We start from the raw sequence: 54,626 nt of genomic DNA, 5'->3' as shown, positions 1-54,626 counted from the left end.
CTCGGGCAGCAGCACGAGGTAGGGTGCGACCAGACCCCATTCCTCATCGGATACGTCGGACGGATAAGCCTTGCGGGTCATCCCGCAAATCTGGACCTCCCCTCAGTCCACAACAGCCTCTAGAACTGTCATCCGTAATCGGCTCGTAGAGCGGCCTCAGCAACCCCGGACTCAAGAACAACGGGAACTGGCACAACGCGAAGAACAACAGCACCCGCGCATCCGTGCTCGCCGGCAGCACCGCCAGGAACAGCGCCATGTTCCGGTTCCCCGACAGCAGCCCCGCCGACAGCGCGAAGCGCTTCCCCGCCGGCCAGAAGGCCGCCGCCGTCAGCGCGTTCAGCCCGAAAGCCCCGGCAAAGGCCAGCGCCGTGGCCCCCAGCACGAAGCCCGGCTCGCGCAGCAGCCACGCCAGCACCCCGTCCATCACCCCGAAGCCGTACAGCACCACCAGCAGCACCACGGCCCCGTCCACAGCCCGCCCCCAGCGCTCCAGCACCGCGCCCCCGAGGATCCGGCGCAGCCCCAGCGACAGCACCAGCGGCAGCCCCACCACCAGCGCCAGCCGGGCGCTCAGCGCGCCGACGGACAGGGACAGATCCACCCCCAGCAGCCCCAGCGCGATCGGCGGCGCGGTGAAGGGCACCAGCAGGGTGGACAGCAGCGACACCACCAGGCTCACCTCCCCATCCAGCCCCACCATGCGCGCGAAGGCGGGGGCGGAGGTCGCGGCGCAGCCGGCGGCCATGATCACCAGCGCCGCCGCCAGTGACCCGTGCAGCCCCACCAGCCCGGCCACCCCCCAGGCGATCAGCGGGCAACACACCAGCAGCCACCCCAGCAGCGCCGCCACCAGCCCCGGCCGCCGCAGCCAGCCCAGCACCTGCGCGAAATCCACCCGCAGCAGCACCAGCGTCATCAGGCAGGCGACCACCGGCGTCACCACGTCGCGGGTGGCGCTGGCCAGCGGCGGCACCAGCAGCCCGGCGAAGATGCCCAGGGCCAGCAGCAGCCCGCCGCGCCGGGCGCAGGCTTCCAGAACGGCGCGCAGCCGCGCGGCGAGGGGGAGGGCAGGGGTCACGCGAGGTTGGCCGGGTTCGCGGATCGTTCTAGAACCCGGCCGGTGCGCGCACCATCCCGACGTCCCTCCTTCCGCCCCGCCATCCTGGCCCTGCTGGGCGCCCTGTTCTGGGCGGGCTCCGCCGCGGCCGCCTGCAACGACGCCGCCGCCCCCGCCGTGGACTGGCGCCGCTGCCTGCTGGACGGCCGAGATTTCGAGCGCGCGGACCTGTCCGGCGCCGTGCTGCGCGACGCCTCCCTGTCCCGCGCCAAGCTGACCGGCGCGCTGCTGCCGCGGGTCGAAGCGCCCAACAGCCGCTTCGTCTCCGCCGACCTGGAAGGGGCGGACCTGTCGGACGGCCAGTTCCGCGACGCCGACTTCACCCGCGCCACGCTGCGCCGGGTCAAGCTGCTGCGCGCCGACCTGCGCCGCGCCAAGTTCTTCCGCGCCGACCTGTCCGGCGCCGACCTCACCGGCGCGTCCCTGGACGGCGCCGACCTCAGCTCCGCCGTGCTGGACGGCGCGCGCTGGACGGATGGCGAGCGGGTCTGCGCCACCGGCTCCCTGGGAGTGTGCCAATGAGCAGCGGTCCCTACGTTCCCGCCCTGCCGCCCGCCCCGCCGCCGGGCGCCGGCGACTACCTCGCCCGCCTGAACCCCGAGCAGCGGGAAGCGGTGGAAACCGTGGACGGCCCGCTGCTGGTGCTGGCCGGGGCGGGGACCGGCAAGACCCGCGTGCTGACCACGCGCTTCGCCCACATCCTGATGACCCGAAAGGCCTGGCCCAGCCAGGTCCTCGCCGTCACCTTCACCAACAAGGCCGCCAAGGAGATGCGCGAGCGCGTCGCCGCCATCCTCGGCCGCCCGGCGGAAGGGCTCTGGCTCGGCACCTTCCACGCCCTCTGCGCCCGCATGCTGCGCCGCCACGCGGAATACGTCCGCCTGACGTCGAGCTTCACCATCCTCGACACCGACGACCAGATGCGCCTGCTCAAGCAGGTGATGGACGCGGCCGGCGTGGACCAGAAGCGCTGGCCGGCCCAGGGCCTGATGACCGCCATCCAGCGCTGGAAGGACCGCGGCCTGACCCCCGCCCGCGTCACCCCGGCCGAGGACACGGACTTCGCCAACGGCCGCGCCCGCTCGCTCTACGAGGCCTACCAGGACCGCCTGCGCGATCTCAACACCGCCGATTTCGGCGACCTGCTGCTGCACACCACCGAGATCCTGCGCACCCAGCCCGACGTGCTGGCGCAGTACCACCACGCCTTTCGCTACATCCTGGTGGACGAGTACCAGGACACCAACACGGTGCAGTACCTCTGGCTCCGCCTCCTCGCGCAGGAGCGCAGGAACATCTGCTGCGTCGGCGACGACGACCAGTCGATCTATTCCTGGCGCGGCGCGGAGGTGGAGAACATCCTGCGCTTCGAGAAGGACTTCCCCGGCGCCCGCATCGTCCGGCTGGAAAGCAACTACCGCTCCACCCGCCCCATCCTGGCCGCCGCCGCCGGCCTCATCGCCCGCAACGAGGGCCGCCTGGGCAAGACCCTGCGCGCCGGCCGCAACGACGCCGAGGGCGAGAAGGTCCGCGTCGTGTCGCTCTGGGACTCCGAGGAGGAGGCCCGCATGGTCGGCGAGCAGATCGAGCAGGCGCAGCGCCAGAAGTTCCAGCTCGGCGAGATGGCGATCCTCGTCCGCGCCGGCTTCCAGACCCGCGCCTTCGAGGAACGGCTGATCGTCCTGGGCGTCCCCTACCGCGTCGTCGGCGGCCTGAAGTTCTACGAACGGGCCGAGGTGCGCGACGCCATGGCCTACATGCGCATCCTACACCAGCCCAGCGACGACCTGGCCTTCGAGCGGCTGGTCAACGTCCCCCGCCGCGGCGTCGGCGACGGCGGCCTGCAGCAGATGCACATCGCCGCCCGCGACCAGGGCATCCCGCTGGCCGTCGCCGCCGAGAAGCTGGCCCGCACCGAAGCTTTCCGCCCCAAGCCGCGCGCCGCCCTGCGCGAGCTGTTCGACGGCTTCGCCCGCTGGCGCGAGATGCTGGGCCGCGAGGGCCACGTGGTCGCGGTGGCGACCATGCTGGACGAGAGCGGCTACACGGAGATGTGGAAGCAGGACAAATCCGCCGAAGCCCCCGGCCGGCTGGAGAACCTGAAGGAGCTGCTGCGCGCCATCGGCGAGTTCGAGACGCTGGCCGGCTTCCTCGACCACGTCGCCCTGGTGACGGAGAACGACGAGGCGGCGGAAACGCAGAAGGTCTCGCTGATGACCCTGCACGCCGCCAAGGGGCTGGAATTCGACCTCGTCTTCCTCCCCGGCTGGGAGGAGGGCCTCTTCCCGCACCAGCGCGCGCTGGACGAGGGCGGCACCAAGTCGCTGGAGGAGGAGCGGCGCCTCGCCTACGTGGGCATCACCCGCGCCCGCAAGCGCGCGATCATCAGCCACGCCGCCAACCGCCGCATCTACGCCAACTGGACCAGCGCCATCCCCTCGCGCTTCCTCGACGAGCTGCCGGAGGACGCGGTGTCGCGCGAAGGCTCCTCCTCCATGCAGCGCAGCCGCATGCTGGACACGCCCAGCGTCTTCGCCGCCGGCTCGCCGCTGACCTCGCGCAAGCCGCGGGTGATCGAGGCCGGCGCCTGGGAGGTGCAGGACCGCCCCGCCCGCCCCGATGCCATGACCGTCGGCACGCGCGTCTTCCACCAGAAATTCGGCTACGGCCGGGTGACGCGCGTGGATGACGACCGGCTGGACGTGGAATTCGACAAGACCGGCTCCAAGCGCGTGCTGGACCGCTTCGTGGAGCGCGCGTGATGACCGCCCCCAACTGGACCCCGCCGGGCCAGCGCCACCCGGTGGAACTGGAAACCCTCACCTTCTCCAACCTGCCGGACGAGGCGGTGCCCGCCTACGAGGCCGCGCTGCAGAGCGTCTGCCGCACCGTCGGCTATTTCCGCGAGCTGCCGCACGAGGAAACCTGGCGCATCGAGGCGGTCTGGGACCGCAACGGCGACGAGGCCGCCCTGACCGCCGCCCTGTCCCTGGCCGCCCTGGTCAGCGGCCACGACGCCGGCCCGCCCGCCCGCCACGACACGGACGCCGAGGGCTGGCTGGCCCGCACGGTGGAAGCCTTCCCGGAACAGGAGGTCGGCCACCGCTTCCTGATCCGCCCGACCCACCTGCCGGACCCGCGCGAATGGGGCCGCATCGTGCTGCGCCTCGACGCCGGCCTGGCCTTCGGCTCGGGCGAGCACGGCTCCACCCGCGGCTGCCTCATCGCCTTCGAGCGCGTGGCGGCACGCCGGCCGCGACGTATCCTGGATATCGGCACCGGCTCCGGCATCCTGGCCATGGGCGCCGCCAAGCTGCTGCGCCGCCCCGTGCTGGCCACGGATATCGAGCCCTGGTCGGTGCGCGTGGCCGCCGACAACGCCGCCATGAACGGGATCAAGTCCCTGGTGACGGCGCGGCTGGCGGATGGCTGGCGGGCGCCGGCGGTGCGGGCCGGGCGCTACGACCTGGTCTTCGCGAACATCCTGGCCCGGCCGCTCTGCGCCATGGCCAAGGACCTCGCGGGGCATCTGGCCCCCGGGGGAACGGCGATCCTGGCGGGTCTGCTGGGGACGCAGGTGCGGATGGTGCTGGCCGCGCACCGCCGCTGCGGGCTGGTGCTGGAACGACGGCTGGACCAGGGCGCCTGGGCGACGCTGGTGCTGCGCAAGCGCTGAAGGAGGGGCAGGCCCGGCGTGATGCCGGGCCGCTCCGGTCGAAGGACCACCGGTCGGGTCGGGAGCCGATAGCCGGCCCGGGGGCCGACCGTCCCGGTGGTCGCGATCCCGCTCAGGACGCGGGGCTCGGGGGAGAGCCCTGCGCCGGGAGCGGAACCAAGTCAGGCGGCGGCGCGGATGCCGGCCAGATCGTTCGCGGCCTTGGGCGAGGTTGCCCGCGGCGCGGCGGGAGCGACGGCGGCCGCTTCGGCCTGGGTCGCGGAAGCCGCGAAGATGAAGGGGATCTCGCTGCGGGTCAGGCCGATATCGGCCAGCTCGCGGTCGGACAGCTCGCGCAGTTCGGCCATGGCGCGGCGGCGGTTCAGCCCCTCGGCCATGCGGGCCAGCAGGCCGCGCAGCCAGCCGCCGGCCGGCGTGTCGCTCTGCTGCTGCGCCTGCAGGCGGCGCGTCAGCGCGCCGCGGCTTTCGCTGGCGGCGGGGCTGGGCATCAGGAGGCTGGCTTCGGGATAACGGGTGGTCATGACGGGTTTCCGGATGCGGCGCGTTCCGAGGTCCACGAGCCCCGGCCGAATGCCGACTCTCGCCCTGGCGCGCTTCATGAGGTGAAGATAGGCATTGCCGCGCCGCGCGGGCGTGCCGATCCGGTACCGGTGGCATGCAACGAACGCATGAAACGAGGTTGAAATATGTTATTTACGAATGTCGCGATCTCGTGAGCGCCGCGGCCCATCTTTCCGCCCTGCGTGCCCGGCTGCTTGCCGCCGGGGCCGAGGGTTTCATCGTGCCGCGCTCGGATGAGTATCTCGGGGAATACGTCCCGCTCTCGGCCGAGCGGCTGTTCTGGCTGACCGGCTTTTCCGGCAGCGCCGGGCTGGCGGTGGTGCTGCCCGACCGGGCGGCGATCTTCACCGACGGCCGCTACACCACCCAGGTGGCGCAGCAGACCGACCCCTCCCTCTGGGAACGGCACCACCTGACGGAAGCGCCGCCGGCCGACTGGCTGCGGCAGCACGCCGCCGGCAAGCGCGTGGGCTATGACCCCCGGCTGCTCCCGGCCTCGGCGGTGGAGCGCTTCGCCGCCTCCGGCGCCGTGCTGGTGCCGCTGGCGGAGAACCCGCTGGACGCCGCCTGGACCGATCGCCCGGCCGCGCCCACCGCCACGGCCGTGCCGCACGAGCTGCGCTTCGCCGGCGTGTCTGCCACGGAAAAGCGCGCCGCCGCGGCCTCCCGCCTGCATCAGGTCGGTGAGCACGCGGCGGTGCTGGCCGACGCGCACAGCGTGGCCTGGCTGCTGAACATCCGCGGCGGCGACCTCGGCTACACGCCCCTGGCCCTGGCCCAGGCGCTGCTGCGGACCGATGGGCGGGTGGAGCTGTTCATCGACCCCGCCAAGGTGACGGACGAACTGCGCGAGCATCTCGGCAACGCCGTGTCGCTGCACGCGCCGGAAAACTGGGGCGAGACGCTGGCGGAACTCTCCGGCCAGCGCGTGCGGGTGGACCCGGATTCCACCCCCGCCTGGTTCGGCATCCAGCTGCGCGAGGCCGGGGCGGAGGTCACGACGGGCGAGGACCCCTGCCGCTTGCCGCGCGCCCGCAAGAACCCCACTGAGCAGGACGGCGCCCGTGCCGCCCATGCCCGCGACGCGGTGGCGCTGGCCCGCTTCCTCCACTGGTTCTCCGTCGAGGCCGGGAAGGGCGGGCTGACGGAGGTCGGCACCGCCGACCAACTCCTGGCCTTCCGGCGCGAACTGGACGGGTTCCGCGCGGAATCCTTCCCCGCCATCGCCGGCAGCGGCCCCAACGGCGCAATCGTCCATTACCGCGCCTCGGCCGAGAGCGACCGGCGCATCGGCCGCAACGAGGTCATGCTGATCGACAGCGGCGCGCAGTTCCCCGACGGCACCACGGACGTCACCCGCACCCTGTGGACCGGCCCGGACCCGGCGCCGGCGGAGCTGCGCGCCCGCTACACCCGCGTGCTGCGCGGCCACGTGGCGCTCGCCACGCTGCGCTTCCCGCAGGGCGTGGCGGGACCGCACCTGGACAGCATCGCGCGGCGGCCGCTCTGGGATGCCGGGCTGGACTACGACCACGGCACCGGCCACGGCGTCGGCTCCTTCCTGTCGGTGCACGAAGGGCCGGTGGCCTTTTCCCGAGCCGCCCGCGCCGTGCCGCTGGAGGAAGGCATGATCCTGTCGGACGAGCCCGGCTTCTACCTGCCCGGCGAATACGGCATCCGGATCGAGAACCTGCTGCTGGTGCAGCCGGCCGGCCCCGGCCTGTCCGGCCGCCCCTGGCTGAGCTTCGAAACGCTGACCCTCGCCCCCTACGAGCGTCCGCTGATCGAGCCGGCGCTGCTTACGCCCGAGGAGCGCGACTGGGTGGACACCTACCACGCCCGCGTGCTGGCCGAGGTCGGGCCCCAGCTGGACGCGGACGCGGCGGCCTGGCTGGCCGCGGCCTGCGCCCCGCTCAGCGAGGCGCCAGCAGCAGCCTGACGCCCAGCCCCAGGAAGATCGCCCCCGCCGCCCCGTTCAGCGCGCGGGAGGCACGGGCGGAGCGGGACAGCCAGCCGGCGGCCCGTCCCGCCCCGGCGATCACCAGGGCGAAGAAGGGCACGGCCAGGATCGGCAGCAGCGGCCCGAGCAGCAGCATCTGCACCGCCGCCGGCGCCCGGCCGGGGTCCACGAACTGCGGCAGGAAGGCCAGGAAGAACAGCCCGACCTTGGGGTTGAGCAGGTTGGTCAGCGCCCCTTGCACCACGACGCCCCGGGGCAGCACCCCGGGCGCCCTCGGCGCCCCGGGCGCCGCTTCCACCGCCACCGCACCGCCACTCCAGGCCTGTCGCAGCGCCTGCAATCCCAGCCAGATCAGGTAGGCCGCCCCGGCCAGCCGCAGGGCGGAAAACAGCGCGGGCTCGGCCGCGATCACCGCCGCAACGCCCAGCGCGGCCAGGGCGACGTGGCACAGCGCGCCGAGGAGGATGCCCAGCACCGCCGCCCAGCCCCGCCGTGCCCCACCGGCCAGGGTCTGGCCCAGCACGAACATCATGTCCGGCCCCGGCAGCAGGATCAGCACGAGGCAGGCGGCGAGATAGGCGCCCAGCAGGTCGGGATCGAGCGGCATGCCCCGCAGCCTGCGCCACCCCCGCCGCCCCCGTCGAACCAGTAATCCTGATCCCTGGCAGCAGCGCCGGTGATGGTCCCGGACCTGTTCCCGGCGCGCGGCAGCGATGCCCAACCGCGCGTGGATAGCGGGGGGGCGGGATGCAATCTTGCGTCCACCCCGTGTGCCCGAGAAGGGAATAAACCCGCGCGACCCCGTGCAGGACTGAAAACTGATGCCGGATGGCTTTCCCCTCACCACCGCCCAGCGTTCGCTGACCCGCCAGGACGCCCGCACCCTCGCGCTGGCCGCGCTGGGCGGGGCGCTGGAATTCTACGACTTCATCATCTTCGTGTTCTTCACGGCGGCCATCGGCCACCTGTTCTTTCCGCCGAACACGCCGGACTGGCTGCAGCAGGTGCAGACCTTCGGCATCTTCGCGGCCGGCTACCTGGCCCGGCCGCTGGGCGGCATCGTCATGGCGCATTTCGGCGACCGTTCCGGCCGCAAGCGCATGTTCACCCTCAGCGTTTTCCTGATGGCGGTGCCGACGCTGCTGATCGGCCTGATGCCGACCTATGAGAGCATCGGCCTCGCCGCGCCGATCCTGCTGCTGGTGTTCCGCATGATGCAGGGCGCGGCCATCGGCGGCGAGGCGCCGGGCGCCTGGGTCTTCGTGGCCGAGCACGTGCCACCCAACCGCGTCGGCCTGGCCTGCGGCATGCTGACGGGCGGGCTGACCTCCGGGATCCTGCTGGGCTCGCTGATGGCCACCGCGATCAACCTCGCCTTCACCCCCGCCGAGGTGCTGGGCTGGGCCTGGCGCATTCCCTTCCTGGTCGGCGGCATCTTCGGCTTCGTGGCCATGGTGCTGCGCCGCTGGCTGCACGAGACCCCGGTCTTCGAGGCCATCCGCCGCCGCGCGGAAACCGTGGCGGAGCTGCCGCTGAAGCGGGTGCTGCGCGAGCACGGCACCTCCGTGATCGTGTCCATGCTGGTGACCTGGATGCTGACCGCCGCCATCGTGGTGGTGATCCTGATGACGCCGACGCTGATGCAGAAGCTGCACGGCCTCAGCCCGGCCAGCACCCTGGCCGCCAACGTCGCCGCCACGCTGACGCTGTCGATCTCCGCCGTGCTGATGGGGGCGGCGCTGGACCGCTTCGGCGCGGTGCCGGTGGCGATCCTGGGCGGGGCAGGGCTGGTGGCCACCACCTACGCGCTGTTCCTCGGCACCGCCGCGGCGCCGGAACACCTGCTGCCGCTCTACGCCCTGGCCGGGGTCTTCGTGGGGGTGATCAGCGTCGTGCCCTTCGTGATGGTGCGGGCCTTTCCCGCCGCCATCCGCTTCAGCGGGCTGAGCTTCTCCTACAACGTCGCCTACGCCGTGTTCGGCGGGCTGACGCCGCTGCTGGTGTCGATGATGCTGGCCTCCGACCGCCTCGCCGCCGCGCACTACGTCGCGGCCGTGACCGTCGTGGGCGTCCTGGCGGTGCTGGCCGACGCGCTGCGCGGCGCCCGGCGGCTGCCGCTGGCTGAGCCGTCGGCGACCGCGCTGCGCTGAGGAAAGGAAAGCCGGGGGGAAGTATCCCCCCGAACCCCCTTCTATTTTCGGGAGTTTTCGGGTGCGCCGGTGGTGGCCGGAGCCCACTGAACTCCCGAAAGAAGGAGGGGGCCCGGGGGAGTTCACTCCCCCGGCCTTTCCTGCCGAGCACCGGTCGTCGGCCACCCCGCGGCAGCGCGAACCGGATGTGGCAGAAAGCGCGGAATCTGCCACATGCGCCGCCACGCTTGACTTCTAAGCTACTGAAGTTGTACAACTAAGCTCTGAAACACGCCTTGCCGCGGGGACCCGCGGTAAGGAAGTAAGATGGTAAGGAAGTAAGGCGAACCGCCGCTCCGGAGGACGGTGCGCCAGTGCCCCTAAGCAGGGCGCGGCAGGCTCCGGCCCGCGTCGCTCCCCTGCGCGGCCGCGGACTCGATGGCACCCGCCACCTGTTCCAGGGCCAGATGGTGGATCATGTGCCCGGCCCCGCCGACGCTGAGCATGGCGCTGCCCGGCACGTCCCGGTGCAGCCGCCCGGACTGCTTCGCGGTGTCCACGATCTTGTCGTCGCTGCCCGCCACCACCGTCAGCGGCACCGCCAGCTCGCCGTGCCGCTTCAGCAGCGACGCCGCGCCGGGGATCATCAGGGCGCTGTCGGCGGCGGTGGCGCGGATCTGCGACGGCCGCAGCATCAGCGAGAACGGGAATCCGGCCGAGAAGCGGGCGGGAACGGGGGCGGGGGCGAACATCTTGCGCACCGCCAGCGGCAGCAGCAGCCGGCCCAGCAGCGGCGACACGGTGTAGCGCAGGATGTCGCCCAGCACCGGCACCGCCGGCCACAGCGTCAGCGCCACGTCGGCGCGCGGCCCGGGCGTGTAGTAGCCGGACAGCAGCACCACCGCCGCCGTGTTCAGCCGGTTGTCCAGCGCCATCGACAGCGCCACCAGCGTGCCCCAGGAATGGCCCACCAGCACGGGCTTGCGGATGCCCATCTGGCCCAGCGCCGCATGGAACAGCGCCGCCTGCGCCTGGGCGGTCCAGACCGTGCCGCGCGGCCGCTGGCTGTAGCCGAAGCCTGGCCGGTCGAAGGCGATGACGCGGTGCCGCTGCGCCAGGCGGTCGAGCAGGCCGCTGATCGCGAAATCCTCGGCGGTCACGGCGTTGCCGTGCAGCAGCACGATCGGGCTGCCGCTGCCCTTCTCGATGTAGTGCAACCGGACGCCGTTGACCTCGACGAAGCGGCCCTTGGGCGGGTTCCGGCGCTCGGCCCGGCGCGCGAGCAGGTGATTCGCCAGGGCCAGCCCGCCCAGCACCGCCGCCCCCGCCGTCAGCGCCGTGCCCGTCCGGCCCAGGCGCCACCGCCGCCCGGACCAGGGGAAGCGCTCCGTCAGGTCCTGGGCGAGGTCTCGGCTCGAGGTGCGGGAAAACAGGGGCAAGGATGTTCCGATCCGGGTTGGGCGGGCGGCACCGCCGGGTGGTGCCGATGCCGGCGGCAAGCGCAGCCCCCGAGCATCGCCGCGACGGCGTAGCAGGATGGCGCGGCCGTGCCGCCGGGGCGCGTGTCTGCCGGCGGGAACGCCGCCTGCTCCGCCGGGGTTGCCGGGGAGCGGCCCCTCAGCTGCTGGGCACGGGCTTCCAGGGCACCGGCAGGGTCCGCACGCGGTCGCCGGTGAAGAATTGCGGCTCGGAGGCCGGCACGGACAGGCGGGCCTCTTCCCGCTCCACGCAGCCGCGGGTGCCGCCCGCCACGGCGGCCCAGCCGGCGGGGGCCGCGGCGTCCAGCGCCTCGGCCAGGCAGGCGTCGAATACGGTGTAGAAGAAGCCGGCGCCGCAGCCGAAGGAGGGACGGTCCGCCCGTGCGGCGGTCAGCACCACCCGGTTCGACCGCGCCATCGGCGCCGCGGCGAAGTTGCCGGAAAAGCAGCCGGAGGCGATCACGGCGGTGGGTGCTTCGCCGCAGCCCCGGTTCAGCGCTGCATCCAGCAGGGCAGGGGAGAGGAAGGCCCGCGAGGCGGCGAACACCAGCCCCCGCCCGGGCGCGCCGTGCGAGGTGACGAACACCAGGCAGCCCTCGCCGGGGGCTGGGCGGAGCGCGGCGATCGCCTCCGTCACGGCCGGCAGCAGCGCGGGATCGGCGCCCTCGGGGCGGCGACGGGACGCGCTGAAGCGGCGGATGTCCTGCACCCCGCCGGCGGCCAGGCCGGCGGCGAGCTTGGCCGTGGCGTTGTCGAACACGGGCAGGCTGCCATCCGCCCCCACCAGCACGGCGTGCCAGCGGAACGGGGAACGTGCCTCCGCCACCGTTGGGGGCCGGCCGGCGCAGGCCGCCAGCGCCAGCAACAGGGAGAGAGCCGCGAGCGCGCGTCCCGTCCGGGTGCCCCGGGTCACGCCGGGAAGCCCGCCAGGGCGCGCCATTCCGCCTCGCTCAGCGTGGTCAGCTCCAGTTCGGCCGCCTTGGTGGCCTTGGACCCGGCATCGGTGCCGATCACCACGTAGTCGGTGCGCTTGGACACGCTCTTGACCACCTTGGCGCCCAGCGCCTCGGCGCGGGCCTCGGCCTCCTGCCGCGTCATGGTTTCCAGCCCGCCGGTGAACACGATGCTCTTGCCCGACAGCGCGCCCTCCGCCACCGCCTCGGCGGGCTCGGGCGTCACCTCCGTCAGCAGGTCGTCCAGCGCGGCCAGGTTGCGCGGCTCGGCGAAGAACTCCACCAGTTCCTCGGCGATGGCGGGGCCGATGCCCTGGATGCCGCCCAGCGCTTCCCGCGCCTCGGAGCCGACCACCCGGGCGTCCAGCATGGCGTCGCGCCAGCTGGCCGCGGTGCCGTAGTGCCGCGCCAACAACTTGGCGTTCTGCTCGCCGATGCGGCGGATGCCTAGCGCGAACAGGAAGCGCTCCAGCGAGGGCTGCCGCCGCGCCTCGATGGCGGCCAGCAGGTTGTCCACCTTGCGCGTCGCCTTGCCGCCGGAACCCCAGCGGTCCCAGCGCTGCATGGTGGCGCGGTGGTCCTTGAGCCGGAAGATGTCGGCGGGCGTGTTGACCAGCCCTTCGCGGTGCAGCTGCTCGACGTTCTCGATGCCCAGTCCCTCGATGTCGAGCGCGTTGCGGGAAGCGAAGTGGATCAGCCGCTCCACCTGCTGCGCCGGGCAGATCAGCCCGCCCGTGCAGCGCTTCACCACCTCGCCGGGCGCGCTGGCGGCGTGCGAGCCGCAGGCCGGACAGGTTTCAGGAAACACGAAGGGCTGGCTGTTGGGCGGCCGCTTCTCCGGCACGATGCCCACCACCTGCGGGATCACGTCGCCGGCGCGCTGCAGGATCACCGTGTCGCCGACGCGGACATCCTTGCGCGCGATCTCCTCGGCATTGTGCAGGGTGGCGTGCTGCACCTTCACGCCGCCCACGGTGACGGGCTGCATGATCGCGCGCGGCGTCAGCGCCCCGGTGCGGCCGACCTGGATCTCGATCGCCAGCAGTTCCGTGGTGGCCTGTTCCGCCGGGAACTTCCAGGCAATGGCCCAGCGCGGCGCGCGGCCCACGAAGCCCAGCCGCGCTTGCCAGTCCAGCCGGTCCAGCTTGTACACCACGCCGTCGATGTCGTAGGCGAGCGCCGCCCGCTCGGCCGCCAGCCGCGCCTGGAAAGCCTCCGCCGCGTGCTCGTCGGGCAGCAGTTCCGAGAGCGGGTTCACCTGGAAGCCCCAGCGCCGGAGCGTGTCGAGATAGGCCGAGTGGGTTTCCGCCACCGGGCTACTGGACACGCCCTGGGCATAGGCGAAGAGCTTCAGCGGCCGCCGCCGCGTCGCCTCCGGGTCGAGCTGCCGCAGCGAGCCGGCGGCGGCGTTGCGCGGGTTCACGGGGATGCGGACCGCCTCGCCGGCGCGCTCGCCCGCGGCGCGGCGCCGCTCGCGCTCGGCGTTCAGGGCGGTCTGCTCGGCGTGGAAGGCCAGGAAGTCCGCCTTGGTCATGAAGACCTCGCCGCGGATCTCGATGCGCTCGGGAAAGGGGGCGGGCAGGGCGCGCGGCAGGTCGGCCAGCGTTTCCAGGTTGCGGGTGATGTCCTCGCCCACCGTGCCGTCGCCGCGCGTGGCTCCGCGGGTGAACTGGCCGTCCTCGAACAGCAGGTTGACCGACAGCCCGTCGATCTTGGGCTCCGCCACGAAGCGCAACGTTTCCTCGGCCGACAGGCCCAGGAAGCGGCGGATGCGGGCGGCGAACTCGGCGAAGTCGGCGACGCCGAAGGCGTTGTCCAGCGACAGCATCGGCGTGCCGTGGCGCGACTTGGCGAAGCCCGCCGCGGGCGGCGCGCCGGGGGCCGCCGCGTTGGGGCTGTCGGCGCGTCGGAGGGCGGGGAAGCGCTCCTCCAGGGTGGTGTTGCGCCGGCGCAGCGCGTCGTATTCCGCGTCGGTGATCACCGGCGCGTCCTGCTGATGGTAGGCGATATCGGCGGCCGCGATCTCCTCCGCCAGGGCGGCGAGTTCAGCGGCGGCTTCCTCCTCGGTCAGCGAGGCGGGCTCGCGGAGGCGCAGGGAATCGGCGGAGGATCGGGCCCGGGACATCCGCACCGGCATAGCGGCAGCGTCCGGGCGAGGAAACGGACCCGCGCCGTTCCGGCCGTTCACCCTGCGGGGAGCGGCTGCGGGACGGCGGGGCGCCGGGGCCGGAGGGAGGGCCGCCGCGCCGGTGCGACGCGGGACAGCTTGGCTGCCCGGATCGCGCGCCCCTGATCAGGCCGCGCGGTTCAGGCGGCCCGGCTCAGGTCGCGCGGATCAGGCCGCCCCGGCCAGCAGGTCGTCGGCGGCAGCCCGGGCGGCTTCGGTGATGCGCTCGCCGGCCAGCATGCGGGCAATCTCCTCGCGCCGTTCCGCGGTGCGCAGCGGTTCCACCCGGGTTTCGGCCCGCCCGCCGCGAACGCCCTTGGCCACCCGGAAATGCGCCGTCCCGCGCGCCGCGACCTGCGGCGAGTGCGTCACCACCAGCACCTGCAGCCGGTCGGCCACGCGCGACAGCCGGTCGCCCACTGCGGCGGCCGTGGCGCCGCCGATGCCGCTGTCCACCTCGTCGAAGACCAGCGTCGGCACCGGCGAGCCGCGCGCCAGCACCACCTTCAGCGCCAGCATCAGCCGCGACAATTCACCCCCCGAGGCGATCTTGGCCAGCTGCCCTGGCACCTGCCCGGGGTTGGTGGAGACCAGGAAGGTCACGCGGTCCATGCCGTCCGCGGCCCAGGCGCTCTCTTCGCGCGGCATCAGCTCGATGTGCAGGCGGGCGCGGTCCAGCTTCAGCGGCACCAGCTCCTTGGCCACCGCCTTTTCCAGCGCGCGGGCGGCGTCGGTGCGGGCTTCCGTCAGCGCCACGGCGGCGGTGGCGTAGGCTTCGCGCGCCGTTTCGGCCGCGCTTTCCAGCGCGGCGACGCGGCCAGTGCCGGCATCCAGCGCGCCCAGGCGATCGCGCAGCCGGCCCAGCAGCCCGGCCAGTTCCACCGTGGGCACGGCGTGCTTGCGGGCGGCGGCGCGCAGGGCAAACAGCCGCTCTTCCACCTGTTCCAGGCGGCGCGGGTCGGGGCCGGCATCGGCGGTCAGACGCTCCAGCAGCGTCTCGGCCTCGGCCAGCGCGTCCTGCGCGGCGGCGATGGCGGCCAGGGCGGGGGCGGCTTCCTCGTTGGGTGGCGGCAGGCGTTCCAGCGCGCGCGCGGCGTTGCGCAGGGCTGCGGCGGGGCCGGTGGAGCCGCGACGGTCGCGCGGCTGCAACTCGCTCAGCGAGGACGCGATGGCCTCCGCCCGGCGCTCGCCCTGCTGCAGGCCCTGGCGCTCGCGCGACAACTCCTCCTCCTCGCCCTCGACCGGGGCGAGGTCGCTCAGCTCGCCTACGGCGTGGCGCAGCCATTCCTCGTCGCGCTGGGCGGCGGCGATGGCCTCGCGCGCTTCCTTCAGGGTGCGCTGCGCGGCGCGCCAGGAGCGGAAGGTTTCGGCCACCTTGTTGCGGCGGCTTTCCAGTCCGCCAAAGGCATCCAGCAGGCTGCCATGGGTGGCGGGATCGGCGAGGCCGACCTGATCGTGCTGTCCCTGCACCTCCACCAGCAGCGCGCCGAGGCGGCGCAGCAGCGCCACGCCCACCGGCTCGTCGTTGACGAAGGCGCGGGAACGGCCGTCGGCGGAAACCACGCGGCGCACCACGATGTCGCCCTCGTTCTCCATCCCCTGCTCCGCCAGCAAGGCGAAGGCGGGATGGTCGGGTGGGGGCGAGAAGGCGGCTACCACGCTGGCCTGGGTCTGACCGGCGCGCACCAGCCCGCTCTCGGCCCGCTGGCCGAGGGCGAGGCCGAGGCTGTCTAGCAGGATCGACTTGCCCGCACCGGTTTCGCCGGTCAGCACGGTCAGGCCGGGGCCGAAATGCAGGTCCAGGCGCTCGATGAGCACCACGTCGCGGATCAGGAGCGAGGCGAGCACGCGGCCCCCCTAAACAGGTCTCGGGACGTCAGAACACCGAGTCCACGACCCGGCGGAAGAAGCCGGGCTGGTCGCCGGGGGCGGGCGGGGCGCCGGCCACCAGCAGGGCATAGCTGTCCTGGTACCAGGGGCTGCCCGGGTAGTTGTGTCCCAGCACGGAAGCGGTCTTCCGCGCCTCGTCGGGCAGGCCCATGGCGAGGTAGATCTCGGTCAGCCGGTGCAGGGCTTCGGGCACGTGGTTGGTGGTCTGGTAGTTGTCCACCACCACCCGGAAGCGGCCGATCGCCGCGGCATAGAGGCGCCGCGCCTGGTAGAAGCGGCCCACCGTCATCTCGGCGCCGGCGAGGTGGTCGCGCGCTAGGTCGATCTTCAGCCGGGCGTCGCGGGCATAGGTCGTGTTGGGAAAGCGGTTCACCACGTCCTGCAGCGCGGTCACGGCGGTGGCGGTGCCGGACTGGTCGCGCTCGGCGTCGTTGATCTGCTCGTAGTAGCAGAGGCCGCGCAGGTAGTAGGCGTAGGCGATGTCGCGATGCGCGGGATGCAGCTGGATGAAGCGGTCCAGACCGCCCAGGGCTTCCGTGTAGCGGTTGCGTGAATATTCCGCGTAGGCGCTCATCAGCCGGGCGGAGGTCGCCCAGGTGGAATAGGGGTGCTCCCGCTCCACCGCGTCGAACAGCTCCACCGCCTGCGCCGGGCGCTCGGCGCGCAGCGCCTCGATGCCGGCGGCGTAGAGCGCCTCGGGCGTCTGCTCGACGTAGTTGGGCCGCGCCGTCAGGGCGGAGGAGGAGCCGTTCCACTGCGAGATGCCCAGGGTCTCGCAGCCGCCGAGCAGCGGCAGCAGCAGCAAGGCCCCGATGGGCAGGGCCCAGTGGATGTTGCGACGGGCAGGGGGAATGGTTCGCATCGTGGCGGCTCTATACCACGGGCCCGGCTGGCCGGCAGGGGCTCCGTGCATCGCGGAACAGATTATGAACCATGAACGCGGCAGGTAGCCGGTCGCCGGGTGCGCGCCACCGCGACGGACCGTGCCACGAGGAGGAAAGGGGCTGGCCGGACGCCGCGCCGAGGGAACGGCGTCTCAGGCGACCGCGGGTGCCGCCGCCACGGCGAGAGGCATGTGCGCCGGCCCGCCGGCCGACACGCCGCTGTCCTGCACCCGCCACGCGGACGCATCGGCGAACAGAGCCCGCAGCAGCCGGTTGTTCAGCGCATGGCCGGAGCGGTGGCCGCGGAAGCGCGCCTTCAGCGGCGCACCGGCCAGGGCCAGGTCGCCCACCACGTCCAGCAGCTTGTGGCGCACGAACTCCTCCGGGTGGCGCAGGCCGCCGGGGTTCAGCACCAGCGGGCCGTCCACCACCACGGCATTGTCCAGCGACCCGCCGCGGGCCAGGCCCACGGCGCGCAGCCGGGCCACGTCCTCGGCCAGGGTGAAGGTGCGGGCGTCGGCCAGCACGGTGCGGAAGGCGTCGGGGGTGATCACCAGGGAGATCGCCTGGTGCCCCACCGCCGTGCCCTCGAACTCGATGGACAGGGTGGCGTCGAGCCCGGCCCGGGGGGAGGGGCTGAGCTCGGCCCAGGACTCGCCGTCGCCGACACGGACGGTCTTGAGCACTTCGATGGCTTCACGGGGAGCCGGGGTGGGGGTCACCCCGGCGCAGTCGATCAGAAACACGAAGGGGGCGGCGGAACCGTCCAGGATCGGTACTTCCGGCCCGTCCAGCTCCACCGTGGCGTCATCCACGCCGCAGCCGGCCAGCGCAGCCATCACGTGCTCAACCGTGCCGACTCGCGCTTCCCCCAGGGAAAGGGCGGTGCAGAGCCGGGTGTCGGACACCAGATCGTGGCGGGCGGGGAGATCCACGCCAAGATCCGTGCGGCGGAACACGATGCCCTGGCCGGCCGGGGCCGGGCAGAGACGCAGGGAAACGCGGTTGCCGGAATGCAGGCCGATGCCGACGCAGCCGATGGCCGACTTCAGCGTCCTGCGACGACCAGACACGACAGGAAAGAAGCCGTCCATTCACCTGCACCCCGGCTAGCGGCTCGTATGCCGCTTCGAAGGGCAAAGTGGCACCCGCGGCGGGATGCAGCCAGTCAAGCGTTATTTCCCGATGTTACCACGTAAGCGTTTGTTTTTAAGGGAAATTCGCGTCGCAAAAATGAGCCCCCGCCCGGTGTCCGGACGGGGGCGATTCGGGGCCGGTGAAGAGCTCAGTTCTTCTGGCGGCGAAGGAAGGCGGGAATGTCGAGACCGGTTTCCGTCGCCTGCGGGGCGCGCGGGGTCGCCTGGGGCTGCTCCGCACCGCGTGCCGCCGGTCCCTGAGCCACGCCGGGTTCGTCCGGAAGCTGGCGCTTCATCAGCCCGGTGGCCTGCCGGAACAGGCGGTTCAGGCCGCCCTGGGCGCTGGCCGCGCCGGTCGGGGCCGCCGCGACGGGCGGACGCGGCGGGGCCAGCGGGCCGCGCAGCACCGGCTCCGCGGTCGGGGTCGGGTCGTGCTCCTCCACCGCCTCGGACAGGTGCTGCTCGACCGGCGCGGGCTCCGACACGGTGGCGGCGCGGCGCATCGGAAGGCGAACCGGGCCGGTGGGCGCGGGGCTGGCGTGCGGGGCCTGCGCCGCCGGCGCCACTACCGGCGCGCCCAGCGGGCCGGCCGGGGGCGAGGCGGGGCGCAGCAGCCCGGCGCGGGACATCGGGCTGACAGGTGCGCCCGCCATGCCGGCGGTCATGCCGCCGGACAGGCCATGCGTGCCCACCGCCGCCGGCAGCGCCGAACCGCCGCCGATGGCGACGACCTTGGGCGCCTCGGCCGGCATGAGCTCCTCGTCTTCCTGGGCGTCGATGCCGGTGGCCACCACGGACACGCGCAGGCGGCCGTTCATGGTCTCATCGACCGAGGAGCCGAAGATGATGTTGGCTTCCTCGTCGACCTCGCGGCGGATGCGGTTCGCGGCCTCGTCGACCTCGAACAGCGTCATGTCCCAGCCGCCGGTGATGTTGATCAGCACGCCGCGGGCGCCGCGCATGGAGGTGTCCTCCAGCAGCGGGTTGCTGATCGCGGCTTCCGAGGCCTTCACGGCGCGGTCGTCGCCCTCGGCCTCGCCGGTGCCCATCATCGCCTTGCCCATCTCCGCCATCACGGTGCGGATGTCGGCGAAGTCCAGGTTCACCAGGCCGGGGTTGACCATCAGGTCGGTCACGCCGCGCACGCCCATGTAGAGCACGTCGTCGGCCATCTTGAAGGCCTCGGCGAAGGTGGTGCGCTCGTTGGCCTTCCTGAACAGGTTCTGGTTCGGGATGACGATCAGCGTGTCGACATACTGCTGCAGGTCGTCCAGGCCGGATTCCGCGGCGCGGCGGCGCTTGGGTCCCTCGAAGTCGAAGGGCTTGGTGACCACGCCCACGGTCAGCACGCCGCGCTCGCGCGCCATGCGCGCGATCACCGGGGCCGCGCCGGTGCCGGTGCCGCCGCCCATGCCGGCGGTGATGAACACCATGTGCACGCCTTCCAGGTGGCGCGCGAGGTCCTCGGTGGCTTCTTCCGCGGCGGCGCGGCCGATCTCGGGCTTGGCGCCGGCGCCCAGGCCCTGCGTCAGGTGCGGGCCGAGCTGCACGCGGCGCTCGGCGCGGCTGTTCAGCAGCGCCTGGGCGTCGGTGTTGGTGACCAGGAACTCGACCCCGTCGAGACCCATGGCGATCATGTTGTTGACCGCATTGCAGCCGGCACCGCCGACGCCCACCACGGTGATCCGCGGCGAGAAGTCCGTGTGCTGCTGCCTCGGCATGGTCAGGTTCAAGGTCATCGGCGTTGCCCCCCTATCGGCGACGCAAAACGGTGGTTCGAAAGCCTGCCGGACCCGTTTTCCCCCCGGGTGCCGGCAAGCGGTGAAGCGAAGTATTCCCCGAAACCGATCCTGCCTCAGACTCGGTCGCGTAGCCAGTTCACGAATCGGGCGAATCGTCCGCGCGCGAGAACGGCGCCGACATCGAGGTCCAGCACCGGGCGGCCTTCGCCGGCGCCCCAGGCCAGCAATCCCAACGTGGTAGCGAAGCCCGGGCCATGCGCAATCTCCGGCAGGCCGCGCACAGGATGCGGCCGCGCCAGGCGCACCTGCCGGTCCAGCACGCGCGCCGCCAGTTCGCGCACGCCGATCATCTGGCTGGCGCCGCCGGTCAGCACCACGCGCGAGCCGATCTCCGGCCCGAGTCCCGCCGCGTCCAGCCGGTCGCGCACCAGTTCCAGCGTTTCTTCCAGTCGCGGGCGCACGATGTTCAGCACCATGGCGCGCGGGATGCGCGCGAGCTGCTCCTCGTCCTCCCCCACCTGGGGAACGTGCAGCATGTCCTTCTCGTCCTCGGCGGTGCTCATGACGCCGCCATGCAGCGTCTTGATGCGCTCCGCCTGCGCGATCGGCGTCGCCAGCCCGCGGGCGAGGTCGTTGGTCACCTGCCAGCCGCCCACCGGCACCTGCGCCGTGTGCAGCAGGTGGCCTTCGTGCACCACGGCGAGGCTGGTGCAGCCGCCGCCCATGTCCACCACCGTGGCGCCCAGTTCCTTCTCGTCCTCCACCAGCACGGCCAGCGCCGCGGCGAAGGGGGCGGAGACCAGCTCCTCGATCTCCAGGTCGCAGCCGGCGAGGCAGGCGCCGAGGTTGCGCAGCGAGGCGGAAGACGCACCCACGAGGTGCAGCTGCGCGCCCAACGTGTCGCACACCATGGCGCGCGGGTCGTCCACGCCCGGCGTGGCGTCGATGGTGAAGCCCAGCGGCACGGCATGGACGCTCTCGCGCCCTTCCTCGGCGGCGCGGCGGCGGCCGTCATACAGCACGGCGCGCAGGTCGGCCTCGGTGACGGCGCGGCCGCCGATGGTCCATTGCAGGTTCTGGATGCGGCTCTCGGGCTGGCCGCAGCTGAGATTGCAGATCACGCCGGACAGCTTGTGGTCCGCCATCTCCTCGGCGTGCGCCACGGCGTCGCGCACGGCGCGCTCGGCATCCTGCAGGTCGACGACGTTGCCGCCCTTCATGCCGTGCGCGCGGGTCCAGCCGTAGCCCAGCACGCGCGGCGCGCCGTCGGGGTCCACGCGGGCGATGATGCAGGCGATCTTGGTGGAGCCGAGATCCAGCACGCCGAAGATGCCCGAGCGGGCACGACGGCGGCGCCGCCGAGGCGGCTCGTCGTCCAGGGTCACGGGCACGCGCACGAGCTGGTTCATCCCCGGCCGCTTCCACGCCTGATATCGGCGGGTCGCGCGGGTTCGGGGGCGGAGACCTGCCGCAGCACGAGCCGGTCCGGCAGCCGCAGGTCCACCGCAGCCAAGGGCCGGTCCAGCAGCGCGTTCTGCTTCTGCAACTCCGCCAGGCGGCGGATCGCCGGGCGTTCCTCGCCTTCGGGCAGCAGCACGTCCGCGCCGTTGTGCAGGTGCAGGTTCCAGCGCCGCTCGCCCACGCGCACCAGCGCCTGGGTGCGGACCAGCACCTCGGGCGATTGCGCCAGCAGGTCGTGCAGCGCGGCGGCGTGCTTCTCCGCGCCGGCACCCACGATCAGCGGCAGCGGACCGAAGGCGTCCAGCCGGTCGGTGGCGATCACCCGCCCGGCGCGGTCCACCACGGCGAAGCGGCCGTTGTTCTGCCAGATGGCGAAGGGGCGCCGTTCCGACACGCGCACCAGCACGGTGCCGGTCAGGCGGCGCTCCACCTCGGCGCTCTCCACCCAGGCGAGGCTTTCCAGCCGGTCCCGCGCCGCTTCGGGCGAGAAGCCCAGGATCGGGTCGCCGACGCGGACGCCGGTGGCCGTGCGCAACACGGGGAGGGAGGCGTTCTCCGCCCCCTCGATCCGCACTTCGCGCACCTTCAGGCCGACGCCGCTGACCGCGCCCGACACGCCCTCGCCGAGCTGGAACAGCTGCCCCGCCGGGTCGAAGGCGGACACGCCCGCCACCACGACGCCCAGCAGCGCGAAGCCGACCGTCACGCGGATCGCTGGGCGCACCAGCCCGCGCCGCCGCCGCAGCCACAGCCGCAGGCCCGAAGGGCGCTTGGTGTCACGCCGCATGCTGACGGCTCCCGTTCTCGGCCGCGCGGGGCCCGTCATGCCGGGCCTGGCGGACCATCCAGTCGCAGAGCTGGGGAAAGGCGATGCCGGCATGCGCCGCCTGTTCCGGCACCAGCGAGGTCGGCGTCATGCCCGGCTGGGTGTTCACTTCCAGCAGCACCAGCCGACCCGGCTCGCCGGATGTGTCGTCGTAGCGGAAATCGGCGCGCGACACGCCGCGGCAGCCCAGCGCCCGGTGCGCCCGCAGCGCCACGTCCAGCGCCTGCGCGCGGATCGCGGGGTGGACGGGGGCGGGCAGGGTGTGGCGCGAACCGCCATCGGCGTACTTCGCCTCGTAGTCGTAGAAGGCGCCGTGGCTGGCGGTGATCTCCGTCACCTCCAGCGCGCGGTCACCCATCACGGCCACCGTCAGCTCGCGGCCGGGGATGAAGGGTTCGGCGATGATGCCGCCGTGCTGCCAGTTGCGCGCGATCTCCGCCCGGCGGTTGTCGCCGGTCTTGAGGATGTGCACGCCCACGGAGGAGCCTTCCTCCACCGGCTTCACCACGTAGGGGCGCGGCAGCGGGTCGGACGCTTCCAGCTCGGCGGCGTCCAGCAGCACCTGCTCGGCCACCGGCAGCCCGGCGGCGGCGAAGGCGGCCTTGGCGGCGGCCTTGTTCATCGCCAGGGCGGAAGCCCGCACGCCGGAATGCGTGTAGGGCAGGCCCAGCCAGTCCAGGATCGCCTGCACGCTGCCGTTCTCGCCCAACCCGCCATGCAGGGCGTTGAACACGGCGTCCGGCCGTGCCGCCCGCAGCGCCGCGATCAGCGCCGCAGGATCGGCGCCGGGATCGACCCGGGACACCTCGTAGCCCGCGGCTTCCAGCGCCAGGGCGCATTGCGTGCCGGAGGAGAGTGAGACTTCCCGCTCCGCCGAAAGGCCGCCCAGCAGCACCGTGACGCGCTTCACGCCGCGAACTCCCCGATGCGCTTGATTTCCCATTCCAGGGCGATGCCGCTCCGCGCCAGCACGCGGGCGCGGACCTCCTCGCCCAGATCTTCCAGGTCGGCGGCACTGGCTGCGCCGAGGTTGAGCAGGAAGTTGCAGTGCTTTTCCGACACCTGCGCGTCGCCGCGGCGCAGGCCGCGGCAGCCGGCCGCGTCGATCAGCGCCCAGGCCTTGTGTCCCGGCGGGTTCTTGAAGGTGCTGCCACCGGTGCGCGCCCGCACGGGCTGCGTGGCTTCGCGGCCTTCGCGGATTTCCGCCAAGCGGGCCGTGATGGCAGATGCGTCACCGGGCGCGGCGCGGAAGCGCGCGCGGGTGACCACGGCGCCCGTGGGCAGAGTGGCGCGGCGATAGGAGAAGCCGAGTTCGCTCGCGGACAGGCGTTGCAGGCCCGCGGGGGTCGCGAGCTCCGCCCAGTCCAGCACGTCCTTCACCTCAGTGCCGTAGGCGCCGGCATTCATCGCCACGGCACCGCCGACGGAGCCGGGAATGCCGCTGAGGAATTCCAGCCCGGCCAGCCCGGCGGCGGCGGCGTGCTGCGCCAGCGTGGCGTCCAGCACCGCGGCGCCCGCCACCACGCCGTTGGGCTCCACGACGACCTCGGCGAAGCCGCGGCCGAGGCGCAGCACCACGCCGCGCACACCGCCGTCGCGGATCAGCAGGTTGGAGGCCGCGCCGATCGTCACCACCGGCCATTCGGGCGGGGCGTCGCGCAGCAACACCAGCAGGTCGTCGGCATCGGCCGGGCGCACCAGCCAGTCGGCCGGACCACCGACGCGGAACCAGCTCTGCGGCCCCAACGCAGCGTCGCGCTGCACGCGACCGCGCAACGGCGGCAGGGCCGCCTGCGCGACGATCGCGTCGTGGTCCACGGGTCGGCTCACGTCGCCACGGCCAGCCGGCGCGGGCCGGACTTGGCCTGCAGGGCAGTCAGCTGCTCGGGCAGGGCATGCGCCCAGCCGGTGATCGACCCGGCGCCGAGGCACACCACGTAGTCGCCGGGACGGGCGATGGCGTGCACCATCTCGGCCAGGGAGTCCGGCCCGGGCAGCGGCACGACGGAACGGTGGCCGTGGGCGCGCAGGCCCTCGACCAGCCCATCCTTGTCCATCCCCTCGATGGGCTGCTCGCCTGCCGCGTACACGTCCGCCACGATCACGGTTCCAGCATCATTCATACACTTGCAGAAATCTTCGAACAGGGATTGCAGGCGAGAAAAACGATGCGGCTGCACAACTGCCACGACGTCTCGCGCGCCGGCCTGCCGCGCGGCTTTGAGAACGGCCGCGATTTCAACGGGGTGGTGCCCGTAGTCGTCGATCACCGTGATGCCGCCGACATCGCCGACGCGGGTGAAGCGCCGCTTGACGCCCTTGAAGGAGGCGAGCGCGGAGCGGATCACCTCCTCCGGCACCTCCATCTCGACGCCGATGGCGATGGCGGCCAGCGCGTTCTGCACGTTGTGCTGCCCGAGCATCGGCAGGCGGAAGGGCTTGAGGTGGCGGGTGCGCTTGGCCAGCCGGTCCTGCACCACGACCTCGAAGGTGGCGCCCATGCGGTCGGTGATCACCCGCTCCGCCCGCACGTCGGCCTGCGGCGAGAAGCCGTAGGTGACGATGCGCCGGTCACTGAGGCGCGGGATCATCGCCTGCACCTCCGGATGGTCGGCGCAGAGGATGGCGAAGCCGTAGAAGGGGATGTTGCCGACGAACTGGGCGTAGCCCTCCTTCATGGCGTCGCCGGTGCCCCAATGGTCGAGGTGCTCGGGGTCCATGTTGGTGACCACCGCCACCACCGCCGGCAGCTTCAGGAAGGAGCCGTCGCTCTCGTCGGCCTCCACCACCATCCAGTCGCCGGCACCGAGCCGGGTGTTGGTGCCGTAGGCGTTGATGATGCCGCCGTTGATCACGGTGGGGTCGAACTTGGCCGCTTCCAGCACGGCGGCGACGAGGGAGGTGGTGGTGGTCTTGCCGTGGGTGCCGCCCACGGCGACCGCCCATTTCAGCCGCATCAGCTCGGCCAGCATCTCGGCGCGGCGCACCACCGGCAGCAGGCGCGCGCGGGCGGCCTGGACCTCGGGGTTGTCGCGCTTCACGGCGGAGGACACCACCACCACCGCGGCCTGGCCGATGTTTTCCGCGGCGTGGCCGATGGTGATGGCGACGCCGGCATTGCGCAGCCGGGCGATGTTGTAGCCCTCGGCCACGTCGGAGCCCTGCACCTGATAGCCGAGGTTGTGCAGCACCTCGGCGATGCCGGACATGCCGATGCCGCCGATGCCGACGAAGTGGATGGGACCGATGTTGAGCGGCAGGGCGCGCATGATCAGGCGGCCTCCTCGTTGGAAGCGATGTGGGCGCGGGCCAGGGCCTGCACGTGGTCGGCCAGGGCGGAGGCCGCGTCGGGGCGGGCCAGGCCGGCGGAGGCGGCGGCGGCACGGGGCAGTTGCGCGGGGTCGTCCAGCCGCGCGTGCAGCGCCGCGGCCAGGGCGTCGGGGGTGAAGGCGGGCTGCGGCATCACCTCGGCCGCGCCGGCCTCGGCCAGGGCGCGGGCATTGGCGCTCTGGTGGTCGTCGATGGCGTGCGGCAGCGGCACCAGGATGGCGGGGCGCCCGGCGCAGGCGATCTCCGCCACGGAGGAGGCGCCGGCGCGGGAGATCACGAGGTGGGCGGCGGCGAAGAGGGACGCCACCTCGGCGAAGAAGGGCGACAGTTCCGCCGCCACGCCCGCCGCGGCATAGGCCTCGCGCACGCCCGGCAGGTCTTCGGCGCGGCACTGCTGCACCACGCGCAGCCGGCCGCGCTGCGCCGGCGACAGGGCGGCGATGGCGGCGGGCACCACCTCGGAAAAGACGCGGGCGCCCAGGCTGCCGCCGAGCACGAGCAGGTTCAGCGTTTCGCCCGGTGGCGCGTAGCCCTGCCCGGCCAGCGCCGCGAGCGCGGGGCGCACGGGGTTGCCCACGGCTTCCGCGCGCACACCGTTCGGGACGCGCGCAGTACCCGCGAAACCCAGCGCCAGCAGGTCGGTGCCGCGGCTCAGCAGCCGGTTGGCGCGGCCGAGCACGGCGTTCTGCTCGTGCAGCACCACTGCCGGGCGGCGCGAGGCGGGCAGGGACCGCGCCGCCAGCACCGGCGGCACGGAGGGGTAGCCGCCGAAGCCCACCACCGCCGCCGGCTGCAGCGAGGCGAGCAGGGCGCGCGCCTGCCAGGTGCCGCGGGCCAGCGCCAGGGCACCGCGCGCGGCGCGCACCGGGCCGCGCCCGGCCAGGCCGGCGCCGGGCAGCACGAAGCGCTCCGCCCCCGCGAAGGCGGCGGAGCCCAGGGCGCCGGAGCGGGCGTCGGTCATCAGCGCCACGCGCTCGCCGCGCCGGACCAGCTCGGCGGCCAGGGCCTCGGCGGGAAAGACGTGGCCGCCGGTGCCGCCGGCGGCGATCACGAAGGGGCGGACGGCCGGTCCCCTCACGTCGGCTCCTCCGAGCGTCCGGTGCGGCGGCGGGTCAGCGCCAGCAGGAAACCCATCCCCAGCGCGATGGCGATCACCGAGGAGCCGCCATAGCTGACGAAGGGCAGGGTCATGCCCTTGGTCGGGATCAGGTGCAGTGCGGAGGCCATGTTGATGAAGGCCTGCAGCCCGAACTGCGTCAACAGCCCGGTGGCGGCCAGCATGATGAACATGTCCGTTTCGGCCAGCAGCTTCACCAGCCCGCGCACCACGATGAACACGAACAGGGCGATCAGCAGCGTGCAGACGATCATGCCGAACTCCTCGCCCATCACGGCGAAGACGAAGTCGGCATGGGCGTCGGGCAGCACGGTCTTGATGCGGCCCTCGCCGGGGCCCACGCCCATCAGCCCGCCATTGCCGAAGGCTTCCAGCGACACGTCCACCTGGTAGCTGTCGCCGGAGGAGGGATCGAGGAAGCGTTCCACGCGCGAGCGCACGTGTGGCAGGGTCAGGTAGGCGCCGATGCCGCCCAGCACGCCGAGCCCGGCGCCGGCGCCCACCAGCAGCATGGGCATGCCGGCCACGAAGGCCTGGGCGAAGAACACGGCCGTGACCACCAGCAGCATGCCGATGTCGGGCTGGCTCTTGAGCAGCAGGGCGATCAACGCCCAGGACGCCACCGCGGCGCCCCAGCCGCCGAGGAAGGCAAAGCGGGAGCCGCGCGCCTCGCTCAGCAGCCAGGCCGCCACCACGGCGAAGCAGGGCTTGAGGAATTCGGAGGGCTGCAGCGAGAGGCCAGGAATGGGCAGCCAGCGCCGGGCGCCCTTGATCTCCACGCCCACCACCAGCGTCGCCGCGGTCAGCACGATGCCCGCCGCGAAGCCCAGGATCGCCAGGCGCCGGACCTGCCGCGGCGAGAGCAGCGAGAAGGCCACCATGACCGCCGAGGCGGCGGCGAGGTAGCCGATCTGGCGCAGGAAAAACATGTTGCGCGAGGACGCGCCGATGCGCTCCGCCACCGCCGGCGAGGCCGCCAGCATCATCACGTAGCCGAAGCCCACCAGGGTCAGCAGCGCCGCCAGGGTCCAGCGGTCCACCGTCCACCACCAGCGCCCCAGAACCGAAGCGTCCGCGCGCGAAAAGGCCATCAGGCCGTCTCCCCCTCAGGGTGCACCAAGGCGTGAACCAGCGCGCGGAAGGCTTCGCCACGCGCCTCGAAGCCGCTGAACTGGTCGAAGGAAGCAGCCGCCGGGCTCAGCACCACCACCGGCGTCCCCGTGCTTCGCGCCGCCTCCCGCGCCGCCGGCACGGCCTGCTCCAGCGTCTCCGCGATCTCGTGCGGGACGCCGTGCGCGGCCAGGGTGGCAGCGAAGTCGGGGGCGCAGCGGCCGATCAGCACGGCGCGTGCCACGCGGTCGAAGAAGGGCGCAAGGGAGGCGATGCCGCCCTCCTTGGGCACGCCGCCGGCGATCCAGACCACGCGCGGATAGGTGCCCAGCGCCCAGGCGGTGCTGTCGGCGTTGGTGGCCTTGCTGTCGTTGACGAACAGCACGCCGTCCTGCTCCGCCACCCGCTCCTGCCGGTGCGGCAGCCCGGGGTAGGAACGCAGCCCTTCGGCCACCTGCGCCCGGTCCAGCCCGAGCGCCAGGGCCATCGCGGTGGCGGCGGCGGCGTTCTGCGCGTTGTGCTGGCCGGGCAGGGCGGGGGCCTCGCGCAGGTCCAGGATGGCGCCGGCCTCATCGCGCAGGGTCGTGCCCTCAGCCCAAACGCCACCGGGCTGCGGCACGACGCCGGAGATCGGCACCAGCCGGCCGGAGGTGCGCGACGCCAGGGCGCGCGACGGCGCGTCGTCCATGCCCAGCACGGAGGTGTCCGCGCCGAGGAACACCCGCGCCTTGGCCGCGGCATAGCCCGCCATGTCGCCGTGCCGGTCGAGATGGTCCGGGGAAAGGTTCAGCATCGCCGCCACGTCGAAGCGCAGCGCGTCCAGCCGTTCCAACATGTAGGAGGACATTTCCAGCACGAAGGCGCCCTCGCGCAGCAAGGGCAGCGAGGCGGCGGCGGGGCCGAGGTTGGCGCCGGCTGCACTGGGCACCCCGGCGCCGCGCAGCGTGTGGTGCAGCAGCGCCGTGGTGGTGGACTTGCCGTTGGTGCCGGTGATTCCCACGAAGCGGGCGCGCGAATCGGCGGCGCGGGCGGCCAGGAACAGGAACTCGGCGTCGCAGAGCACGGGAGCGCCGGCCTCCGCTGCGCGGGCCGCGGCGGGGTGGACGCGCGGCAGGCGGTGCGGGATGCCGGGCGAGAGCAGCAGCGCGTCCTGCACGAAAGGCCCGGCCGACACGTCGCGCGTGGCGATGCCGGCGCGCTCGGCTTCGGCCCGGCGCTCGGCATTGTCGTCCCAGGCCACGACCTCGGCGCCCCAGTCGCGCAGGCGCGACGCCGCGGGCAGCCCGGCTTTGCCCAGCCCCACCACGGCCACGCGCCGCCCGGCAAAGGGGCGGAATCCCTCGACGGAATCGCGTCCCGGGAGGAGGTCGGCGCCCTGCATCAGCGGATCTTCAGCGTGGCCAGGCCGACCAGGCCCAGCACCATGGCGACGATCCAGAAGCGGATCACGATGGTGGGCTCGCTCCAGCCCTTCTTCTCGTAGTGGTGGTGCAGCGGCGCCATCAGGAAGACCCGCCGGCCCGTGCGCTTGAACCAGAAGACCTGGATGATGACGCTGACGGTTTCCACCACGAACAATCCGCCCACGATGGCCAGCACGATCTCGTGCTTGGTGGCCACCGCCACGGCGCCCAGCGCCCCGCCCAGGGACAAGGAGCCGGTGTCGCCCATGAACACCGCGGCCGGAGGCGCGTTGAACCACAGGAAGCCCAGGCCGGACCCCACCAGCGCCGAGAGGAACACCGCCAGCTCGCCGGTGCCGGGCACGAAATTCAGCTGCAGGTAGTCGGCGAAGACGCGGTTGCCGACGAGGTAAGCGATGAACGCGAAGACGCCCGCCGCGATCATCACCGGCACGATGGCCAGCCCGTCCAGCCCGTCGGTGAGGTTCACCGCGTTGGAGGAGCCCATCATCACCAGCATCGCCAGCAGCGGGAAGAAGATGCCGAAGGGGATCAGCACTTCCTTGAACACCGGCACCGCCAGCCCTTGCTGCAGCCCGGCGGGCATCAGCCAGGTCAGCCAGAAGGCCGCCACCAGCCCCAGCCCGCCCTGGGCGATCAGCTTGGCCTTGCCCGACACGCCCTTGGTGTTGCGCTTGGTGACCTTCAGCCAGTCGTCCCAGAAACCCAGCAGCCCGTAGCCGAAGGTCACGGTCAGCACCGCCCAGACGATGCCGGAGCGCAGGTCGGCCCAGAGCAGGGTGGACAAGCCCAGCGCCAGCAGGATCAGCACGCCGCCCATGGTGGGCGTGCCCTTCTTCTCGATCAGGTGGCGCTCCGGCCCGTCGGTGCGGATCGGCTGGCCGCCGCGCTGGAAGGTGCGCAGCCAGGCGATCACGCGCGGGCCCAGCATCATGGACAGCATCAGCGCCGTCAGGCAGGCCGCGCCCGACCGGAAGGTCGTGTAGCGGATGAGGTTGAACAGGATGAACTGCTCGCCCAGCGGTGCGACGAGGTTAAAGATCACGCAACTCGTTCCTTCAGTGCAGCCACCACGACCGCCATGCGGCTGCCGAGCGAACCCTTAATCATGACCGCGTCGCCCGCCCGCACCGCCGCCGCGACCAGCGGGGCCAGCGCGGCGGAATCCGGGGCGTGTGCGCCGCGCTTTTCCGGCGGCAGCGCCGCCATCAACCCGAGCGTCAGCGGGCCGCAGCCGTATACGACATCCGCCGCCGCGGCGGCATCTGTTGCGAGACTTTCATGCAGCGCCGGTCCGTGCTCGCCCAGTTCCAGCATGTCGCCCAGCACGGCGATCCGACGGCCGGGCTGGGCGGCCAGCACCGCCAGCGCCGCGCGCACGGAGGCGGTGGAAGCGTTGTAGCTCTCGTCCAGCAGCAGCACCTCACCGCCGCGGACGGGGATGCACTGCCGCGCCCCGCGGCCGGCCCCGGCGGAGAAGCTTTCCAGTGCCGCGGCGACCCGGGCGGGATCGGCCCCCAGCGCCGCGGCAGCGGCGAGGGCGGCCAGGGCGTTGGCCGCCATGTGGCGGCCCGGCAGCGGCAGGCGCAGCGAAAGGCGCTCGCCGTGCAGCGACACCTCGGCCACGGAGGACACGGCGTCGCCGCGCCAGTCCAGCAGCCGCGCCGCGGCGCCCTCGGCGGTGCCGAAGCTCACCAGCCGGACGCCGCTCTCGGCAGCGCGCTCGGCCAGGCGCGCGGCATGCGGCCCGTCGGCGGGCAGCACGGCGGTGCCGCCCGGCAGCAGCCCGGCCATGATGTCGGCCTTTTCCTCCGCGATCTCCGCTTCCGAGCCGAGCAGGCCGAGATGTGCGGGGGCCACGGTGGTGATCACCGCGACATGCGGTCGGGCCAGGCGCGACAGCGGCGCGATCTCGCCGCGATGGTTCATGCCGGCCTCAATCACGGCGAAGACCGCCCCGGCGGGCAGGCGCGCCAGGGTCAGCGGCACGCCCCAATGATTGTTGTGGCTGGCCGTGGCGGCGTGGGTGGGGCCGATGGCCGAAAGGCCGTGGCGCAGCATCTCCTTGGTGGTGGTCTTGCCGACGCTGCCGGTCACCGCCACCACCCGCGCTCCGGACCGCGCGCGGCCGGTGGCGCCCAGCGCCGTCAGCCCGGCCAGCGTGTCCGCCACCCGCAGCAGAGGCGCATCCACCGCCACACCCGGCGGGTCATGGTCCACCATCGCGGCGGCCGCGCCGCGCCCGAGGGCATCGGCCACGAAATCATGCCCGTCGCGCGCGTCGCGCAGCGCCACGAAGAGCTCCCCCGGCCGCACGGCGCGGCTGTCCAGCGCCACGCCCGACACGGAAACCCCGTCCGGCAACGTGCCCTCCGTGGCCGCGCGCAGCGCCGCGGCCGTCCAGAGCGGTGCGGTGCCGCTCACGCCGGCAGCCCCGCCAGACGGCGCACGGTTTCGACGTCGTCGAAGGGCAGGGTGATACCGCCGACCGTCTGGCCGCTCTCGTGCCCCTTGCCGGCCACGGCCAGCACGTCCCCGGGGCGCAGCGCGTCCAGCGCGGCGGCAATGGCGGCCGCGCGGTCACCCACCTCGATCCCGCCAGGGCAGGCGGCCAGGATCGCGGCGCGGATGGCGGCCGGGTCCTCCGAGCGCGGGTTGTCGTCCGTGACCCAGCAAACATCGGCCAGGGCGGCGCAGGCCGCGCCCATCAGCGGGCGCTTGCCGGGGTCGCGGTCGCCGCCGGCGCCGAATACCACCTGCAACCGCCCGCCCGGGCCGACATGCGGGCGCAGGGCTTCCAGCAGCCGTTCCAGCGCGTCCGGCGTATGGGCGTAATCCACGTAGACGGCGGCGCCGTTCGGCAGTTCCGCCGCCAGTTCCATGCGGCCGCGCACGCCGCGCAGCGCGGGCAGCAGGCCCAGGGCGCGCGCCCTGTCCAGCCCCGTGGCCACCGCGAGGCCCAGGGCCAGCATGACGTTCTGCGCCTGGTAGGCCCCGGGAAGCGCCAACTCGACGGTGGCGGCCTCGCCCCAGGCGTCCAGTTCCAGCACCTGCCCGCGCGGCAGGGGGCGCTGCTGACGCAGGCGGATTTCCCGCCCGGCGGTGCCGGTGGTCCAGGCTGGCAGGCCGCGCTCCCGGGCAATCCGGAGCAGTGCGTCCAGCGTCGCCGCCTCCATGTCCGCGCTGGCCACGACCGGGCAGCCTGGGCGTAGCAGCGTGTCGAAGAGCCGCAGCTTGGCGGCACGGTAGCCCTCCATGCCGCCGTGGTAGTCGAGATGGTCGCGCGTGAGGTTGGAGAAGCCGGCCGCCGCCAGCCGCACCCCGTCCAGCCGACGCTGGTCCAGCCCGTGCGAGGAGGCTTCCAGCGCCACATGCTCCACCCCGGCGCGCTGCAGCGCGGCCAGGGTGGCGTGCAGCGACACCGGGTCCGGCGTGGTCAGGGAAGGGCCGGGCGGGAAGCCTTCCGCCACCAGCCCCAGCGTGCCCAGCGACGCCGCGGGCTGGCCGGTCAGGGCCCAGAGCTGGCGGAGGAACTCGGCCGTGCTGGTCTTGCCGTTGGTGCCGGTGACCGCGACGGCGATCTTCGGCTGCGCGCCGTGGAAGGCGGCGGCCGCCAAGGCCAGGGCACGTCGGGGATCGGCCGAGAGCAGCAGCGGGCGTGCCGGCACGTCGTGCGGCCAGGTCGTGCCCTCCGGCGCCAGCACGGCGGCGGCGCCACGCGCCACCGCGTCGGCGATATGGGCGCGGCCATCGACGCGGCTGCCGGGCAGGGCGGCGAACAGGAAGCCGGGCGCGACCTGCCGGCTGTCGGCGGTCAGGCCGGCAATGGCGGGAAGAACGGCGCCCCCGGAGGGCGCCACCGACAGGTCGGGCAGGGCGCGCACCAGTTCATCGAGCCTCGGCAAGATCCGGACCCCAAGGCGCCAGCTCCTGGGGCGACGCCCCGGTCACCCGCAGCGGGTTCTGGCCCGTGGCGGGGCTGGGCGTGGCGGGGCGGGGCGGCGTGGTCACGGCGGGACGGGCCGCCGGCTGGCCGGCCGCCGGTGCGCGGCCGGCGGGCGCGTCCGCGGGGGTATTGGCGGCCTGCGCGGGAACCCGCGGCGTGGCGGGCCCGCGGCCGGGCTGCAGCGGCACGGTGATGGCGGCGTTGATCGCGGGGTCGCGCGGATCGTCCGGCACCAGCCCCAGGATGGGCGCGACGCGGGCGATCACGCTGCCCGCCGCCGGGGCAGCCACCCAGCCCGCGGTAGCGAAGCCGTGCGAGCGCGCGTTGGGCTTGGGCTCGTCCACCATGACGTAGAGCGCGTAGCGCGGCGCCTGGATCGGGAAGGCGCCGGTGAAGGCGGTGATACGCTTGTCCGCGAGGTAGCCGCCGCGCGGCCCGGTTTTCTGCGCCGTGCCGGTCTTGCCGCCCACGAAGTAGCCCGGCACCTCCGCCGACTTGGCGGAACCCTCCGTCACCACGATCCGCATCAGCCGCCGGATGGTGTCGGAGGTTTGCTGGCTGATCACCCGCACCCCGTCGCGCACCGCGCCCGGCGGCTGCGCGATCAGCGTCGGCTCGTGCAGGATGCCGCCATTGGCCAGGGCCGCGATGGCGTTGATCATGTGCAGCGGCGTCACGCTGATGCCGTGGCCGAAGCCGATCGTGTAGGTGTTGACCTCGCGCCAGCTATTGGCCGAGGGCGCCAGGGTCATGGCCGTTTCCGGCAGCTCCAGGTGGATGCGCTGCAGCAGCCCCATCCGCCCCATGAACTCGCGGTGCCGCGCCGGCCCCACCGTGGCGGCCATATGGGCCGCGCCGAGGTTGGAGGAATAGGCCAGGATTTCCGGCAGCGAGAGCCAGCGGTTCTTGCCGCGGTAGTCGGAGATGGTGAAGCGCCCCACCCGGATCGGCCGCGACGCGTCGAAGCCGCCGTAGATCGAGGTGGTGCCGGCTTCCAGCGCCATGGCCGTGGTGATCAGCTTCATGGTGGAGCCGGGCTCGTAGGTGCCCACGGTGACGCGGTTGAAGCGCTGCTCCGGCGTGGCGCCGCCGATGTCGCCCGCGTCGTAGTCCGGCAGCGACACCATCGAGATCACCTCGGAGGTGTTGATGTCCAGGATCACCCCGGCGCCGCCGATGCCGTTGTAGTCCGTGATGGCCTGCTGCACGGCGTCGCGCAGCGCCAGCTGCACGCGCACGTCGACCGACAGGCGCAGCCCGTCGTCGGGCCGCAGCCGCAGGCGCTCGTTGAAGTAGCGCTCGACGCCGGACACGCCCTCATTGTCCACGTCCACGTTGCCCAGCACGTGCACGGCGGCGCGGCCCTGCGGGTAGTAGCGGCGCTCGGCCTGGTGGAACTCCAGCCCGGCCACGCCCAGGTTGTTCACCGCCTGGGTTTCGCGCGGGGTCAGGGAGCGGGCGATATAGGCGAATTGCCGCTCGCCGGTCAGGCGATGCACCAGCCGCTCACGGTCCAGCTGCGGCAGGATGCGCACCAGTTGGTCCGCTACCTTGGCCGGGTCGTCGATCACGCTGGGATTGGCCACCAGCTCGGTCACGGGCAGCGACACGGCCAGGATCTCGCCGTTGCGGTCGGTGATCGGGCCGCGCGCCACGGAGCGGGCGACCTGCTGGGTGGCGGGCGTGGGACGCGCGGCGATGCGGCGCGGCTCCCGCGGGTCGAGCAGCGTGGCATAGGTCAGCTTCAGGCCGACCGCGGTGAACAACAGGCCGAAGCCCGCCGCCGCCAGCACCAGCCGGCCGCGGGAACGTTCCAGGGCCGCGCGCCGGGCCAGGTCGGGCTGCGCCGTCCGGGCGCCCGCGCCTTCCGTGAAGGTGGCCGCGCGGGCGCGGGGCAGGGGCGGGGCAGTCCGCCGGCCGACCGGGGCCTCGTCCGGCCGCGGCGCGCGGGGGCCGGTCATCGCGTCGCGTAGCCGGGCGACAGGGTGGCGGCGGAAGCGGAAGCGATCGGCACCGGCGGCGCCAGGAAGCCGCGCGCGCCGCCGAGCGCGGAGGCGGCGGGCGCGACCGGGGCCGGCGCAGGGGCGGCATAGCTCGGGGCGGGCGACGCGGCGATCACGGCCGGGCGGTAGAGCGGCTGCGGCGGACGCGGCGCCGGAAGGGGCGGCAACTGGGCCTGGGCGACCTCGGCCGGGGCGGGGCGGGGCGCCGGGGCGGGGCGCGATACGGCCAGCACCCGCGGCGGGGCCACGGGGCGTGGCTCGGCAAGGCGCGGGACCTCCTGGTGCACCGGCTCGGCGCGCGGCGCCGGGGCGCGCGGCGCTACGCTGGCCACGGCGGCCGGCTCGGCCGCGCGCGGGGCGGGGCGGCGGGCGGCAGCGACGGGCGTCTCGGCCGGGGGGCGCTCCCGGGGCGCCGGTGCCGCGGCAGCGGCGGCCACCAGGGCGGGCACCTCCACCGGCGCGGCGGGCCGGACCGGGGCGGCCGCGGCGACGGCCACGGCGGGCGCCGGCTCCGCGGCGGCAACCGCCACCTCGGCATCGGCGGGCGGACGGGCGGCGAAGAGGCTGGGCGCGCCGTTGAAGGCCACCGCCTGCGGCAGGCGGCGGTCGAGGTCCTGCATGCGGATGAACTGGGCCGGCTGCATCGTGTCCAGCGGCAGCAGCGCCTGCACGTTGCGGCGCAGCCGCTCGGGGTCGTTCAGCAGCTGCCATTCCGCTCGCAGGATGCCGGTGCGCGCACGCGCCGCTTCCGTCTGCCCGCGGATGTCGCGCAGCTCCTTGTCCAGAAGCGAAACCGAGTGCTTCACCTGATACAGGTGCAGCCCGGCCCCGCCCGCGGCGAGCAAGGTGAGCAGCGTCAGGGGGCGGATCATCGGTCGAGCCTTTCCATGGCGCGGAGCCTCGCGGAGCGGGCGCGCGGGTTGGCATGCAGCTCCTCCGCCCCGGGGCGGAGGGCGGAGGTGGTGAGGAGGCGGAACGCCGCCGTGGTGGGCGCCAGCAGGGCGGCCGGGTCGTGGCGCGACGCGGCGGGCTTGCGGCCGGACGCGTCGCGCAGGAAGCGCTTCACGATTCGGTCTTCCAGCGAATGGAAGGACACGGCCACCAGCCGGCCGCCGGGGGCCAGCAGCTCGGCGGCGGCGGCCAGGCCGCGCTCGATTTCGCCCAGCTCGTCGTTCACCCGCAGCCGCAGCGCCTGGAAGCTGCGGGTCGCGCTGTCGATGCCCGAAGGGTCGCGCGGCACCGCGCTGCGCACGATGCTGGCCAGCCGGCCGGTAGAGGTGATCGGCTCCTCGGCGCGGGCGGCCACCACGGCGCGGGCGACGCGGCGGGAATGGCGCTCCTCGCCCAGCTGCCAGAACAGGTCGGCGAGCTCGGCCTCGTCGAGCGTGTTCACCAGGTCGGCGGCGGAAGGGCCGGCGCGCTCCATGCGCATGTCCAGTGGCCCTTCGGCGCGAAAGGAGAAGCCCCGCTCCGGCTGGTCGAGCTGAAAGGAGGACACGCCGAAGTCGAACACCACGCCGTCCAGCCCGCCCGCGCCGGCTTCGGCCAGGATCGACCCCATGTCGCCGAAGCGGCCTTCCAGCAGGTGCAGCCGGCCGGGAAAGCGCGCGGCCAGGGCCTCGCCGCGGGCGATGGCGTCGGGGTCGCGGTCCAGCGCCCAGAGGGTGCAGTCGGCGGCCTCCAGGATGGCCGCGCTATAGCCGCCGCCGCCGAAGGTGGCGTCCAGGTAGCGGCCGCCGTCGCGCGGCGCCAGGGCGCGCAGCACCTCGGCCAGCATCACCGGCAGGTGGCCGGGCCGGTTGGCGGTGGCGGGGGCGGCGCCGCTCACGCCTGCCGGTCCCGCAGGGCCTGCAGCCGCGCCTTTTCCTTCTCGAAGGCCGCGCGCTGGCGTTCCGCCAGATTCCCCGGCGCCCAGATCTGGAAGTGCGTGCCCACCCCGGCGAAGGATACCGTGTCCGTCAGCCCGGCATGCGCCACCAGCCCGGCCGGCAGCACCACCCGGCCCTCGACGTCCGGGCGCAGCCCCTCGGCGAAGGAGAAGAGCGCCATCATCAGGTCGTCGCGCGGGTCCTCGAGCGGGTTGTCCGGCGTCGCGGTGACCGAGAACTGTTCGAAGGCCGTTTGCGGCCAGCATTCCACGCTGGGGTCCAGGGGGTGCGGCTTCAGCACCAGGTCCTGCGTGCCCAGCTTTTCCAGGATGGAGCGAAAGGGCGCGGGAATGGAGACCCGCCCCTTCTTGTCCAGCCGATTGTGATGGGTGCCCAGGAACAGGGTCATGCGCCGACAGAGCGTCCCTCCCCCAGGGCTCGGGGCGCAGGGGGATGAACCCCCGCGCCCGTTGCCGGGCAAACGGCCGGCGGAACCCCCCGATTCCGCCGGCTCGCCCGACACCCCGTTGCGGTCCCTGCAACCCCCTCAGGAAGCGACCTCACGGGATGAGGCGGGATAGCATGGGCCGGAAGCCCCCGCCAAGGGAGAAGGTGGTGTTACAAACCAATGTCGCCGTGTTGCAGGGCGGTGTGTCGCGCAGGACACGGCAGCAAAATCAGAACCTTGGCCTGCAACGCTGATACGGATTGTCAGAAATCAAAGACTTGCGCCAGGAGTTGTAAGCGCAGCGACGGACTCACTGCCGGTTGTGTGGATAAGAGTGCCAGACGGCCTGTAAGCCGGGTTCTGTCACTTTCCCGGACGGGAAAGCGGACGACCATTCCTCTGGAGCGAGTCTCGCGACCCGCTTCTCGCGGCCAACCCGGGCGACGGGGCGGAAAAGCCCCCGCGTCCGATCCTGCGGGTCGCCCCGAGAATCCACGCCGGCCGCCCCTATTCGGCCTTGCTCCCGGTGGGGTTTGCCCTGCCGCCCCCGTTGCCGGGGGCGCGGTGCGCTCTTACCGCACCGTTTCATCCTTTCCCGCGGGCACGAGGCGCGCGAGTGGTTTGTTTTCTGTGGCACTTTCCCTGGGGTTTGACCCCCGCCGGCCGTTAGCCGGCACCGTTTTTCCGTGGAGCCCGGACTTTCCTCGACACGGAGTCTCGCGATCCGTCCCGCGGCCGTCCAGCCATCTGGCACCGCGGGCTTATGCCGCCGCGGCCGACTCGGGGTCAAGCAGAGCCGGGGTTTTCAGCCCGGCCGGGCGCAGAGCGCCGCCACGGCGCGCAGCCGGGCCAGCGTGCCGGAGTCGAGCTGCCCGGTGACCGCCTGTTGCCGCCAATGCCGCTGAAAAGCGGTCAGCGCGGGTTCCGGCCGCTCGGGGTCCACGGGAAAGCCGATGCGATCCAGCAGGTCGAGCGCCTCGGGCATGCCGTCCGGCTCCGGCGCGGTGGAGTCGCCGTTGACGCCGCGCGGCCATAGGCCGACGCCCGCGGCGGCCAGCCCTTCCCAGTCGAACAGCTCGCCGGGGTCGCGCTTGCGGTCCGGCGCCACGTCGGAATGGCCCACCACGTTGCGCGCCGGGATCGGCCAGCGCCCTATGATCTCCAGGCACAGGTCGCAGAGCGCGGCCATCTGCAGGGCCGGGAAGGGGCGATAGCCGCAGGAATGGCCGGGGTTCACTACCTCGATGCCGATCGAGCGGCCGTTCAGCGCCTCGTGGCCGCGCCAGCGCGACACGCCGGCATGAAAGGCGCGCCGGGCTTCCGGCACCAGCCGGAAGATCGACCCGTCCTCCTCCACGACGTAGTGGGCGGACACCTTGGCCTCCGGGTCGCGCAGCCGGGCGATGGCCGCTGCGCCGCTCTGCATGTCCGTGTAGTGCAGCAGCAGCACGTCCACGGGCATCCCGGCCGGGCGCTCGTCCCAGTTGGGGCTGGGCAGTTCGCGGATGCGAAGGTGGGAACGGTATCCCGCCCCGTCGCGGACCGGTTCGACGCTGCTGCTCATAGCCCTCGCTCCCGCTTGATCCGGTCCCAGGCGGCGTTGATCTCCGCCACCTTGCCGGTGGCGCGCGACACCAGCTCGGCCGACATGCCGCGGGCGGTTAGGCTGTCGGGGTGGTGGTCGCGCATCAGCTGCCGCCAGGCGGCGCGCACCGTCTCGTCGCTGGCCGTGCGGCTCAGCCCGAGGGTGACGTAGGGGTCGCTGCCCTCCTCGCCCCGGGGTGGCAGGGCGTCGGGGCGAGGACGGCCGCCGCGGGCACGCTCCCAGGCCGCCGGTTCCAGCCCGAGGCGGGCATGCACCGCGCCCAGGAATTCCATCTCCGCCCGGTTCACGGGGCCATCGGCCGCGGCGACGCGGAACAGCGCCGTCAGCACGTCCTCCAGCATGCCCGGCTCGCCGGCGAAGCTTTCGCCGAGGCGCTGGGCGTAGGATTCGAACCCTTCGGAGGAATCGCGGGCGCGGTCGAAAAGCTCGCCGACGTCGCGCATGCTTTCCGGCGGGATGCGGAACTGGGTCTTGAAGGCGTCGATCTCGGCCCGCTTCACCGGCCCGTCGCATTTGGCGAGCTTGGAGGAGAGCACCACCACCGACACCGCGAAGACGGTTTCGCGCGACCCCAGCATGGCGGCGATGTTGGCACCCCCGGGCAGGGCACCGCGCAAGGCACCCTCATCGGCCGCATGGCCGAGGGATGCGCCCAGCATCGCGCCGAAGGGCCCGCCCATGGCGAAGCCGATCGTGCTGCCGATAATCTTGCCCCAGAATCCCAAATCACCCCGCCCGCGAAGCTGCCCGGCCTGCGTTCCCGCCCCCTGCGCTTAGCACGTCGCGGGCAGGGGAGGCGAAGCGTTGCGCCCCTCGTCGCGGCCCGATCATGCTGTCAGGGATGCAAACAGCGGGTCAACGCCCCGTTCCGCCCCGGGTTCCGCGGGCGATCCGCGGCCGGACCGGGGCGGAGTGTCCGGGCAGCCGGTCGCGCCGCCGGCGACCGGGCGGGGGCAGCCCCGGTCAAGCTGCGGCGGGGGGAGCCGATTCGGTGCCTCCGGCGGGCTCCGGGCGGCTCAGCCATCCAGCTCGGGGTAGTGGCGGAAGATGCCCTGCTGGTTGAAGGGCAACCGCCGCTCGCTCGCGAGGTAGCGCGCGATCCGGGGCCGGCGGGCCACGGCCGCATGCAGCGCGACGACGCGCGGCATCGCCGCCAGTTCGCGCGCCGCGGCGAGGGGAAAGGCGTAGCGCAGCCCTTCCACCACCTGGAACAGCGACAGGTCGGCATAGGTGAGGGCATCGCCCACGAGATGGGCGTCCCCGGCGGGGTTGCGCGCCAGCACCCGCTCGCACCAGCCCAGGAATTTCGGCAGCCGCTCGCTGCGGAAGTTCTCGGCCCGCCGCGCCGCCTCCGGCCGCTGGTCCTCGTAGTACAGGGAGGAGGCCACGGGGTGGTGGGTGTCGTGTACCTCGTCCACCAGGTCGGCCAGGGTCAGCTGCACCTGATGGCACCAGAGCCGCCCGACCTCCGTGGCCGGCGCCAGCCCGTGCCGCGCCCCGAGATGCAGCAGGATGGCGGCGGTCTGGCCGATCACCAGATCGCCGTCACGCAGCACCGGCGGCGCGAAGGGGATGGGCACGGTCGCCGCGTCGCCCAGGATCGCCGACACCGCGTCGCGGGACTCGCGGGCCACGTCGCAGTACGGCGCGTCCGCCTCCTCCAGCGCCAGGCGCACGAACTCGCCGCGCCCCTGAATGCCCGGCCAGTAGAAGAGTTCGTAAGCCATCCCGTGCTCTCCTTCGCGGCGGAGCAACGCGGCCGAGGCGCCGGGGCTGCGGCGCGGGTGTGGACGCGCCGGACGCCCCCGCGCATCGTGCCGCCGGATTCGGTGCAGCGCGGGATCGTTTCATGATGGGCGGGGAGTTCTGGGCGGAGCATGGCGGGGCGGTGGCCGCGCCTCCCCTGCCACGACTGTGAACGCGCCCCGCCGCTTCGCCGCGCTGGGCGCGCTGCTGCTGGTGCTGCTCCTCGGCGGCCTGTGGCTGGCGCCGCGGCTGACGGACTGGACGGCCCGGCGCGACCAGCTGGCGGCGGTGGCGGCGGACCGGCTGGGCCGGCCGGTGTCGCTGTCCGGCCCGGTGCGGCTGGTGCTGCTGCCCAGCCCGAGGCTGGAAGCCGAAGGCGTGTCCGTCGGCCGCCCCGAGGACCCGCTGGGCTTCGGCGCCCGCGCCCTGCGGCTGCGGCTGGACGGCTGGGCACTGCTGCGCGGCCAGCTTTCCCCGCGCGAGGTCACGCTGGTGGGCGCCGATATCCGCCTGCCCTGGCCACCCGTGCCGAGCTTCACCTTTTCCGCCGGCCTCAGCGGCTTCGAGGGCGAGGTGGTGGACGGGCGCGTCACGGTCGGCGCCGCGGTGCTGCAGCAGGTGCGCGCCCGCTTCTCCGCCGGGGCGGAATCCGATGCGCTGCGGGCCGAGGGGACCTTCGTGCCGGCCCCGACCCTGCCCGGGGCCGCGGCACCCGGGGGCGCGCCGGTGCCGGCACCCTGGGCCGGGCGTGAGGTTCGCTTCGTGGCCACGCTCGGCCGGGCGGGCTTCGACGGCGCCATGCCGCTGGACCTGACCCTGTCCTCCGGCGGCACGGCCATCGCCGCGCGCGGGGTGCTGCCACCCTCGGGCGGGCTGGAAGGCACTGCGGAAGCTTCGGGCCCCGACCTGTCGGTGCTGCTGCCCGGGCCGCCCGGGGCCTTTCGCGCTTCGGGGCGCCTCTCGGCCTCGGCCGAGCTGATCGTGGCGGACGAGCTGTCGCTGGACGTGGCGGGCAGCCCGGCGCGCGGGGCGCTGACGCTGCGGCTGCGGCCGGCGCCCCGGCTCGACCTCGCCCTGGCGGCGGGGCGGCTGGAACTGGACCCCTGGCTCGCCTCGCTGCGCGGCACCGGCGGCATTCCCTTCGGCCTGGACCTTTCGGCGGAAGCGGCGGTTGTGCGCGGCATGCCGCTGCGGCGCCTGCGCGCCTCCGTGGTGCGGGAGGGCGACCGCATCAGCCTGACCGACGCCTCCGCCCTGCTGCCCGGCGACACGGCGGTGGACCTGGCCGGCGCCACCGCCGGCGGCCGGCTGGAAGCCATGCTGAGCTTCGAGGGAACGGAGCTGCGCACCACCCTGGCCGCGCTGGGCTGGCCGCTGGACAGCCTCGCCCCCAGCCGGCTGCGGCGCGGCGAGGGCCGGGCGCGGCTGGTGCTGGAGGACGGGCAGGCGGCGCTGCCGGAGATTTCCGCCACGATCGACGGCTCCCGCCTCTCGGGGGCGGGGGTGCTGCGCACCGGGGCGCGCCCGGCGCTGGGTCTGGGGCTGACGCTGGACCGGCTGGACCTGGACGGTTTGGTGCGGCCCGGCCGCTCCTGGGAGGAGTTGTCGCGCGACCTCGGCAGCTTCGACGCCAACCTGCGCCTCGCGGTGGACCAGTTGGGGCTGGGCGCGGCGCTGGGCGGCGTGGCGGCGGAGCGCACCAGCCTGGACGCGGCGCTGGAGAACGGGCGCCTGACCGTGCGGCAGCTCACCGGCCGGCTGGCCGGCGCGGAGATCAGCGCGTCCGGCGCCGTGCTGCTGGGCCCGCAGCCGCGGCTGGCCGAGCTGGGGCTGGAGCTGGCCGCCCCCGACCCGCGGCCGCTCTTCGCGCTGATCCCCGGCGGCTGGCCCGACACCACCCGGCTGGCGGCGGAGCCCCTGACGCTGCGCCTGTCCGGCAACGGTTCCCCGGACGCGCTGGCGCTGCGGACGGAAGCGGACTGGGCCGAACTGCGCCTGGAAAGCAACGGCACGCTGAACCTGCCGGGGCGGCGGGCCGCCGCTTCCGTGACGCTGCGCCATCCCGGCGCGCCGCGGCTGGTGGCGGCGCTGGCGGGGCCGGGCCGCGGCGACTGGCTGGGCGAGGGCTCGATGGCGCTGGTGATGCAGCTCGCCGCGGCACCGCAGGGCGTGATGGCCGAGCGCTTCGACCTGGTGGCGGGCGGGTTGCGCGCCGGCGGGCAGCTCGCCCTGGCGACAGGCGGCGTCCGGCCGCGGCTGTCCGGCCGGATCGCCGCGGAAAGCCTGCCCGTGCCGCTGCCCGAAGGCCGCTGGGAGGAGCCGCTGCAGCTCGCGCCCCTGCGCGCCCTGGATGCCGAGCTGGTGCTGACGGCGCAGCGCCTGGGGCCCTGGGGCGTGCCGGTGCTGGAGGACGCCGAGGGCGGGCTGCTCCTGCGCGACGGCGCGCTGCGGCTCAGCCTGGTGCGCGCCGGGATTTCCGGCGGCACCGTGGCGGGCGTGTTCGGGCTGGACGCCGCCGGTCCCGTGCCGCGCCTGACGCTGGACGGCGAGCTGACCGGAGCGGCGGTGACGGGGGCGCTGTTCGGCCTGCCCTTCGACCTCACCGGCGGGCGGCTGGACGCGACGGCGAAGCTGCAGGCGGTGGGCAGCAGCCCGGCGGCGCTGCTGGCGACGCTGGGCGGCGAGGCCTCGCTGCGGGCGCGCGACGGCGTGCTGGTGGGGCTGGACGCCGCCAACGCGCAGCAATCGGCGCTGATCCCCGGGCCGGGGGCGGAAGCGGCGCTGCGGCAGGCGCTGCGGGGCGGCGGCACCGCCTTCGGCACGCTGGACGTGGCGGCGAGGTTGGACCAGGGGCGCGCGGTGCTGTCGCAGGCGGCGCTCTCGGCCGAAGGGGTGCGGCTGGAAGCGTCCGGCGAGGTGGACCTGGCACGCTCCGCGCTGGATCTGGCCCTGGCCCTGCGGCAACCCGAAGGGCCGGACCCGGTGCTGCGCCTGACCGGCAACCCGGCGCGGCCACGCCGCGTGCCGGAACTGGCGCCCTGGCTGCGCTGGCGCGCCGAGCGGGGCGGCTGATCCGGAGGCCGTTGCGGGCCGCGGGAGGTGGCCGTTTGCCTTACTTCCTTACCTTCTTACTTCCTTACCGCGGGCCCCCGCGGCAGGGCCGTTTCCAGAATATAATCCTACAACTTCAAGCGGTTGGCAGTCAAGCACGGTGATGTCCGTGGCAGATTTCGCCGTTTCTGCCACTTCCGGCGTTTTCTGCCATTTTCAGCGCTTTCTGGCATTTCTGGCCCGTCCAGACCGCGCCGGCGGGCGGCCGATCCACGACGCAGGCCGGGACTTGCGGAAAAGTTTGGTTTCAGCGGGCGGTGCTGCCGCTGCCATTGGGCGGCGTCACCAGGGGCATGCTGCGCGGCGGCGGCTCGGGGGTGGGGGCGACGATGCCCGGGTCGGCCGTGGTGCTCGGGGTCGGGGCGGCCGGGCCCGGCACCAGGATGGGGTCGGCGGGCCGGGGCGCGGGCTGGGCGCCGCGCGGCGGGCTGCCGGCCGGCGGGCTGGGGATCGCATCGCCCGGGGCGGGTGCAGGAGCGGCCGGGGCAGCCGGGGCGCCCGGGCCGGCGGGCTGGGCCACGGCGAGCGGGGCCAGGAGCAGCAGGCCGGCCGTCCAGAACAGGACCCGGCCGCGGTTTGCCGTCGTTGCCATACTGGTTTCTCCTCGCGCGCGCTCCGGTCGAACCGGCGAGCCCTCTCGGCGGTTGCGTGGTCAGTCCCGGTTGGCGGCTTCCGCCAGCGCCAGCAGGCGCAGCGCCGAGGCCAGGGGCGGGGCGCCCTCTTCCCCCCGCCCGGCATCCACGGCCGCCACCAGCCGGGCGAGGCCGAGGCCGCGCCGCGCCGCCACCGCCTCCAGCGCCGACCAGAATTCCCGCTCCAGGGCCACCGAGGTCCGGTGGCCCGCCAGCGTGAAGGACCGCTTGACGAGGTTGCTCACCCGCCCGCCAGGGTGGCTCCGGGATGCAGCATGTCCTCCGGCCGCACCCAGCGGTCGAAATCCTCGGGCGACACGTGGCCCAGGCGGGACGCGGCCTCGCGCAGCGGCAGCCCTTCGCGCAGCGCCAGCTTGCCGATCTGCACGGCCTTGTCGTAGCCGATATGCGGGTTCAGCGCCGTCACCAGCATCAGCGAGTTGGCCAGGTTCTGGGCGATGCGGTCCAGGTTGGGCTCCAGCTTGTCCACCATGTTGCGGGCGAAGCTTTCCGCCACGTCGGCCAGCAGGTTGGCCGATTGCAGCACGGCCTGGATGATCACCGGCTTGAACACGTTGAGTTCCAGAAAGCTCTGCGCCCCCGCCACCGTGACCGTGGTGGTGTTCCCCATCACCTGGGCGCAAACCATGGTCAGCGCCTCGGACTGGGTGGGGTTGGTCTTGCCCGGCATGATGGAGGAGGAAAGCCCGTCCGCCGGGATCACCAGCTCCGACAACCCGGAGCGCGGGCCGGAGCCCAGCAGGCGGATGTCGTTGCCCAGCTTGTTGAGCGACACGGCCAGCACGTTCATCGCGCCCTGCAGTTCCACCAGCGCGTCGTGCGCGCCCATGCCCTCGAAGGGATTGGGATTGGCGGTGAAGGGCAGGCCGGTGAGTGCGGCCATGCGCTCGGCAAAGACGCGGGCGAAATCGGCATGGGTGTTCAGCCCGGTGCCGGCGGCGGTGCCGCCCTGGGCCAGCGGCATCAGCCGCGGCAGGGTGTCGCGCAGGCGCGCGAGGCCGAGCTCCACCTGGCGCGCCCAGGCGGCGAATTCCTGGCCCAGCGTCACCGGCACGGCGTCCATCATGTGGGTGCGGCCGACCTTGACCACGCCCTCCCATTCCCGGGCGCGGCGGGCGAGGCTCTCGTGCAGCACCTCCAGGGCGGGCAGCAGGCGCTTGGTGACCGCCTCGGCGGCCGCGACGTGCATCACCGTGGGGAAGCTGTCGTTGGAGGACTGGCCGCGGTTGACGTGGTCGTTGGGATGCACCGGCTGGCGGGAGCCCAGGGGCTGCCCGAGCATCTCGTTGGCGCGGTTCGAGATGACCTCGTTGGCGTTCATGTTGGTCTGGGTGCCCGAGCCCGTCTGCCACACCGGCAGGGGGAAGTCGGCGTCGCGCCGGTTCTCCGCGATCTCGGTGGCGGCGGCGATGATCGGGTCGGCGATCTCGGCCGGCAGCTCGCCCAGCGCCTTGTTGGCCTCCGCCGCCGCGCGCTTCTGCAGCCCGACGGCGCGGATCAGCCCGGGGGGGAAGTGCTCGGCGCCGATGCGGAACAGCTGGCGGGCGCGTTCGGTCTGCGGGCCCCAGTAGCGGTCGGCCGGGATCTCGATGGTGCCGAGACTGTCCGTTTCGGTGCGGGTGTCGGGCATGGCCGGGGTCCTTGTTCCTGCGGAGGCCGACAGGTGGGCGGTGCGGCCCGCGGCGCAAAGCGGGCAGGAGCGAGGCGAGGCCCCCGTAGGCCCCGAACTCACGGCAGCGTGCATCGCGCTGCTGCCCGGGGCATGTCCTGAGCGGGGAAGGCCGGGGGAGTGAACTCCCCCGAGCCCCCTCCTTTTTTCGGGAGTAAAAGTGCCCCGGTGGTCACCGGCGCGCCCGCAGACTCCCGAAAAAAGAAGGGGGTCCGGGGGGATACTTCCCCCCGGCTTGCTGCCCTCAAGAAGCCGGAGGCTCGACGGCGTCAGTCGTGCCGCGAGTAGGTGGAAATCTCGATCAGATTGCCCTCGGGGTCGCGGCAATACACGGAGGTGATCGGCCCCAGCGCGCCCCATTTCGGCGCCGGTCCCTCCGTGATCTCCACCCCGCATTCGCGCAGGTGCTCGGTCACGTCCTCGGCCGACACGGCGACGATGAAGCACAGGTCCTGCACGCCGGGGGCGGCAGCCCGGCCGCTGTCCCATTCCACCGGGCCGGAGGTCGCCGGGCGCAGGTTGATCTTCTGGCCACCGAAGCGCAGCGCCGTGCGGTTCTGCGGCCCGAAGGCTTCCCGCTCCATGCCCAGCACGCGCTGGTACCAGGAGGCCGTGACCTCGACATCGGCGCAGGTGATCACGAGGTGGTCGAGCCGGTCCACGGCGAAGCGCATCAAGGAAATCCCTTCAGGGAAGCGGGTCGCCCGCCCGTCCAGGGCTCGCCAGGGGCCGGAGCGGCGCCCGGCGGACGGGATGCGGAACGGGAAGCGTCGGCGGCGGCGCCGACGGGGCGGGCGGATCGCGGCGTCCGGGAGCCTTTCCGTGCGGTCGGCACGGCAGTGTCGGTCATGGTCCGGCGCATCCACTGTGCGAGCCCGCCACATGGCCGAGACTGCCGGTGGAGGTCAACTCGGCAGGAGCATGCCCTGGTTCCGGCCCGTCTCGGCCTGCGGGCGGCGGGTGGCGCCCGCAGGCCCCACGCCGTTGCGCCGGTGTCAGGGGGAACCGGGTTCCGGCAAACGCGCCGTGACCTCGATCTCGATGCGCATGGCGTCGGTCTGCAGGCCGGCATGGATCAGGGTGGCGGCGGGGCGGGCGCGGGCGAGGTGGCGGCGCACCACCGGCCAGCAGGGTTCCCAGTCTTCCCGCTGCGGCACGATGAAGCGCACCCGCACCACCTCGTCCAGCGAGGCGCCGGCCTCGGCCAGGGCCTCGGCGATGTTGCGGAAGCACTGCTCGCACTGTTCCACCACGCCGGGCGCGATGGTCATGGCGGCGTAGTCGTAGCCGGTGGTGCCGGACACGAAGACGTCGCGCCCGTCCACCACTGCGCGGGAATAGCCGATCTCCTCCTCGAAGCGGCTTCCGGAGGAGATGCGGCGCCGGGTCACGGGATCAGTGGGGCGGGGCCGGGTATTGCTGGGCGATCACCTCGCGGGCGCGCTCCTCCGTGTCGAAGGGACCGTCCACCAGCGTGCCGCGGTCGTCCAGCACGTACCAGCCCGGGCCGTTGAAGCGGGTGTCGCGGGGCGAGCCGTCCTCCGGGGCGCGGTCCAGATACGTCGTGTTCATGCGCGAGGCGTCCCGGCCACGGGGTGCAGGCGTCCCGGCCGCGGGGGCCGGGCAGGATGCGGCCGCCGCGCCCGCGAGGACACGGCGGCCGGCGGGTGCTTATTCCAGCCCGTCGTAGAAATCGTGGCCCTTGTCGTCCACCACGATGAACGCGGGGAAATCCTCGACCTCGATCTTCCACACCGCTTCCATGCCGAGCTCGGGGTATTCCAGCACCTCGACCTTGCGGATGCAGTCCTGAGCCAGCCGGGCGGCGGGACCGCCGACGGAGCCCAGGTAGAAGCCGCCGTTGACCTGGCAGGCAGCGGTGACGGCGCGGGAGCGATTGCCCTTGGCCAGCATCACCAGGGAGCCGCCGGCGGCCTGGAACTCCGCCACGTAGCTGTCCATGCGCCCGGCGGTGGTGGGGCCGAAGGAGCCCGTCGCCATGCCGTCCGGCGTCTTGGCCGGGCCGGCGTAGTAGACCGGGTGGTCCTTCAGGTATTGCGGCAGGCCCTGGCCGGCATCGAGCCGTTCCTTGAGCTTGGCGTGGGCGATGTCGCGGGCCACCACGATGGTGCCGGTCAGCGACACCCGGGTCTTCACCGGATGCCGGCTCAGCTCGGCCCGGATCTCGTCCATCGGGCGGTTGAGGTCGATCTTCACCACCTCGCCGCCCAGGATCTCCTCCGTGTGCTCGGGCAGGTACTTGGCGGGGTCGTGCTCCAGCTCCTCCAGGAACACGCCCTCGGCGTTGATCACCGCCTTGATCTGCCGGTCGGCCGAGCAGGACACGCCGATGCCGATGGGCAGGGAGGCGCCGTGCCGGGGCAGGCGGACGATGCGCACGTCGTGGCAGAAATACTTGCCGCCGAACTGCGCGCCGATGCCGATGTTCTGGGTCAGCTTGTGGACCTCGGCTTCCAGCTCCTTGTCGCGGAAGGCGTGGCCGGTGCGGTCGCCGTGGTCGGGCAGGCTGTCCAGCCAACGGGTGGAGGCGAGCTTGACCGTCTTGAGGCAGGTTTCCGCCGAAGTGCCGCCGATCACGATGCTCAGGTGGTAGGGCGGGCAGGCCGAGGTGCCGAGCGTCTTGATCTTCTCTTCCAGGAAGGCCAGCAGCTTGGGCTTGTTCAGCACCGCGCGGGTCTGCTGGAACAGGAAGGTCTTGTTGGCCGATCCGCCGCCCTTGAGCACGAACATCAGCTTGAACTCGTCGGCGTGGTGCTCGCCGGGGTTCGCGTAGATGTCGAACTGGACGGGGAGGTTGTTGCCGGTGTTGACCTCCTCGAACATCGTCAGCGGCGCCATCTGCGAATAGCGCAGGTTGGTCTCGGTGTAGGTGCGGTGGACGCCGTAGCTCAGCGCCTCCTCCTCGTCGCCCTCGACCCAGACGCGCTGGCCCTTCTTGCCGAACACAATGGCGGTGCCGGTGTCCTGGCACATCGGCAAGACGCCGCCGGCGGCGATGTTGGCGTTCTTCAGCAGGTCCAGCGCCACGAAGCGGTCGTTGGCAGAGGCCTCGGGGTCCTCCAGGATGCGGCGCAGCTGCGCCAGGTGGCCGGGGCGCAGCAGGTGCGACACGTCGCGGCAGGCGGCGAAGGCCAGGTCTTCCAGCGCCTGGGTCGGCACCTTCAGGACGCGCTTGCCCTCGACCTCGATGGTGCGGATGCCCTCGATGGGCAGGCGGCGGTAGGGGGTGGTGTCCTCGCCCAGCGGGAAGACGGGGCTGTAGGCGAAGCCCTTGCTGCGGGTGCCGACGGGCATGCCCGCATCGGCTTCGCTGTGGCCGGCACCGCCGACGGGGGAGGGGGCGTCGAGGGTGGTGCTCACGGTCGCTCTCCGGATCAAGCAGGAAGAAAGGTCCGCCCCGCTCTAGCGCAACGAACGACACCGTGACAGCCGCGAAGGCGGCACGGGTTCCTTGCGTGGGGCGCGCGGCAGGACCGGCTCCGCGACACGGCGGGCCGGTCTCGGAGATGGTTCCCCGGCCCTTCCCGACCAAGGGGATGCGGCCCGATTCCGCGGCCGTCCGGGGTGCTGCGCCCGGCTTGCCGCGGCAGTCCGCGGATCAGTCGCGCGTGGTGCCCGGACGGCGGCGGAAGGCATCCAGGCTGACGACCTGGGCGGGGCCCGGCGGGGGCGGCTCAGGGGGCGGTTCTGCGGCGGGGAGCAGGTCGGTGGGTTCGGACTCCGCCTCCGGCTCGCCCTCTTCCTCCCCGGGCGGGCCGAAGCGAAGGCCGAGCCGCACCTGGGGGTCCAGGAAGGCGGTGATGGCGTCGAAGGGCACCACCAGGGTCGAGGGGGTGCCGCCGAAGCTCAGCCCCACCGAAACCTGCCGCGCCGCCCGGTCGACCTTCAGGTCCCAGAACTGGTGCTGCAGGACGATGGTCATCTCCTGCGGGTAGCGCGCGCGCAGGTGGCCCGGCACGACCACGCCCGGGGCGCCGGTGCGGAAGGTGAGGTAGAAATGGTGCTCGCCGGGCAGCCCGTGCTCCCCCGCATGCGCCAGGGCACGGAGCGCGACCTCGCGCATCGCCTCCTCGGTCCACCGGTCATAGGGCAGCAGGCTGTCCGCGAAATGCGGCTGGTCGGGGGTGTCGCTCATGGGATATCTATTCCGCTCGCCCTGAGTTTAGGAACGAAGCCGCGGCGGCGCCAGCGGGGCGGCGAAAGTGGGGGGATTCTGTTGCCCGGTTCCCCCCGGACCGCGCTTACCTATTCCTAGGCAGCGAGCGCCACAGCCTCGCGGCTGTTATCGTTGGCACTTATGATTTAGCCCGATAACGGCGGTACAATGCCGGGCAAAAGCTACGTCTTTACCTCGCGCGTCGAGCCTGTTTCGCCCCCGAACGTCCTTGCTGCCCCCGGGTGATAAGGCCGGGGAAGGATGGTGGAGGCGCCGGGTACTGCCCCCGGGTCCGCAACGCTTATTCCACGTAACGTTTATCGCCATAGTCCCCGAGGGGACGGAGGACATATAGGCGACGTTGCCCGGGAAATCGAGGGGGGAGCGGTGGTCGTCCCCACGCGGTTTTCCGGTTCCGGCCGTTCCGCCCAGGCCCGCGGCGACGGGCTGAGGATACCGGGGATAACGGCCAGCGCCCCTCGACGCGGGGTGCCGCGGGGCGGATGCCGCGTCTACAGTCGCGTCTCGCCGGCGCGGCGGGACCGGACGGGGTGGCCGGGCCGCGCGCGGGCAGCTAAGGGGCGGGCCATGGACTTCACCGACGCGCAACTCGCGGAACTGGCCGAGGCGCGCGAGCAGCGCTTCCAGACCCGCCGCCCCACCGTGCCCGCGCTGGAAGCCATGCTGTTCGAGCCGCTGCCGGTGCTGGACCACGGCTTCGTGCGGGTGGTGGACTACATGGGCGATGACGCCGCGGTGGTGCAGGCGGCGCGCGTGTCCTACGGCCGCGGCACCCGGGCGGCCAACGAGGATCGCGGGCTGATCCGCTACCTGCTGCGGCACCGCCATTCCACGCCCTTCGAGATGTGCGAGATCAAGTTCCACGCCAAGCTGCCGATCTTCGTGGCGCGGCAGTGGATCCGCCATCGCATGGCCAACGTGAACGAGTATTCCGCCCGGTATTCCGTGCTGGACCGGGAATTCTACCTGCCCGACCGCGCCGCGCTGGCCGCGCAGTCCAGCAGCAACCGCCAGGGCCGCGGCGCGGTGCTGGAGGGCGAGGAAGCCGAGCGCGTGCTGGGCCTGCTGCGCGATGATGCCGGCCGCAACTACGACCATTACCTGGAGATGCTGAACGAGGACGAGTCGGGCCAGCCGATCGACCCGTCCCGCCAGGGCCTGGCGCGCGAGCTGGCGCGGATGAACCTGACCCTGAACGCCTATACCCAGTGGTACTGGAAGGCCGACCTCCACAACCTCATGAGCTTCCTGAGCCTGCGCGCCGACCCGCACGCCCAGTACGAGATCCGCGTCTATGCCGACGCCATGCTGCGCGTGCTGGAAGCCTGGGTGCCGCTGTGTGCCGAGGCGTTCCGGGAATACCGGCTGGGCGCGGTGACGCTGTCCGCGCGCATGCTGGAAGCGGTGCGCGGGATGCTGGCCGGGCAGGCGGTGACGGCCGAGGCCTCGGGGCTGAGCAAGCGCGAATGGCGGGAACTGCTGGCGGTGCTGGGACGCGACGCGTGAGCGGCGCCGCCGTCAAGCGTGACGGCAGCAGCAAGCCGGCCCGGCGGGTGAGCAGCCCGCCGCCCCGCCCCGCCGGCGGCAGCAAGAACAAGAACGCCGGGCGGTCGCAGCCCGGCGCGCCGCGGCGGCCCTGGTGGCGTCGCCCGGTTTCCGTCACCGCCATCCTGCTGGCGCTGTTTATCGGCTTGCCCCTGGCGCAGGCGCTGCTGGGCGACCTGGGGGCGATCATGCTCGGCTGCCTGCTGGCGGGCTTCGCGCTGGGGCGCGCGACCGCATGAGGTGCGCTGCGCGATCTCGCCGGGGCGGGCCGGGCTGATGGGCGTGCTGGTGTTCGGCTCGGCCAATGCCGACCTGGTGTTTCCAGTGCCGGAGCTGCCAGCCCCCGGGCGCACGGTGATGGGGCAGGCCTGGCGGGCACTGCCCGGTGGGAAGGGCGCCAACCAGGCGGTTGCCGCGGCGCGAGACGGGGTGCCCACGGCGTTTGCCGGCGCGGTCGGCCGCGATGCCCTCGCGGCGGTGGCGATGTCGGCCCTGCGCGATTCCGGGGTGGACCTGACCCGCTTGCGGGACACCGACGCGCCGACCGGGGCGGCCTGCATCTGCGTGGACCAGGCGGGGCGCAACCAGATCGCCGTGGCGCCCGGGGCCAACGCGCTGGCCCGTGCCGACCAGGTCGAGGACGCCATCCTGTCACCAGCCACCGTCCTGCTGCTGCAGATGGAAGTGCCGGTGGCGGAGATGGAGCAGCTGATCGGGCGCGCCCGGCGGCGGGGCGCCCGGGTGGTGCTGAACTTCGCGCCGCCCGAGGATGCGCTCTCCCTGCTGGGAGGGCTGGACCTGCTCGTGGCCAATGAGCACGAGGCGGCCTGGTTGGCCGACCGGCTGGGATCATCCCCCGACGCCCAGGCCCTGCGGGCGGCCCTGGGCGTGGATGTCGCGGTCACGCGCGGCGAGGCCGGGGCGGACGCCGCTACGGCGGCGGCGATCCTGCACCAGCCCGCCTTCGCGGCCAGCGTGGTCGATACCACGGGGGCGGGGGATTGCTGGTGCGGGGTGCTCGCGGCGGGTTTGTCGCGGGGCGAGCCCCTGGCCGCGGCCATGCGACGGGCGGCGGCGGCGGCCTCGATCGCCATCGGGCGGACCGGTGCGGCCGCGGCTATGCCGCTGCAGGCCGAAACCGAAGCGGCGCTGCTCCGCGGCTGAACTGCCCCTGAGGAGGCATCGGCCCTCCCGCCAGCGAATCGAATCCGAAGAACGCAACTTCAGGTTGAAACTTGCTCTGCATCCATCTGTTGCAATTATAGCTATACAACCAGTGGATGTACACGATGGCGTGAGTTAAGAAGTTGTTGGTGATGCTGCAGCGCATCGCGGCCGTCCACTTCTCCGCCAAGCTCCTTGCCTCTTCGCTGACCTGCGCTGTCGGGCCACGCGCGAGCGGGAAGAGGTGCTTGGTGCCACTCACGGGGGCATGAGCATGAGCCAGGAACCGAATTTTTCCCTGCTGCGTCCGGCGGACCGTTTGTTCCGGATGGGCCGTGACCTGAACGACGTGCTGCTGGGCACGGCGGGGTCGGACAGCATCGATGGCGCGGGCGGGGACGATAAGCTGTTGGGTGGCGAGGGCGACGACCTGCTGCGGGGTGGGTTGGGGGCTGACCGGGTGTTCGGGGAGGCCGGAAACGACCGGCTGGGCGGGGATGCGGGCGACGACCAGCTCGGCGGCGGGGCCGGGCAGGACCTGATCTTCGGCGACGAGGGCGACGACAAGCTGTTCGGCGAGGATGGCGCGGACACGCTGCTGGGCGGCGTGGGGAGCGACCTGCTGAACGGGGGTGCGGGCGGTGACCTGGCCTATGGCGGCGAGGGTGCCGATACCCTGGTGGGCGAGGCGGGCAACGACCGGGCCTATGGCGGGCTGGGCAACGACACGCTGCTGGGCGGCGAGGGCGATGACGCGCTGTTCGGTGAGGAAGGCGACGACCGCATCGATGGCGGCGACGGGCAGGACACGCTGGAGGGCGGCGGCGGCAACGACACGCTGCTGGCGGGGCTGGGCAACGACACGCTGAGCGGCGGCCTGGGCAACGACGCGCTGCGGGCCGGTGCTGGCGACGACAAGCTCTACGGCAACGACGGCGCGGACAGCCTCTACGGCGAGGCGGGGCTGGACACGCTGATAGGTGGCGCGGGCAACGACACGCTGTACGGCGGCGACGGGGCGGACAGCGTCTATGGCGAGCTGGGCGACGACCTGGCCTATGGCGGGCTGGGCAACGACACGCTGTCGGGTGCGGAAGGCAGCGACAAGCTCTACGGCGAGACGGGCGACGACCGGCTGGACGGGGGCGAGGGCAACAACCTGCTCGACGGCGGCGATGGCAACGACCGGCTGGCAGCGGGCCTGGGCAGTGACACGCTGCTGGGCGGGCTGGGCAACGACACATTGCTGGGCGGTGGTGGCCGGAACCTGTTGGACGGCGGGGCGGGCGACGACCAGCTGACCACCGGCGCGGGCGACGACACGCTGACGGGTGGCCTGGGCAACGACCTGCTGGACGGTGGCGACGGGCAGGACGTGCTGAACGGCGGTGACGGCAACGACCGGCTGCTGGCGGGGCTGGGCAACGACACGCTGAGCGGCGGGCTGGGCCACGATCTGCTGGACGGCGGCGAGGGGCGGGACCTGCTCAAGGGTGCCGAGGGTGACGACACGCTGATCGGCGGCGCGGGCGACGACACGCTGGACGGCGGCGACGGGCAGGACACGCTGGAGGGTGGCGATGGCAACGACACGCTGCTGGCGGGGCTGGGCAACGACACGCTGAGCGGCGGCCTGGGCAACGACGCGCTGCGGGCCGGTGCTGGCGACGACAAGCTCTACGGCAACGACGGCGCGGACAGCCTC

47 protein-coding genes and 2 other RNA genes are annotated in these 54,626 nt (G+C 73.2%); 10 read left to right on the top strand and 39 right to left on the bottom strand.

The features are described from left to right. On the bottom strand, positions 1-81 hold an 81-nt coding region (locus ACLIBK_RS19830), incomplete at its 3' end, for a transposase (protein WP_415389032.1). Beyond that, a complete protein-coding gene (locus ACLIBK_RS19825; protein ID WP_415389027.1) occupies positions 44-1,081 on the bottom strand; it encodes a hypothetical protein in 1,038 nt (345 codons plus the stop codon). The genes ACLIBK_RS19830 and ACLIBK_RS19825, both read right to left, overlap by 38 nt. A 42-nt stretch (positions 1,082-1,123) precedes the next feature. Here ACLIBK_RS19825 and ACLIBK_RS19820 point away from each other — a divergent pair, with 42 nt between their 5' ends. The 3 genes from ACLIBK_RS19820 to ACLIBK_RS19810 are packed head-to-tail and all read left to right on the top strand — an operon-like array spanning position 1,124 to position 4,796. Then, positions 1,124-1,642, top strand: coding sequence for a pentapeptide repeat-containing protein (locus ACLIBK_RS19820; RefSeq protein WP_415389026.1), 519 nt, complete (start codon positions 1,124-1,126; stop codon positions 1,640-1,642). Continuing rightward, entirely contained in the window at positions 1,639-3,882 is a 2,244-nt protein-coding gene (locus ACLIBK_RS19815; RefSeq protein WP_415389025.1) for an ATP-dependent helicase, read from the top strand. Before ACLIBK_RS19820 ends, ACLIBK_RS19815 begins: the two co-directional genes overlap by 4 nt. Further along, the gene (locus tag ACLIBK_RS19810; RefSeq protein ID WP_415389024.1) at positions 3,882-4,796 is read left to right on the top strand and encodes a 50S ribosomal protein L11 methyltransferase; all 915 of its coding nucleotides are present in this window, start codon (positions 3,882-3,884) and stop codon (positions 4,794-4,796) included. Before ACLIBK_RS19815 ends, ACLIBK_RS19810 begins: the two co-directional genes overlap by 1 nt. Positions 4,797-4,957: 161 nt before the next feature. On the opposite strand, the gene ACLIBK_RS19805 is transcribed toward ACLIBK_RS19810, so the two are convergent. Beyond that, complete coding sequence (locus tag ACLIBK_RS19805; protein ID WP_415389023.1) at positions 4,958-5,317, bottom strand: DUF1127 domain-containing protein; 360 nt, start codon at positions 5,315-5,317, stop codon at positions 4,958-4,960. Positions 5,318-5,451: 134 nt separating this feature from the next. Here ACLIBK_RS19805 and ACLIBK_RS19800 point away from each other — a divergent pair, with 134 nt between their 5' ends. After that, a complete protein-coding gene (locus tag ACLIBK_RS19800) occupies positions 5,452-7,296 on the top strand; it encodes an aminopeptidase P family protein (protein ID WP_415389022.1) in 1,845 nt (614 codons plus the stop codon). Here ACLIBK_RS19800 and ACLIBK_RS19795 read toward each other — a convergent pair. Next, positions 7,271-7,924, bottom strand: coding sequence for a LysE family translocator (locus ACLIBK_RS19795; RefSeq protein WP_415389021.1), 654 nt, complete (start codon positions 7,922-7,924; stop codon positions 7,271-7,273). The two genes, ACLIBK_RS19800 and ACLIBK_RS19795, sit on opposite strands and share 26 nt — an antisense overlap. 214 nt (positions 7,925-8,138) lie before the next feature. On the opposite strand from ACLIBK_RS19795, the gene ACLIBK_RS19790 reads away from it, so the two are divergent. After that, positions 8,139-9,467: an MFS transporter gene (locus ACLIBK_RS19790; protein WP_415389020.1), complete on the top strand. Its 1,329-nt coding sequence runs from the start codon at positions 8,139-8,141 to the stop codon at positions 9,465-9,467. A gap of 359 nt (positions 9,468-9,826) precedes the next feature. On the opposite strand, the gene ACLIBK_RS19785 is transcribed toward ACLIBK_RS19790, so the two are convergent. The 26 genes from ACLIBK_RS19785 to ACLIBK_RS19660 form a co-directional block, all read right to left on the bottom strand. Then, positions 9,827-10,885 (bottom strand): alpha/beta fold hydrolase, encoded by a 1,059-nt coding sequence (locus tag ACLIBK_RS19785; protein ID WP_415389019.1) that lies wholly within the window; start codon positions 10,883-10,885, stop codon positions 9,827-9,829. 178 nt (positions 10,886-11,063) lie between these two features. Next, entirely contained in the window at positions 11,064-11,837 is a 774-nt protein-coding gene (locus tag ACLIBK_RS19780) for a C13 family peptidase (RefSeq protein ID WP_415389018.1), read from the bottom strand. Continuing rightward, a complete protein-coding gene (ligA, locus tag ACLIBK_RS19775) occupies positions 11,834-14,002 on the bottom strand; it encodes an NAD-dependent DNA ligase LigA (protein WP_415389017.1) in 2,169 nt (722 codons plus the stop codon). Before ligA ends, ACLIBK_RS19780 begins: the two co-directional genes overlap by 4 nt. 210 nt (positions 14,003-14,212) lie before the next feature. Beyond that, positions 14,213-15,892 carry a DNA repair protein RecN gene (gene recN, locus ACLIBK_RS19770; protein WP_415389016.1) on the bottom strand — a complete coding sequence of 560 codons (1,680 nt, stop codon included), beginning with the start codon at positions 15,890-15,892 and terminating at the stop codon, positions 14,213-14,215. Positions 15,893-15,920: 28 nt separating this feature from the next. Then, positions 15,921-16,796, bottom strand: coding sequence for an outer membrane protein assembly factor BamD (locus ACLIBK_RS19765; RefSeq protein WP_415389015.1), 876 nt, complete (start codon positions 16,794-16,796; stop codon positions 15,921-15,923). A gap of 174 nt (positions 16,797-16,970) precedes the next feature. Further along, positions 16,971-17,912: a UDP-3-O-acyl-N-acetylglucosamine deacetylase gene (gene lpxC / locus ACLIBK_RS19760; RefSeq protein WP_415389014.1), complete on the bottom strand. Its 942-nt coding sequence runs from the start codon at positions 17,910-17,912 to the stop codon at positions 16,971-16,973. A gap of 191 nt (positions 17,913-18,103) precedes the next feature. Further along, positions 18,104-19,693, bottom strand: a complete 1,590-nt coding sequence (gene ftsZ / locus ACLIBK_RS19755) for a cell division protein FtsZ (RefSeq protein ID WP_415389013.1) — start codon at positions 19,691-19,693, stop codon at positions 18,104-18,106. Between the two features lie 116 nt (positions 19,694-19,809). Then, positions 19,810-21,105: a cell division protein FtsA gene (gene ftsA / locus ACLIBK_RS19750; protein ID WP_415389012.1), complete on the bottom strand. Its 1,296-nt coding sequence runs from the start codon at positions 21,103-21,105 to the stop codon at positions 19,810-19,812. Then, positions 21,102-21,944, bottom strand: a complete 843-nt coding sequence (locus ACLIBK_RS19745; protein ID WP_415389011.1) for a cell division protein FtsQ/DivIB — start codon at positions 21,942-21,944, stop codon at positions 21,102-21,104. The genes ftsA and ACLIBK_RS19745 overlap by 4 nt, the downstream gene beginning before the upstream one ends. Further along, positions 21,934-22,893, bottom strand: a complete 960-nt coding sequence (locus ACLIBK_RS19740; protein WP_415389010.1) for a D-alanine--D-alanine ligase — start codon at positions 22,891-22,893, stop codon at positions 21,934-21,936. The genes ACLIBK_RS19745 and ACLIBK_RS19740 overlap by 11 nt, the downstream gene beginning before the upstream one ends. Beyond that, positions 22,890-23,801 carry a UDP-N-acetylmuramate dehydrogenase gene (gene murB, locus ACLIBK_RS19735; RefSeq protein WP_415389031.1) on the bottom strand — a complete coding sequence of 304 codons (912 nt, stop codon included), beginning with the start codon at positions 23,799-23,801 and terminating at the stop codon, positions 22,890-22,892. Before murB ends, ACLIBK_RS19740 begins: the two co-directional genes overlap by 4 nt. A gap of 8 nt (positions 23,802-23,809) precedes the next feature. Further along, a complete protein-coding gene (murC, locus tag ACLIBK_RS19730; protein ID WP_415389009.1) occupies positions 23,810-25,252 on the bottom strand; it encodes a UDP-N-acetylmuramate--L-alanine ligase in 1,443 nt (480 codons plus the stop codon). A 2-nt stretch (positions 25,253-25,254) separates the two neighbouring features. Continuing rightward, positions 25,255-26,391, bottom strand: a complete 1,137-nt coding sequence (locus ACLIBK_RS19725; protein WP_415389008.1) for a UDP-N-acetylglucosamine--N-acetylmuramyl-(pentapeptide) pyrophosphoryl-undecaprenol N-acetylglucosamine transferase — start codon at positions 26,389-26,391, stop codon at positions 25,255-25,257. Beyond that, on the bottom strand, positions 26,388-27,524 hold the full coding sequence (locus ACLIBK_RS19720) for an FtsW/RodA/SpoVE family cell cycle protein (protein WP_415389030.1): 1,137 nt from the start codon (positions 27,522-27,524) through the stop codon (positions 26,388-26,390). Before ACLIBK_RS19720 ends, ACLIBK_RS19725 begins: the two co-directional genes overlap by 4 nt. Then, the gene (gene murD, locus ACLIBK_RS19715; protein ID WP_415389007.1) at positions 27,521-28,921 is read right to left on the bottom strand and encodes a UDP-N-acetylmuramoyl-L-alanine--D-glutamate ligase; all 1,401 of its coding nucleotides are present in this window, start codon (positions 28,919-28,921) and stop codon (positions 27,521-27,523) included. The genes ACLIBK_RS19720 and murD overlap by 4 nt, the downstream gene beginning before the upstream one ends. After that, positions 28,921-30,009 carry a phospho-N-acetylmuramoyl-pentapeptide-transferase gene (gene mraY, locus ACLIBK_RS19710; RefSeq protein ID WP_415389006.1) on the bottom strand — a complete coding sequence of 363 codons (1,089 nt, stop codon included), beginning with the start codon at positions 30,007-30,009 and terminating at the stop codon, positions 28,921-28,923. The genes murD and mraY overlap by 1 nt, the downstream gene beginning before the upstream one ends. Continuing rightward, a complete protein-coding gene (locus tag ACLIBK_RS19705) occupies positions 30,006-31,388 on the bottom strand; it encodes a UDP-N-acetylmuramoyl-tripeptide--D-alanyl-D-alanine ligase (protein ID WP_415389005.1) in 1,383 nt (460 codons plus the stop codon). Before ACLIBK_RS19705 ends, mraY begins: the two co-directional genes overlap by 4 nt. Next, positions 31,385-32,824, bottom strand: a complete 1,440-nt coding sequence (locus tag ACLIBK_RS19700) for a UDP-N-acetylmuramoyl-L-alanyl-D-glutamate--2,6-diaminopimelate ligase (RefSeq protein ID WP_415389029.1) — start codon at positions 32,822-32,824, stop codon at positions 31,385-31,387. The genes ACLIBK_RS19705 and ACLIBK_RS19700 overlap by 4 nt, the downstream gene beginning before the upstream one ends. A 28-nt stretch (positions 32,825-32,852) precedes the next feature. Continuing rightward, positions 32,853-34,871: a peptidoglycan D,D-transpeptidase FtsI family protein gene (locus tag ACLIBK_RS19695; protein WP_415389004.1), complete on the bottom strand. Its 2,019-nt coding sequence runs from the start codon at positions 34,869-34,871 to the stop codon at positions 32,853-32,855. Further along, positions 34,868-35,785, bottom strand: a complete 918-nt coding sequence (locus ACLIBK_RS19690) for a hypothetical protein (protein WP_415389003.1) — start codon at positions 35,783-35,785, stop codon at positions 34,868-34,870. Before ACLIBK_RS19690 ends, ACLIBK_RS19695 begins: the two co-directional genes overlap by 4 nt. Next, positions 35,782-36,741, bottom strand: a complete 960-nt coding sequence (gene rsmH / locus ACLIBK_RS19685) for a 16S rRNA (cytosine(1402)-N(4))-methyltransferase RsmH (protein WP_415389002.1) — start codon at positions 36,739-36,741, stop codon at positions 35,782-35,784. The genes ACLIBK_RS19690 and rsmH overlap by 4 nt, the downstream gene beginning before the upstream one ends. Further along, a complete protein-coding gene (locus ACLIBK_RS19680; RefSeq protein WP_415389001.1) occupies positions 36,738-37,190 on the bottom strand; it encodes a division/cell wall cluster transcriptional repressor MraZ in 453 nt (150 codons plus the stop codon). The genes rsmH and ACLIBK_RS19680 overlap by 4 nt, the downstream gene beginning before the upstream one ends. Positions 37,191-37,562: 372 nt before the next feature. Further along, positions 37,563-37,980, bottom strand: an RNA gene (rnpB, locus tag ACLIBK_RS19675) — RNase P RNA component class A. Between the two features lie 54 nt (positions 37,981-38,034). Beyond that, positions 38,035-38,793: an N-acetylmuramoyl-L-alanine amidase gene (locus ACLIBK_RS19670; RefSeq protein WP_415389000.1), complete on the bottom strand. Its 759-nt coding sequence runs from the start codon at positions 38,791-38,793 to the stop codon at positions 38,035-38,037. After that, positions 38,790-39,560, bottom strand: a complete 771-nt coding sequence (locus tag ACLIBK_RS19665) for a TerB family tellurite resistance protein (RefSeq protein WP_415388999.1) — start codon at positions 39,558-39,560, stop codon at positions 38,790-38,792. Before ACLIBK_RS19665 ends, ACLIBK_RS19670 begins: the two co-directional genes overlap by 4 nt. A 291-nt stretch (positions 39,561-39,851) precedes the next feature. Continuing rightward, the gene (locus ACLIBK_RS19660; RefSeq protein WP_415388998.1) at positions 39,852-40,562 is read right to left on the bottom strand and encodes a glutathione S-transferase; all 711 of its coding nucleotides are present in this window, start codon (positions 40,560-40,562) and stop codon (positions 39,852-39,854) included. Positions 40,563-40,749: 187 nt separating this feature from the next. Here ACLIBK_RS19660 and ACLIBK_RS19655 point away from each other — a divergent pair, with 187 nt between their 5' ends. Beyond that, entirely contained in the window at positions 40,750-43,653 is a 2,904-nt protein-coding gene (locus ACLIBK_RS19655) for an AsmA-like C-terminal region-containing protein (protein ID WP_415388997.1), read from the top strand. 286 nt (positions 43,654-43,939) lie between these two features. Here the strand turns inward: ACLIBK_RS19655 and ACLIBK_RS19650 are convergent, their stop codons facing one another. The 9 genes from ACLIBK_RS19650 to ssrA all read right to left on the bottom strand — a co-directional run bounded on the left by ACLIBK_RS19650 (position 43,940) and on the right by ssrA (position 50,572). Beyond that, positions 43,940-44,284 (bottom strand): hypothetical protein, encoded by a 345-nt coding sequence (locus ACLIBK_RS19650; protein WP_415388996.1) that lies wholly within the window; start codon positions 44,282-44,284, stop codon positions 43,940-43,942. A 60-nt stretch (positions 44,285-44,344) separates the two neighbouring features. Beyond that, entirely contained in the window at positions 44,345-44,569 is a 225-nt protein-coding gene (locus ACLIBK_RS19645; RefSeq protein ID WP_415388995.1) for a ribbon-helix-helix domain-containing protein, read from the bottom strand. Beyond that, on the bottom strand, positions 44,566-45,975 hold the full coding sequence (locus ACLIBK_RS19640) for a class II fumarate hydratase (RefSeq protein WP_415388994.1): 1,410 nt from the start codon (positions 45,973-45,975) through the stop codon (positions 44,566-44,568). Before ACLIBK_RS19640 ends, ACLIBK_RS19645 begins: the two co-directional genes overlap by 4 nt. A gap of 308 nt (positions 45,976-46,283) precedes the next feature. After that, a complete protein-coding gene (locus tag ACLIBK_RS19635) occupies positions 46,284-46,688 on the bottom strand; it encodes a VOC family protein (protein ID WP_415388993.1) in 405 nt (134 codons plus the stop codon). A 321-nt stretch (positions 46,689-47,009) separates the two neighbouring features. Beyond that, positions 47,010-47,405 (bottom strand): RidA family protein, encoded by a 396-nt coding sequence (locus tag ACLIBK_RS19630; RefSeq protein WP_415388992.1) that lies wholly within the window; start codon positions 47,403-47,405, stop codon positions 47,010-47,012. Between the two features lie 4 nt (positions 47,406-47,409). Further along, positions 47,410-47,586 carry a hypothetical protein gene (locus ACLIBK_RS19625; RefSeq protein WP_415388991.1) on the bottom strand — a complete coding sequence of 59 codons (177 nt, stop codon included), beginning with the start codon at positions 47,584-47,586 and terminating at the stop codon, positions 47,410-47,412. Positions 47,587-47,685: 99 nt separating this feature from the next. Beyond that, a complete protein-coding gene (locus tag ACLIBK_RS19620) occupies positions 47,686-49,329 on the bottom strand; it encodes a fumarate hydratase (protein WP_415389028.1) in 1,644 nt (547 codons plus the stop codon). 304 nt (positions 49,330-49,633) lie between these two features. Beyond that, a complete protein-coding gene (locus ACLIBK_RS19615; RefSeq protein WP_415388990.1) occupies positions 49,634-50,170 on the bottom strand; it encodes an SspB family protein in 537 nt (178 codons plus the stop codon). A gap of 66 nt (positions 50,171-50,236) precedes the next feature. Continuing rightward, positions 50,237-50,572, bottom strand: a transfer-messenger RNA (tmRNA) gene (ssrA, locus tag ACLIBK_RS19610). Between the two features lie 207 nt (positions 50,573-50,779). Here ssrA and thyX point away from each other — a divergent pair. From thyX to ACLIBK_RS19590, 4 genes are all read left to right on the top strand, one after another. Then, on the top strand, positions 50,780-51,718 hold the full coding sequence (thyX, locus tag ACLIBK_RS19605) for an FAD-dependent thymidylate synthase (RefSeq protein WP_415388989.1): 939 nt from the start codon (positions 50,780-50,782) through the stop codon (positions 51,716-51,718). Continuing rightward, complete coding sequence (locus tag ACLIBK_RS19600) at positions 51,715-51,996, top strand: hypothetical protein (protein WP_415388988.1); 282 nt, start codon at positions 51,715-51,717, stop codon at positions 51,994-51,996. The genes thyX and ACLIBK_RS19600 overlap by 4 nt, the downstream gene beginning before the upstream one ends. Before the next feature lies 1 nt (position 51,997). After that, positions 51,998-52,921 carry a PfkB family carbohydrate kinase gene (locus ACLIBK_RS19595; RefSeq protein ID WP_415388987.1) on the top strand — a complete coding sequence of 308 codons (924 nt, stop codon included), beginning with the start codon at positions 51,998-52,000 and terminating at the stop codon, positions 52,919-52,921. Between the two features lie 274 nt (positions 52,922-53,195). Beyond that, positions 53,196-54,626, top strand: a 1,431-nt coding sequence (locus ACLIBK_RS19590; RefSeq protein WP_415388986.1) for a calcium-binding protein, incomplete at its 3' end; no start/stop codon positions are given.

The sequence above is a fragment of the Roseomonas sp. BN140053 genome (genome assembly GCF_047690175.1).
Classification (GTDB): domain Bacteria; phylum Pseudomonadota; class Alphaproteobacteria; order Acetobacterales; family Acetobacteraceae; genus Roseomonas.
The sequence above is the reverse complement of the archived record's forward strand: the minus strand, read 5'-3'. Positions and strand labels throughout refer to the sequence as shown.

Coding starts and splice junctions, on each gene's coding strand:
- ACLIBK_RS19815 (WP_415389025.1), top strand. CDS start 1,639: ATGAGCAGCGGTCCCTACGTTCCCGCCCTGCCGCCCGCCCCGCCGCCG.
- ACLIBK_RS19810 (WP_415389024.1), top strand. CDS start 3,882: ATGACCGCCCCCAACTGGACCCCGCCGGGCCAGCGCCACCCGGTGGAA.
- ACLIBK_RS19805 (WP_415389023.1), bottom strand. CDS start 5,317: ATGACCACCCGTTATCCCGAAGCCAGCCTCCTGATGCCCAGCCCCGCC.
- ACLIBK_RS19800 (WP_415389022.1), top strand. CDS start 5,452: ATGCAACGAACGCATGAAACGAGGTTGAAATATGTTATTTACGAATGT.
- ACLIBK_RS19795 (WP_415389021.1), bottom strand. CDS start 7,924: ATGCCGCTCGATCCCGACCTGCTGGGCGCCTATCTCGCCGCCTGCCTC.
- ACLIBK_RS19790 (WP_415389020.1), top strand. CDS start 8,139: ATGCCGGATGGCTTTCCCCTCACCACCGCCCAGCGTTCGCTGACCCGC.
- ligA (WP_415389017.1), bottom strand. CDS start 14,002: ATGTCCCGGGCCCGATCCTCCGCCGATTCCCTGCGCCTCCGCGAGCCC.
- ACLIBK_RS19765 (WP_415389015.1), bottom strand. CDS start 16,796: ATGCGAACCATTCCCCCTGCCCGTCGCAACATCCACTGGGCCCTGCCC.
- lpxC (WP_415389014.1), bottom strand. CDS start 17,912: ATGGACGGCTTCTTTCCTGTCGTGTCTGGTCGTCGCAGGACGCTGAAG.
- ftsZ (WP_415389013.1), bottom strand. CDS start 19,693: ATGACCTTGAACCTGACCATGCCGAGGCAGCAGCACACGGACTTCTCG.
- ftsA (WP_415389012.1), bottom strand. CDS start 21,105: ATGAACCAGCTCGTGCGCGTGCCCGTGACCCTGGACGACGAGCCGCCT.
- ACLIBK_RS19745 (WP_415389011.1), bottom strand. CDS start 21,944: ATGCGGCGTGACACCAAGCGCCCTTCGGGCCTGCGGCTGTGGCTGCGG.
- murC (WP_415389009.1), bottom strand. CDS start 25,252: ATGCGCGCCCTGCCGCTCAACATCGGTCCCATCCACTTCGTCGGCATC.
- murD (WP_415389007.1), bottom strand. CDS start 28,921: ATGCAGGGCGCCGACCTCCTCCCGGGACGCGATTCCGTCGAGGGATTC.
- ACLIBK_RS19695 (WP_415389004.1), bottom strand. CDS start 34,871: ATGACCGGCCCCCGCGCGCCGCGGCCGGACGAGGCCCCGGTCGGCCGG.
- ACLIBK_RS19690 (WP_415389003.1), bottom strand. CDS start 35,785: ATGATCCGCCCCCTGACGCTGCTCACCTTGCTCGCCGCGGGCGGGGCC.
- ACLIBK_RS19680 (WP_415389001.1), bottom strand. CDS start 37,190: ATGACCCTGTTCCTGGGCACCCATCACAATCGGCTGGACAAGAAGGGG.
- ACLIBK_RS19670 (WP_415389000.1), bottom strand. CDS start 38,793: ATGAGCAGCAGCGTCGAACCGGTCCGCGACGGGGCGGGATACCGTTCC.
- ACLIBK_RS19660 (WP_415388998.1), bottom strand. CDS start 40,562: ATGGCTTACGAACTCTTCTACTGGCCGGGCATTCAGGGGCGCGGCGAG.
- ACLIBK_RS19650 (WP_415388996.1), bottom strand. CDS start 44,284: ATGGCAACGACGGCAAACCGCGGCCGGGTCCTGTTCTGGACGGCCGGC.
- ACLIBK_RS19640 (WP_415388994.1), bottom strand. CDS start 45,975: ATGCCCGACACCCGCACCGAAACGGACAGTCTCGGCACCATCGAGATC.
- ACLIBK_RS19635 (WP_415388993.1), bottom strand. CDS start 46,688: ATGCGCTTCGCCGTGGACCGGCTCGACCACCTCGTGATCACCTGCGCC.
- ACLIBK_RS19625 (WP_415388991.1), bottom strand. CDS start 47,586: ATGAACACGACGTATCTGGACCGCGCCCCGGAGGACGGCTCGCCCCGC.
- ACLIBK_RS19620 (WP_415389028.1), bottom strand. CDS start 49,329: ATGCCCGTCGGCACCCGCAGCAAGGGCTTCGCCTACAGCCCCGTCTTC.
- ACLIBK_RS19615 (WP_415388990.1), bottom strand. CDS start 50,170: ATGAGCGACACCCCCGACCAGCCGCATTTCGCGGACAGCCTGCTGCCC.
- thyX (WP_415388989.1), top strand. CDS start 50,780: ATGGACTTCACCGACGCGCAACTCGCGGAACTGGCCGAGGCGCGCGAG.